Source organism: Jannaschia formosa, from assembly GCF_003340555.1.
Taxonomy (GTDB): Bacteria; Pseudomonadota; Alphaproteobacteria; order Rhodobacterales; family Rhodobacteraceae; genus Jannaschia; species Jannaschia formosa.
Window position 1 is genome coordinate 1 of the sequence record NZ_QPLJ01000007.1, and the last position, 56,936, is coordinate 56,936.

Consider the following 56,936-nt stretch of genomic DNA (forward strand, 5'->3'; position numbering starts at 1 on the left):
CAATGATCACGGGGCGCATATGAAGGCCACTGATGCTGGTGTAGACGCCGCTCGTGGCTTGCGGCAGCCTATCTCGGAAGAGTTCATGATCGGTAAGCTGCATGCCGTAAAAGTCGGGGAGCGCCGGCACGCTGGCGATCAGGGTGCTGTCTTCGTGCAGCAGGGCTATGGTGTCGAATTCCCGCAGTTGCAGAAGTTGGAATGTCTGCTCTACGAAGCCTGGCTCGACCCCCGCTACGGCAATGCCGGCAAAGCTGCCATCTACATATTCGATCCGTCGGGCGACCGGCACGAACCAGTTCCCAGTTGTCCTCGACTGGACGGGACGTCCCACGAACAGGCCTATTGTCGGGTCGTCACGAAGGATCTGAAAGTATCGCCGGTCGGCCAGCGACACGCGCGGCGCGTCGGGTTGGGACGTATGGGTCGCATAGCCATCTGGTCCGACAACGTAGAGGCTGCGCACGAAATCAAGTTGCTCGCTAAGTCGGATCAGATAGGAGGCGAATTCGCGGTCGCCCTCCGGTGGCCCCGTGCGTTCCAGCATGGTCACCATCGACAAGAGCGCCGCATCCGTCCCGCGCAGCGCGAGCCGCGTGTGTTCTGTGAGCAGCGTTGTCAGATTGCCGGCCGTGGTGCGCGCGTCGTTCAGAGCATATCGAAAGGATTGCGCCAGAACGAGCGCAGACGCGACGACCACGAAGCACACAACGATCGCCGCTTCGAGTATCGGGCGCCGCGACGAGTTTGGCAGCCAAGCGCGCCAGCGTTGGGACGAAGGAGACGCCTCAAAATCCGTCATCTAATCGGTCCTCAGTCGAGGCCCGAACGAAGACGCTCTTTGCACCGCGTCGGCCGGGATAATCATCGCTGCAAGTGGATTGACTGAGAGACACCGGAGACATGCCACTTAACATCAGGCCCATCTGTGCGCACTCCTGCTTGGCCACCATACGGCACAGTCGCCGGCATGAACAGGGTCTGAGAGGAAGCTCATCACATCCCTGCGCGCGACCGTAGAAACCATGGTGTCAGCCGAAACGGCGACCCTGTGAAGAAGAGTGTCGTCCAGCCGTGCCGGGTCCGAATGCTACGCCGCTTACCGGCATCCCAAGCATCGGGAAAATGCTGCCCGACGAACGAACGGCCGGTCTGGTGAAGCTGCGGCGCAGCATCGGGTCGGCGGAGCAATGGCGGCTCTGGGCCGTTCTCGCTCACTCCGAGCTGCTTGAGGTGCATCTGAAGGCTCACGGGGACACGCAGCCATTGGACGGGGTCAAGCAGTGGAGGCTGGAGAGAGGACAATGCTGGCTGAACAGCAACACGATTTGGGACGGGGCCATAGCCTCGTTCCTGACCCTCTGAGAGCTTGTATGGGAGCGTGACACTCCCGATTGTGACCCAAGGACACGTCGAGTTGGGGTGAAGCGAAAGCAAATTTGAAGCGCATGTCACGACCAAGATGACCCACTCTTCTGACGCTCCACCGGGCTCGGCCGCCGCCATCCGCCCCGCCCCTCGGGAGACAATGCCGTCGCTACTGTCCCGGACGGCGGCCCTCCGAGGTCTGACGGTCTGGGAGATGACGGCGGAGCTGGGCATTGGTCAGAAGGCATTTCTCGACCATGCCGAGGAAGCCGTAGCGCAAGTTCGCGACCTCATGGGGTTGGAGCATGCCCGATGGTCGGAACTTCTGTCCTGGACGCCTGTCCCGGCCGAGGGCGTGAGAATGCGTTTTCGAGGGGAGGAGGTCGTCTCCCGTTCGGTCACGAACCCGACGGTACGGGGGTGTCCCCGCTGTCTCTCCGAGGACATGGAGCAGGCCATCAGCCACGCCGCTGATGCCATGGCGATGCGCGGCGATTGGCAGTTGCGGGACGTTCATCTCTGCGTCCGCCATGGCCAACCGCTCGTCGCGCTCTGGACCCGGAGTAGGAGGTCGGAGCGGTTCGACTACGCGGCCCGGCTCGGCGAGACCGTGGCGGACCTGCGCGCGGGCCGCCTGGACTTTCCCCTGGAGCAGGTGACCGAGTACGACACCTGGCTTGATGAACGCTTGGGGGCGGGCCGGGACGAGAGCTGGCTCGGGTCCTTGCCGATCGACGTCGCGGCAAAAGCCTGCCAGCGGCTGGGAGAGGCGCTTGCCACCTGGGGCGTGGCAGGCTCCGACAGTCAGGCGACACCCCCGCGCGCCCTGGGCTACTCGGTTCTGAGGAGAGGCCCATCCGACTTCCAGGATGCCCTGCACGACCTCGCATCCGCCGCCTCCGGGCCCCACGACGCATGGCGCAAGGCATTCGGAGGCCTCTACGACTGGCTGGCCTACGGCGGACAGGACGACCCGCGGTGTGACGTGCTGCGCGACCTGATGCGCGAGGTCATCCTCGACGCGTGGCCCGTGGCGGAGGGCGAGACGATCCTCGGAGTAGCCACGCCTCGCCGGCGGCTACACTCGGTTGCGAGTGCTGCGAAGGCAGGTGGGGTCTCAGAGGCTGTGATGCGGGCGTTGCTCGTGCGTCATGGGCTTGCCGAAGCGGACGATCCACGCCCGGACGCGAGGCTGACCGTGGATGCCGACAAGGCGATCCCGATCGTCGCGCAGGCATCCCGCATGATCGGGGAGCGGCAACTGCGAGTGCGGATGGGTGTCCCGTCGAAGGAGCGCTTCGAGAGCCTCGTCCGCGCCGGGCTGCTCGCCCCCGTGTTGCCGCTAGAGGTCTCGAAGCACTGCTGGGATCCGCAAGGCGCGGACCGGATGATGGACGCGCTTCTCCGTGATGGTCGGGAGGTCGACGGGTCCGACTCCGGGTGGATCCATCCGAACGCGGCCGCCAAACGCCTGCGCGTGGGCATCGAGGTCGTGATCCGTGCCATGACGGCCGGTACGCTTCGTGTCGGCGTCCTCCGGGGAGAGCGCGCCTACTCGGCCCTGCGGGTGAGAGAGGTCGAGCTCGATATCCTGCGCCCGGCGGCGCCGGATGGCCCGACGGTCTCCGAGTATGCAGCGACCGTCGGTCTGCGCCGCGAGGGCGGCCTCAACGCGCTGATCGCGGATGGGCATGTCTCGGCGACCATGATCTTCAACCCGCGCACCCGGCGAGAGGGACGGTACATGACCCAGGCCGACATCGCCGCGTTCCGGGCTCGGTTCACGACCGTCACGATCCTGTCGCGGGACCATGACCTTCCGGCGCAGCAGGTCTCGCGCCGCCTCCGGGCGAAGGGCGTGCAGCGCTTCCAGCCAGGCTCAGGTTCGACGGCGGAGACCTACGGTCCGGTCTACCTCGTTGCTGAGACCGAAGCGGTGTTCGCGTAGGCGCTCCGTCCTGCGCTGTCACGGTGGAGAGCCCAGGATGAAGGATCGTATCGCCTCTCGGCCCCACGACCGCTGCCACGGGTAGCCGACACGGGTGCAGGTGATCTTGATGTCCGCTTCGTGCTGCACGCCTGATATGCCAGAACTTCGCCACAACGCATTGTGAAGAAACAGAGATTCTACCTTCGCACCTCGGCTTGAGCTCGCCGCCGCACATTCTTGCGCAGACTTATGGTGCGTTTTGCGCAAGCTTCCCGTGAGTCTGGCAGCAGCACTAGAGCGCCGACTGGTGATCCCGGCAGGACTCGAACCTGCAACCTATCCCTTAGGAGGGGATTGCTCTATCCAGTTGAGCCACGGGACCCCGTCGCCTGACTAATCTGCGCGGCGGGTCCTGTCCACCGCGCGTGGATCAGAACAGCAGCACGTCGTCGATCTCCAGCCGCCCGCCGCCGTCGATGGTGGCGATTAGGACGGGCTCGCCGGGGCCGCGCCGCCCGTCCTCGTCGATCCTGAGTTCGCCGGTCCGCGCGTCGTAGTCGGCGAGGCCGAAGCGGATGGCCGCGCGGAACTGCGTCTCCGTCACCTCGCGGACGTCGATGGAGCCGTCGCCCAGCCCGAAGAAGCGGTCGTCGAGCGCCAGCCGGTCCCCCGCCTCGAAATCGAGGATGGTCGCGCCGCCCGGCGCATCGCTGACCTGGAAGGCGAAGAAGTCCCGGCCCGCCCCGCCGGTCAGCAGGTCGCCGCCGCCGCCGCCGGCCAGGATGTTGCGGCCCGCATTGCCCGTGATCTCCTGCGCGAGGCCGTTGCCGATCACCTGGTGGTTGCCGGTCCCCTCCAGCACCACCGCCTCGATCTCGGCGCCGCGCAGGGTGACGTCCGCGGTGGCGCGGATCGTGTCGCTGCCGCCGCCGGCGGCCTCGATCACGCGGTCGCCGCGATCGGCCCAGAGGAAGGTGTCATCGCCGGCACCCCCCTCCATCCGGTCGTTGCCGGTGCCGCCGTCGAGCGTGTCGTCGCCGCCGAGACCCCGGAGCGTGTCGTTGCCGCCGAGCCCCTCGATCAGGTCGGGGCCGGGGGTGCCGACCAGCTCGTCGTCGCCCTCCGTCGGACCGGTCGGAGTGGTCGAGAAGCGCTGGATTTCGGCGCGGGCCTGGGTCGCGCTGCCCGGGGGTGTGAAGCTTTCGGTCCAGGAGACGAGCACGTCGCCATTGTCCAGCACCGAGAGGCTGACTGCGTCCTGGCCGCGTTCCGCCTCGGAATTGGCACGGAACTCGGGGCCCTCCGGCCGTCCGTCGGCGCCGAGCAGGCGGCCGTAGATCTCGCCCCCTTCCCCGTCGCGGTCGCCGCGGTCGATCCAGGCCACGACCGAGCGGCCGTCCGGCAGGACCCCTGCGACGGGCCGCACCTGCGGCCCCGGGAGGTACTCGTTGATCAGGTAGGGCGCCCCGTCGAGGGTGCCGTCCTCCAGGACGCGCTGGCCGAAGACGTCGAAGCTGGAGCCTCCGAAGGCGCTGCCGTCGTAGACGACGGTCAGTCCGTCCCCAGGCTGGTCGAGGACGGCCGAGCTGCCGCTCGCGGTGGGCAGGCGGATCGGATCGCCGGTCCGCGCCCCGCTCGCGCTCAGTTCCTGCAGGATGAGTCCGGACGGGCCGGCATAGCTCAGCCATGCGCCGCCGCCTTCCACCTCGGCGAGGCGGATCTCCCGCGCGGTCTGATATTCCACGCTCGGCCCGACCGGTCGCGCCGCGCCGTCGAAGGCCCGGGTGTGGAGGATGCCGTCGATCCCGGCCGCGACGACGAAGCCGGATGCGGTCTGGGCAACGGCGGGCCGGCTCTCGGCCGGGTCGAGGGGGTTGGACGGCGCGACATCGTCGAAGACCCGGATCGGCCCGCCCAGCCGGGTGCCGTCCGCATCGAAGCGGTAGGCCTGAACGGTCGTCGGGTAGGGCTGGGTCAGCACCGCCTCTTCGGTCAGGAGCACGAACCCCCCGTCGGGGAGGCCGGCCATCCGGATCACGCTGAACTGCACGTTCGGGGCGCGCAGCTCGGCCGCCGCCGTCTCGGCGGCGCCGTCGTCGTAGACGGCGATATCGATGCCCCCGACCACGATGCTGGCGGCGGCGAAGCCGCCCCCCGCCAGACCCGCCGTCGGCGCGCGGGAAGAGAACGTGTCGCCGGGGACCGGTCCGAAGACCTCTCCGACCGGGGTGAAATCGTCAGCCATGCCAAATGCTCCCGCAGCAAAATCCACGGGATGCAGTTGATCCGCATGGCTTCCCCTGCGTCAACCTTTTCTCGGCTCCGGTCGGCGCCGACCCTCGTCCCGCGCGCGAGTGCATTGTGCCGGCGGGCCCGACTGCGTTATCACGAGCCACCCTGCACCCCCGGAGGCCGCCTGCGTGACGCGACGCAACCAGCACCTGACCCTGCGCGACGTCTCGGAGGCGTCCGGGGTCAGCGAGATGACCGTGAGCCGGGTGTTGCGCAATCGCGGCGACGTCGCTGCCAAGACCCGCGAGAAGGTGCTCGAGGCGGCGCGGATGCTGGGCTACGTCCCCAACAAGATCGCGGGCGCCCTGGCCTCCAACAGGGTGAACCTGGTGGCCGTGGTGGTGCCGTCGCTGTCGAACCTCGTCTTCCCCGAGATGCTGGCCGGCGTGCAGGAGGTGCTGGACGGGACCGAGCTGCAACCGGTCATCGGCGCCACCAACTACGATCCCGCCAAGGAAGAGCGGACGCTGTTCGAGATGCTGTCCTGGCGGCCCTCGGGCGTGATCGTCGCGGGGCTGGAGCATAGCGACGCGAGCCGTGCCATGCTGGCCAATTGCGGCGTGCCGGTGGTCGAGGTGATGGATGTCGACGGCGACCCGGTCGACGCGGCCGTCGGCATCAGCCACTGGCGCGCGGGCTATCAGGTCGGCACCGAGATTGCGGCCCGCCGATACGAGCGGGTGGCCGTGCTCGGCACCAAGATGGACGGCGACCACCGCGCCCGCAAGCGCATCGAGGGGCTGGAGCGCGCGCTGAGCGAGGCGGGCATCGCCGTCGTCGACCAGATGGCCTATTCCGGCTGGTCCGGCTTCGCCAAGGGGCGGGAGATGACGACCGAGCTTCTGGCCCGCGCGCCGGACGTGGACTTCCTGTTCTACACCAACGACCTGACAGGGGCGGGCGGGCTTCTCTACTGTCTCGAGAAGGGGCTCGACGTCGGCGGGGCGCTGGGGCTTGCGGGGTTCAACGCCTTCTCGCTGCTCGACGGGCTGCCGCGCCGGCTGGCCACCGTCGACAGCCGCCGGCGCGAGGCGGGGCAGGTCGCCGCCCGCATCATCAGCGGCACCCATGTCTTCGAGACCGAGGACCGCCGGGTCGAGCTGGTCCCCACCTTCCTGCCCGGCGACACGATGCGCCCGCTGCCCGGCGCCGAGACCGGGTAGGGCGCCGATGCCGAGGATGATCTTCACCGTCACCGCGGGCCGGACCGGGACGACCCTCCTCGCCCGCCTGCTGGACCTTTTGCCGAAGGTCCGTGCGACCCACGAGCCGGAGCCGAAGTTCGCCCCGCACATGCGCAGCGCCCTGATCGACCGGGACGCGGCGCGGCAGTTCCTGATCCACGAGAAGCTGCCCGTCATCGAGGCCGTCGCGGAGCCGGTCTACGTCGAGACGGCGAACCTGTTCTGCAAGGGCTTCTTCGAGCCCATGGCCGAGCTGCGCCCCGGCTTCGGCGTGATCTTCCTGCGCCGCGACCCCGGCGAGATCGCCCATAGCTACCTGTCGCGGGACACGGTTCCGGGGCGCAACCGGCTGGGCATCAAGTTCCTGCTGCAGCCCGATGATCCGGGCGTCCTGCCGATCGACGGCTGGCAGGACCTGACCGACTACCAGCTCTGCTTCTGGTACGCGCTGGAGATCGAGCGGCGGCAGCTTCACTACCGCGCCGTCTGCGACCGGACCGGGCAGAGCTTGTTCTCGATCTCGACAGAGGAGCTTTGCGTGCCGGACCGGTTCCGCGCGCTCTGCGCCGCGTTCGGGCTGAGCGTTCCCGAGGGGGCGGCCTTCGAGGCCGCCTTCGCCGCCATCGCCGGCAAGAAGCACAACCGCAACAGGGCCTATGTCGAGCGGCCCCCCGACGCCGCCGCGCAGGAGGCGGAGGTGCGCGCCCGCATCCGCCGGGCCGCGCCGCACCTGCTTTCGGCGCTCGAGGCGGCGCCTGCGGCGGAGTGACGAAGCGCGCCGTTCCGATTTCCCTCACAAGCGCGTAGTTCTGCCCCAATTCCCTGAGAATGCCCGGTCAAACCGGTCTTGCGCGCGGAGCGGGTCAGATGACGAAACAGGCCACCATATTCGAATTCCAGCACACCAGGAAGGAGGGCGTTCTCCGCACCTGGTTCCGGGGCGAGCACACCAACTTCAACCCCGACTTCGAGAAGATGGCCGCCGCCGACGCCGCCCGCCGCTTCGTCGTCCAGGGATGGGAGCCGGCGACGCGTCCCGTTACGCCCGCCACCCGCATCACCGCCTTCGGCTCCTGCTTCGCCGACAACATCTCCAACTGGCTGGCGGCGCGGAACTACGACGTGCTGACCCGGGACGAGGGGTCCAACGCCTATGTCGTGAAATGCGGCGAGGGGATGGTGAACTCCTTCGTGATCCGGCAGCAGTTCGAATGGGCCTTCGAGGGCAGGCGCTTCGAGCAGCCGCTCTGGCACGGCTACGACGCCGAGAGCTACGGCTACGACGAGGAGATCCGCCGCCAGACCCACGACATCTTCGCGAAGACCGACCTGTTCATCCTGACCTTCGGCCTGTCGGAGGTCTGGTACGACGAGGTGACGGGCGGGGTCTTCTGGCGCTCCATCCCGCAGGAGGTCTACGACCCGTCGCGCCACAAGTTCCGCGTCTCGAGCGTCGCCGAGAACCGCGAGAACATCGAGGCGATCCACGACCTGATCCGCCGACACCGGCCCGGCGCGCAGGTGATCTGCACCCTCTCGCCCGTGCCGCTGATCGCGACCTTCCGCCCCGTCTCCTGCATCTCGGCCAATTCGGTGTCGAAGGCGGTGCTGCGCGTGGCGCTGGACGAGGCCATCCGGGAGCAGGGGCCGGACGGCGTGCTGCATTACTGGCCCAGCTACGAGATCGTTCAGGACGTCTTCCATTCGCCCTTCAAGCAGGACCGCCGCCACCTGCCGCGCGCGGTGCTCGACTATATCATGATGCTGTTCGAGCAGGTCTGGTGCGACCGCCAGCCCTCGGAGGAGGAGATGTTGCGCCACTGGCTGGCTGCGCTGTCGGCGGCGGGGATGGTGTCGGACCGGCTGCAGAAGGCGATCCGGGACGACGACCTGCGCGCGCTGCGCCGGGTCATCGCCAAGCGCAAGGTCGCCCGCCACCCCGAGGCGGAGGCCGCGATCCGCGCCCATCTCGCCACCCTTCAGGCGGCGATGAGGGGCGGGTGATGCGCGACAATGCCCGCCGCGCGATGGAGCAGCTCCCGAAGGGCGGGCGCGGGGCCGAGATCGGCACCAATGCGGGCAACTGGACCGCCGGGCTGGTCGAGATCGCCGCGCCCCGGACGCTGGTCCTGATTGATCCCTGGGCCGAGGACACCGCGCGCGACGCCCGCCCCCATGCCTTCACCGCCCCGCAGGAGGCGCGCGACGCCGCGCTGGCGCAGGTGCGCGCCGCCCATCCCGAGGCACGCATCCTGCGCGCACCCTCGGAGGCGGTGCTGCCGCGGCTGCCGGACGCGTCGCTCGACTGGATCTGGCTCGATGGCGGCAAGCATGCCGACACGATCCGTGACGACCTGGCGCAGGCGGTGCGCGTCGTCCGCCCCGGCGGCACCATCGCGGGCGGCGGCTGGCATTGGGGGAAGGAACTGGGCCGCCCCGTCCGCCACCACGTCACCGCGCTGGCCGACCGGCTACCCGGTGCCGCGCTGGACCAGGGGGGGCAGTTCTGGGCGCTGCGCCTGCCCGGGACGGTCACGCTGGCGCCGAAGCCGGACGCGCCGCGCTTCCTGATCGTCACGACGATGAAGAACGAAGCGCCCTACATCCTCGAATGGCTCGCCCATCACCGCGCCATCGGCTTCACCGACTTCCTCGTCTTCACCAACGATTGCGAGGACACGACCGACCCGCTGCTCTACCGGCTGGAGGAGCGGGGCATCCTCACCCACCAGGTCAACACTGTGCTCCGCCGCGGGCCGCACAAGTCGGCGATCCGCTGGGCGCGGGAACACTGGCTGTTCCACAAAGCTGACTGGATCCTGATCTCGGACGTGGACGAGTTCCTCAACATCAGGTCCGCCGACGGAACGGTTCAGGGCCTGCTGCGCGCGCTCGGCCCCGATACCGACGTCGTCAGCTTCCCGTGGAAGGTCTTCGGCAATGGCGGCGTCGGTGCCTTCGAGGACGTGCCGGTCACGCGGCAGTTCACCTCCTGCGAGCAGGCGCCGCGCCGCGGCGGGCGGGTCATGCGGGACGTAAAGACGCTGTTCCGCAAGCCCGAGGCCATGTGGCACCTGGGCCTGCACCGTCCGCGCGTGCGGAAGGACTGGCAGGACCGGATCACCTGGCGCAGCCCTGCGGGCGAGGACATCTCGGACCGGATGAACCCCTCGACCCGCTGGGTCATGCGCTGGGACGGCAACGGCCGCGCGGCCTACATGCACCATTACCCGCTCCGGTCACGTGAGGCCTATGTGCTGAAGAAGAACCGTGGCCGGGCGAACCATGCCGGCGAGGATCTGGGGCTGGACTACTGGCGAAAGTGGAACCTGTCGGGCGGGCGCGACCGCTCGCTGGTCGAGGGCGTCCCGGGCTTCGCCGAGGAGCTGGCCGCGCTGAAGGCCGACGCGGAGACCCGGCGGCTCCACCGGGAGGGGGTGGCCTGGCACCGCGCGCAGTTCGAGACGCTGCTGACCGATTCGCGCTACCGCGCGCTCTGGACCGCGCTTTCGGAGGAGGCGGAGGGCGAGGGCTGAGCGGTCCTTGCACACGCTGCAATCGCAATCGAAGCACGGGACCGTTGCCTGAACCGCGGCAATTCCGCCACAATTCAGCCCCTAAAATTCGCTAAAAAGACGTCGTAAAGCCGTTTGAGGTGATGTGATGAATGTTTGTTTTGAAAGCGCGAAGACCGGAACCTTCTGCCTGGGCGACGCACTGGGCGGCCTTCACGGGGGAGGGCTGACCGCAGGTCATCTGGGGCTCGGCATACTGGCAGTGATCGCCGTGGCGATCGGCGTCTTCATCCTCCGTAACCCGGCCTGATCCCCGGCGCGAAACGACCCCCGCCGGGCCGGTGGCCTGACGAGGGTCGCGTGCGCGCGGCGCACCTGGGGACAAGGGGGGAAGACGGTGGCGCGCCGCGCCTCCGGAGCCGAGGGAAACCCGGCCCTGGAGGATCTCAGGCGATCACTCGGTTTCGCGGCTCTCGGCGGCGATGCGGGCGTGGATGTCGGCGGCGGTGGCCGGCGTGCCGGAGACCACCGTCGCACCCTGTAGGCCGCGGATGCCGTCCTGGCTGTCGGCATCGGCGTTGAAGCGGTCGAACGCGCCACCCAGCGCGCCCGAGCGGGTCGAGACGGTGGCGCCGGAGGCCTCGCCCGAGACCTGCGTGATGCGGTCACCCTGGGCGTCGGCCGACTGGTTGAAATGCGCGATGGCGGCGGCGGCGCCGGGCGCGACTTGCTGCGCGGCGACGGGAGCGGCGGCGGCGAGGGCGATGAGGGCGGAAGCGATGACGGTTTTCATGGCGGTATTCCTTCGTCTGTGCGTTGGGCCGGTGTTGCGGTCCGGCTGAGGTGGCATCGGGCTGCTGCCCGGTGCCGATGGGAGGGATATGCGCCCCTCCGCCTTCACGCTCAACGAACGAAAGCGTGATATCTGGCGAATTACCGCGCGCAGATGCACACAGTCCCTTCCATCCTGCACCGCCCTCACGCCCGCGGGACGGACCCTCACGCAAGCGGTACCGAACCCCCCGTTTCCGAAGCATTCGGGCCACCAACCGCCAGACACGCGCCCGCGTTCAGACGGCGGCGCGCGCGTCCTCGAGGACGAGGTCCGACGCCTTCTCTCCGATCATGATGGCAGGCGCGTTGGTGTTGCCCGACACGATCTCCGGCATGATCGAGCAATCCGCGACCCGGAGCCCCGCGATCCCGTGGACGCGCAGCCGCGCGTCCACCACAGCGCCCGGTCCCCGACCCATCTTGCAGGTCCCGGTCGGGTGGTAGATCGACACCGAGTTGTTCCGCGCCCAGTCGAGCGTCCCCTCGTAATCGTCCATTGCGAGCGAGGGATCGGGCCGGAACTCCTCGGCGATCTTGTCGGTCAGGGGCGCATGGCGCGCGATGCGGCGCGCGATCCGGATGCCGTCGACGATGGTCCGGCAATCCGTCTGGGTGCTCAGATAGCGCGGGATGATCTTGGGATAGACGCCGGCATCGGAGCTTGCGAGGCGGATCTCGCCCCGGCTTTCGGGGCGCAGCTGGCAGACCGACATGGTGAAGGCCGAGAACGGGTGCACCCCCGCGCCGGGGCTGTCGGCGGACCAGGGCTGGACGTGGAACTGGATGTCGGGCGTGGCGACATGGTCGCCGGTCTTCAGGAAGCCGGTGGCGAGCGAGGCCGCCATGGTCATCGGTCCGGATCGGAACATCGCGTATTTCAGCGCGATCCGCGCCTGGTTCATCAGGCTGCGGACCTCGTCGTTCAGCGTCGGCTCGTTGCACTTGTAGACCAGCCTTGCCTGCAGGTGGTCCTGCAGGTTCTTGCCCACGCCCGGCAGGTCGTGGAGCACCTCGATCCCCTGCTCGCGCAGCTGCGCGGCCTCGCCGATCCCCGACAGCATCAGGAGTTGTGGCGAGTTGATCGCCCCGCCGGACACGATCACCTCGCGCCCCGTGCGTACCCGCTTTTCGGTTCCCGACTTGTCGCGCCAGGCGACGCCGGTGCAGCGGGTGCCTTCGAAGAGCAGGCGGGTGGCGGGGGCGTTGGTGACGATCCGCAGGTTCTCGCGCCCGCGCGCGGGGTTCAGGAAGGCCACGGCCGAGGAGCAGCGCCGGCCCTTCCGGGTCGTCAGCTGGAAATAGCCCACGCCTTCCTGATTCGCGCCGTTGTAATCGGGGTTGAACGGGTAGCCCGCTGCCTGCGCGGCGGCGACCCAGGCGTCGCAGATCGGCCGCTGCAGCCGCATGTTCGACACCCAGAGCGGCCCCTCGGTGCCGTGATAGTCGTCCGCCCCCCGCTCCTGGTGCTGGGAGCGCTTGAACAGCGGCAGCACGTCGTCCCAGCCCCAGCCGGGATTTCCCATCTGGCGCCAGCGGTCGTAATCCTCGGCCTGGCCGCGGACGTAGAGCAGCCCGTTGAGCGAGGACGACCCGCCCAGAACCTTGCCGCGCGGCCAGTCGATCTGGCGGCCGTTGAGGCCCGGATCGGGCTCGGTCCGGTAGCACCAGTCGACGGACGGATTGTGCATCGTCTTGAAATATCCGACCGGCACGTGGATCCAGGGGTTCCAGTCGCGCGGCCCCGCCTCGAGCAGGACGACCCTGTTCCGGGGGTCGGCGGACAGCCTGTTGGCCAGCACGCAGCCCGCCGATCCCGCCCCCACGACCACGTAATCCGCCGTCATTTCCGTCATTCCACCGTCCTCCTCGGCCGTTTCAAGCGCTTTGCACAAAAGAAAGGCTTGTCAGACCGATCTTAGGATGCTGAATATTGAGACTGCAAGTTTCATAATTTGCATGTCAGGGAGGACATCATGAAAGTATCGAACGCGCTCAGCGCGATTTCCCGCCGCGATCTGTTCAAGCTGTCGGGGCAGTATGGCATGTCGTCGGTTCTTCTCGGCGCGGGCGCGCTCACCGCCGGGGCGACGTTGGGGGACGTCGCCAAGGCTGCCGAGTCGTCCTACGAGAAGCGCTTCGCCAACGAGCCGGAGCACACGTTCAAGCTGGGCGCCGCCGGTTTCAACCCGCGTAACCTGCTGATCGAGCGGGCCGGCGTGCTGGAATTCGCCCGCGACCTCGAAAGCCGCACCGACGGCCGCATCCGCGTCGAGTTCATCGGCGACAACCAGATCTGCGGCCAGCCGAACTGCGTCGAGAAGACCCAGTCGGGCATCATCGAGATGTACGCGGCCTCGACCCAGAACTCCGCCGGGGGCGCGCCCTACCTGAACGTGCTGGACTACGCCTACCAGTTCCGCACCCGCGCCGATCAGTACCATTTCTTCTACAGCCCCGAATCGGTCGAGATCCTGCGCGACCCCTATGAGCGGATGCACGGGCTGAAGTTCCTCTTCACCCATTGCGAGCTGCGCGGCATCCAGACCGGGGCCTCCTTCGCCGACAAGCCGCTGATCGAGAACATCGAGACGCTGTTCGGCACCAAGAACCGCGTCACGGGCACGCAGCTGGGCCGCATCGCCATGCAGGCGCTGAACCTGAACCCGGTGCCGATCGCCTGGGAAGAGACGCTGGACGGTCTGAAGCAGGGCCTGATCGACGGCGCCGAAACCTGGGCCTCGGCCGTGGCCTATGCCAACATGTCGCCCGTCGTCTCGCAGTCGGTCGACCTGCGCTTCTTCTGCGGCACCGAGCACACGGCGATGTCCGCCAGCGCCTTCGACCGGCTGTCGGGCGAGTTGCAGGACGCGGTCCTGGAATCGGCCTACCTGGCGCAGGTCCATGTCCAGGCCGCCAACGAGGCCGCGCTGGTCAACACCGTCGGCTTCTCGACCCCGCAGCTGCCGGGCACGATCTTCGCCGAGAACGGCGTGCGCGTCGCGCCCCTGTCCGACGCGGAGCGGGCCAAGGCCGAGCAGATGTGCTCGCCCGAGTACCAGCCCGCCCTCTGGGAGCAGTGGCGCGAGCGGCTCAACACCTGGGCCGGCGGCATCGACACCTATCAGCGCATCTACGACGTGGCGCGCCAGAACCAGCACACCCTGGCCGAGAACGTCGAGCCGCGCCGCTGGTGGAAGGCCTGATCCGCTAGGATCCGAAGACCGGGTCGGGCGCGCCCTGCGTCCGGCTCGACCGAAAGGCGGGCCCCACCGGATCGGGCGCGCCTTTCGCCGGGCGGCCGGGAGGGCCGCCGTCGTAACAGAGGGAGGGACCGTCGATGGAAATACTCGGCGGCATGGGCGCGATCATGTCGGCCCTTTTCGCGGGCGACGCCTGGATGCTGGGGGACGCGCTGCGGTCCAACGAGCCGGCCGCCTGGGCGCTGGGCCTGGTCGTGACGCTGGTCGGCGGATGGCTGGTGGCGATGCTCTATCGCCACGTCTCCGTGGTCGAGCGCTATCTCGAACCGACGGTCATGGTCGTCAGCTACCTGACCATCGGCGCGATCATCTTCGCGGGCGTCATCCAACGCTTCGCGCTGACCGGCCAGCCGCCCTGGTCGACGACGATCCCGCCCTTCCTGTTCCTCATCATGACCTGGGTCGGGTGCAGCTATAACGTCCGGCTGCGCACCCACCTGGCCTTCGCCGAATTCCGCACGGCCATGCCGCGCGGGGGGCAATTCGCCTGCCTGCTGCTGGATGCGGTGCTGTGGCTGGGCTTCGCCTGGATCGTGATCGTGACTGCCGGCCGGGAGACCGTCGCCGCCGCCGCCAACTTCCGCATCATGCTGGGGACGGACGACATCATGCAGTGGTGGTTCCTGATCTCGGTGCCGCTGGCCTGGGTGCTGCTGTCGGGACGGGTGATCGAGAACGTGATCGAGGATTACGAGCGCTATCGCAGCGAGGGTCCGATGATCGAGCAGGCCGTGATCGGGGGGGACACATGACCGACGGCACCATCATCACGCTGATCTCGGTCGGCGTCACCATCCTGTTCATGCTGGGCGTGCCGGTCTTCCTGGTGATCGGCTGGTGGGTCGTCGGCATGTCCTTCGTGCTGGAACTGCCGCTCCTCAACGTCGGCGCGGCGCTGTCGGACGTGTTCACCGACGGCTTCGCGCTGCTCGCCATGCCGCTTTTCATCCTGACCGGGGACCTCATCAACCGCTCGGGCATCGCGCGGCGGCTGTCGGACTTCGCCTATGCCTGCCTCGGCTGGATCCGGGGCGGGCTGTCGATGGCGGCTCTGGGGGCCTGCGGCCTCTTCGCCGCGATCTCGGGCTCGAATTCGGCCACGACGGCGACCATCGGCTCGATGCTGCATCCCGAGATGGTCAAGGGCGGCTACGACGAGCGCTTCTCGGCGGCCACGGCGGCGGCGGGCGGCACGGTCGGCATCATCATCCCGCCCTCGATCATCTTCATCGTCTACGGCTTCCTTCTGAACCTGCCGATCTCGGACCTGTTCGTGGCAGGCATCATCCCCGGCACGCTGATGGTGCTGGCGATGATGACCGCCGCCTTCCTGCTGGCTTGGAAGAACGGCTGGGGCGTCCTGATCGGCCTCAGCTTCAGCCGCATGCTCAAGACCGGCATCGGCGCGTGGCTGGGCTTCTTCGCCATCGGCCTCGTGCTCTGGGGGATCTACACCGGCAAGTTCTCGCCGACCGAGGCGGCGGGGGTGACGGTGGGCTTCTGCGTGATCGTCGGCTTCATCTGCCTGCCGATCTACCGGATGATGAACCGCCGGGTCGTCGGCACCCCCGAGGACCAGCCGATCGAAAACCGCGGCTATGGCGAGATGCTGGTCGTGCAGGGCTTCGGCCCGACCGAACTGCCCTCGATCACGATGCGCTCGGCGCAGATCACCGGCATCCTCGCGCCGCTGATCGCGGTGTCGGTGGTGATGCAGCAGATCCTGTCGGTGCTGGGCGCGCAGCAGGTCATCGGAGACTTCGTCACCGGCATGGGCGGCTACTACGCCGTTCTCTTCACCGCGATGGCCATCGTCTTCGTCTGCGGCATGGTGCTGGAATCGCTTCCGGTGACGATCATCCTGGCGCCCATCCTGGCGCCCATCGCCCATGAGGTGGGCGTGGAGCCGGTGCAGTTCGCGGTGATCTTCCTCGTCGGCGCCTCGATCGGATTCATCACCCCGCCCTACGGGCTGAACCTCTACGTGGCGTCCGGCGTGACGGGTGTTCCCTACTTCCGGTTGCTTCCCTATACGGTGCCCTATCTCGTTGCGCTGATAGCGGTCTGGATCATCGTCGCCCTGGTGCCCGACCTGTCGACGGCGTTGTTGCCGAACAGATAAGGAGACCGGCCTCTTGGATGGTCATCGGTCCGACACCATCCCGACGAACCTGCGCCTGCTCCTGGTGCTGGAGCAGGTGGCGCGGGCCGGGGCGCCGGTCACGCCGACCGAGGTCAACGCCGAACTAGGCCTGCCCAAGCCGACGATCCACCGGCTGTTCGCCACCCTGCTGGAGGAGGGCTTCCTCCAGCGGGACCTCGGGGGCCGGGCGTTCATGCCCGGCCCCCGCCTGCGCCGGATGTCCGGAGCGATCCTGTCCTCGTCGCCGATCCGGTCGGCGCGCCGGGCCATCCTGAAGCGTCTCTCGGCCGATCTGGGCGAGACCTGCAACATCGCGCTGCCCGACGGCGATTCGATGGTCTACCTCGAGCGGGTCGAGACCGAGTGGCCGCTTCGCATCCAGCTGCCGCCGGGGACGCGGGTGCCGCTCTACTGCACGGCCTCGGGAAAGATGTATCTCTCGACGCTCTCGCCGCGCACGCTCGACGCCTATCTCAGGACGACGGATCTCGCGCGCCGCACGTCCCAGACCTACGCCACGCCCGAGAGCCTGCGCGCCGCGCTCGACGCGATCCGGGCGCGCGGCTATTCCGAGGATCGAGGCGAGTTCATGGATGACATGATCGCCGTGGCCGTCCCCGTCTCCGATGTGGGGGGCCGGCTTCTGGCGACGCTGTCGGTCCATGCGCCGACCTCGCGGATGACGCTCGACGATGCCCGCGCCTGCCTGCCACAGCTGACCGCGGCGGCGGCCGATCTCTCGGCGCTCGTCTCCGACTGAGCGGCCCGTCTTCGGGCTGCGCCGGCCCTCTGGACCCGCCCGCGCGCCCGCGCCATTGTCGCCCGGACCTGCCGCCGCACGAGGCCCTCGAATGAACCGCTACCCCCGCGACATGCTCGGCCACGGGCCGGTTCCGCCCGACGCGCACTGGCCGGGCGGCGCCCGGCTCGCCCTGTCGATCGTGCTCAACTACGAGGAGGGCGGCGAGAACAACGTCCTTCATGGCGACCCCGCCTCCGAAGCCTTCCTGTCCGAGATCACCGGCGCCCAACCCTGGCCGGGCAAGCGTCACTGGAACATGGAATCGATCTACGAATACGGCGCCCGGGCGGGATTCTGGCGGCTGCACCGGATGCTCCACGAGATGCCGGTGACGGTCTACGGCGTCGCGAGTGCGCTCGCCCGTTCTCCGCTCCAGGTCGAGGCGATGCGCGGCGCCGGGTGGGAGATCGCGTCCCACGGCCTGAAATGGGTCGAGCACAGGGACATGTCCGAGGACGAGGAACGCGCGGCCATTCGCGAGGCCCTGCGGCTCCACGAGGAGGTGACCGGCGCGCCGCCGAAGGGCTGGTACACGGGCCGCTGCTCCATGAACACGGTCCGGCTGGCCGCCGAGGAGGGCGACCTCGCCTACATCTCCGACAGCTATGCCGACGACCTGCCCTACCGCGTGCGCCTTGGGGACCGGCGCCAGCTGATCCTGCCCTACACGCTGGACGCCAACGACATGCGCTTCGCGATCCCCGCGGGTCATGCCGACGGCGCCTCCTGGGAGCAGTATCTGCGCGACAGCTTCGACTGCCTCTATGCCGAGGGAGGGCGGATGATGAGCCTCGGGCTGCATTGCCGCCTCGCCGGGCGGCCAGGCCGCGCGCAGGCGCTGAAGCGCTTCCTCGACCATGTCCGTAACCACGACCATGTCTGGATCGCCACCCGCGCCCAGATCGCCGCGCACTGGAACCGCGTCCATCCCGACAGGGGTGCGCTGCCCGAGGCTTCGGACGTCCCCGTCCCGCAAGGCGACATGGCGCACGAGCTGGACCGGGATAGCTTCGTCGCCCGCTTCGGCGGCATCTACGAACATTCCCCCTGGGTCGCAGACCGTGCCTGGGAGCGGGAGCTGGGGCCCGCCCATCACCACCCCGCCGGCGTCGCGAACGCCCTGGCCCGCGCCTTCCGGTCAGCCACCCGGGAGGAGCGGCTGGGCGTGCTGCGCGCCCATCCCGACCTCGCGGGGAAGCTGGCCGCCGCCGGACGCCTGACCGCCGACAGCACGCGCGAGCAGGCGAGCGCCGGGCTGGACCTGCTCACCGACCGGGAGCGGACGATCTTCCAGAAGCTCAACGCCGACTACGTCGCGCGCCATGACTTCCCCTTCATCATCGCCGTGCGTGACCACGACAAGGAGGGCATCCTCGACGCCTTCCACCGCCGCATCGGCAATTTGGCGGAGGCCGAGTTCGACGAGGCCTGCGCCCAGGTCGAGCGGATCGCGCGGCTGCGGCTGGAAGCGCTGCCATGGTGATCCGCGCGCGGCCGATCACGGCGGAGGGGTTCGCCCCCTACGGCACGCTGATCGCGATGGGGGCGGGCGAGGCGCGCCTCATCAACGAGGGGATGTGCACGCGCTGGCACGATCTCTGCCGCCCGGACGTGGACGGCGACGTGACGATCTCGCTCTTCGACGCCCGGCCTCGCGCGCTGCCCTACGAGTTCGACCTGATCGAGCGGCATCCCAAGGGGTCGCAGGCCTTCCTGCCGATGACCCCGCATCCGTTCCTCGTCATCGTCGCCGACGGGCCCGGGGCCACGCCCCTGGCCTTCGTGACCGAACCGCATCAGGGCGTGCAGTTCGCGCGCGGCGCCTGGCACGGGGTCTGCACGCCGCTGCACGCGCCCGGCCTCTTCGCCGTGATCGACCGGGAGCGGACGGCGGACAACCTGGAGGAGCATCGCTTCGACACGCCCTGGAGAGTGGAGGCCTGACATGCCCAAGACGCAATTCGCCATCGAGATGGGCATGGGCACCGACCTGAGCGGCGAGGACATGACCAAGGCCGCCCGCCGCGCCGTCTTCGATGCGCTGCACCGCAACTCGCTGACCATCGGCCCGGCCTTCGGCTTCGACCGGGACGCGATGCTGGTCGACATCCGCGTGGGCGTGCCTAACCCGGAGGCGGTCGACCGGGACGCGGTCGCGGCCGAGGCGCCCTATGGCACCGTCACCGTCGAGGCGGTGAAGGGCGGCGCGGCCCTGCGGTCGCGGGACAAGACGGTGATCGTGGCGAACGCCATCGTCTCGGTCAGCTTCGAGGTGGAGGTGGCGTGATGGCCGAGGAGCAACTGATCCTCGAGATCGGCATGGGCGCCGACGTTCATGGCGGCGACATGACCAAGGCGGCGCTGCGCGCGGTGTCGGACGGGATCCGCCATTCCTCGCTCTCGGTCTTCGCGGCCTGGAAGGTGCCGAACCGGATGCGGATCGAGGTCACCATCGCCTGTCCCGACCCGGACGCGGTGGACAAGGCAGCGGTCGCGGCCGCGTTGCCCTACGGCACGGTCGAGGTGACCTGTCAGCATGGCGGCCTGACCGACGCGGGAATGGGCGGCAGCGCGGACACGACGCTGGTCATCGCCGGCGTGCGGGCGATGCTGGATACCGACGGCCATCCGTTCCGGCCTGCGGGGTGAGATGGGCTCATCGCCGGCCGACCGGCGATGGATCGCGGGTCGACCCGCGATCCCCTCCGCCTCAGGCGGCGTTCTCCAGCGTGATCTCGCCCGCGCGGTGGCAGGCGACGCGGCCTGCGCCGAAGGGCTCCAGCTTGGGGCGCACGGCGGTGCAGCGGTCGATGGCCAGCGGGCAGCGCGGGTGGAAGGCGCAGCCCTTGGGCGGGTCGATCGGGTCCGGGATCTCGCCCTCGGGCGGGATCACCTCGCGCCCGAAGGCGTCGAGCTTGGGCGCCGCGTCGATCAGCATCGCCGTGTAGGGATGGGCGGGCCGGGTGAAGAGGTCTTCCGGTGCCGCCTCCTCGACCAGGCGGCCGAGGTAGAGCACGCCGATCCGGTCGGCCATGTGCCGCACCACCGTCAGGTCGTGGCTGATGAAGAGATAGGTGAGCCCGTGCTCCTCCTTCAGGTCCGTCATCAGGTTCAGCACCTGCGCCTGCACCGACACGTCCAGCGCCGAGGTCGGCTCGTCGCAGACGATCAGCTTCGGCTCGGAGGCCAGCGCCCGCGCGACGCAGAGCCGCTGGCGCTGCCCGCCGGAGAACTGGTGCGGATACTTGCCCGCATCCTCGGCGGACAGGCCGACCTGCTCCAGCAGGCGCTCGGCCAGACCCCTCGTATCGCCGCCGCGGGCGCCAACCGGCTCGGTAATGATGTCGCGGACCTTCCAGCGCGGGTTGAGCGAGGCGAACGGGTCCTGGAAGATCATCTGGATGTCGGTGCGAATGCGGTCGATGACCGCCGGGTCCTTCTCGGTGGCGAGATCGACGCCCTCGATGGTCACGTGCCCCTCCGAGGGCGGCAGCAGCCCGACGACCATCTTGCCGATGGTCGACTTGCCAGACCCGCTCTCGCCGACGAGGGCATAGGTCGTGCGGGCGGGGATGTCGAAGCTCACGTCCGAGACGGCGGTGAGGAAACGCTTGGGCAGGCGTTCGATCACGCGGTTGAGCCAGGGCTTCGAGACGTCGAAGACGCGGGTGAGGCCCTTGATGCTGACGAGCGGGCGGTCGCTCATGCGGCGTCCTCCTCGGATTCGATGGGGAAGAAGCAGGCCGCCCGCGCATCGGCCACGCCGACCTTCGGGCCGGGATCGTGGCGGCAGACGTCCTGCGCGCGCGGGCAGCGCGGGTGGAAGGCGCAGCCGGCGGGCAGGCGGGTCAGGCGCGGCATGTTGCCGGGGATCTGGCGCAGCCGGGCCTGGCCGGCGCTGGCCGCCGGCGTCGAGGCCATCAGCCCGTCCGTGTAGGGATGCCGCGGGCTGCCGACGATCTGCGCGACCGGCCCGATCTCGGCCAGACGCCCGGCATACATGACGGCGACGCGGTCGGCAGTCTCGGCGATGACGCCCATGTCGTGTGTGACCAGCATCGCGGCCATCCCCCGCTCCCGGCAGAGGCGCTTGAGCAGCGCGATGATCTGGGCCTGCACCGACACGTCCAGCGCCGTCGTCGGCTCGTCGGCGATCAGCAGCGTCGGCTCGGCGCAGAGGGCGAGCGCGATGACGACGCGCTGGCGCATGCCGCCGGAGAATTCGTGCGGATAAGCGCCCATCCGGTCCTTGGCCGCCGGGATGCCGACCTCGTCGAGGCCGCGCACCGCGCGGGCGCGCGCCTCGGACTCGCTGACGGGCAGGTGGCGCAGGATCGTCTCGGCCAATTGGTCGCCTACCGTCAGCAGCGGGTTGAGCGAGGTCAGCGGGTCCTGGAAGACCATCCCGATCCGCTTGCCACGGATGCGGCGCATCTCGCGCAGCGGCAGGTTGTCGATGCGCTGGCCTTCCAGCAGCACCTCGCCGCCCGAGATATGGGCGGGCGGGTCCAGAAGGCCGATCACCGCGTTTCCGGTCATCGACTTGCCCGCGCCGGATTCGCCGACCACGCCCAGGATCTCGCCCTTGGCGATGTCCCAGGACACGTCGTCCACGGGGCGCAGCGTGCCGTGGCGGGTGGGGATGTCGACCGTCAGGCCGCGGAGCGAAAGGACGGGGCTCGAACGGGTCATGGCTGTCTCCGGTTCGGGGCGCGAAATGGCCCGGGCGGGGTCATTGCGGCGCCATCGCGGGGCCGCGGGGCGGGCGCAGCGTCAAGGCCGTGGGGGCGCATTTCGACGAGGTTCGCGCCATGTGCCTTTCGACCGCCGTCTTCGCGATGTTCCTGACCGTGATCGGTCCGGACCGCATCGTCTCCGAACCCGGCCGCTACGTCATCCACGCCGATGCCCGGAGCGCCCACTGGGTCGAGGAGGCTGCCAGGGACCGCTGGTGCACCATCGCGCCGCATGTGGACCGGATGGAGCGCATCGCCGTCCTGCGCAAGGGTTGACGCGAGGGTCATTGGGCCTCGACCTTCCCGATCGCCTCCATCAGCGCCTCGAGCGAGGCGAAGACCTCCGTCTCGGGCAGGAAGGGGGCCATGGGCAGGCGGCCGGTCCAGCTCATGCGGACCAGCGCCGCCGAGGGCTCCCGGCAGGTGACGGCGAGGCGGTCGCCGTTGCGGTCGCGTGCCTCGACGACCAGCGTCTCGCGATAGGTGAAGAGGACGTGGCCCGGCGGCAGCTCGGCCAGCAGGTGGCCGCGCAGGGCCACGCGCTCCGCATCCGAGGGGCGCCAGAGCGGCGTGCCCTTGAACGGGTCCTTGCTCGCCCTCACCGAAGCCTCGGGTTCAGCGCGTCCCTCAGCCAGTCGCCCAGCAGGTTCACGCTGAGTGCCAGCGCCAGCAGCGTGCAGGCCGGGAAGAACAGGATCCACCACTCGCCCGAGAACAGGAAGTCCTGGCCGATGCGGATCAGCGTGCCGAGCGAGGGCTGCGTCGGCGGTGCGCCGACGCCGAGGAAGGACAGCGTCGCCTCGGCGATGATGGCGAGCGCCAGAGAGATCGTCGCGATGACCAGCACCGGCGACAGCACGTTGGGCAGGATGTGGCGCAGCATGATCGCGCCGGGCTTCCGGCCGATCAGGCGGGCGGCCTGCACGTATTCCTTGTTCTTCTCGACCAGGGTCGCGCCGCGCACGACGCGGGCGAACTGCACCCAGTCCGACAGGCCGATGGCGACGATGAGGACCCAGATCGCCATCTGGTCGCGATACTCGATCGGGATGATCCCGCGCGCGACCCCGAAGATCAGCAGCGCGACCAGGATCGACGGGAAGGTCAGCTGCACGTCGGCCACGCGCATGATGATCGTCTCGGTCCAGCCGCCGACATAGCCGGCCAGCAGTCCCAGCGTGACGCCCAGCACCATGGCGAACATTACCGCCATGAACCCCACGAAGAGCGAGATCCTAAGCCCGTAGAGGATCGTCGAATAGACGTCGCGGCCCTGGTCGTCGGTGCCCAGCCAGAAGCTGTCCCCCGTGAACTCGTTCGGGACGCCCGGGCGCGAGAAGCCGTTCATCAGGTTCAGGCTCGACGGGTCGAACGGGTTGGTCGTCGCCACCAGCGGCGCGAAGATCGCCGCCAGCACCAGCAGCAGCGTCACGAAGGCCGCGATCATCGCGACCGGCGAGCGGCGGAAGGAATAGGCGATGTCGCTGTCCCAGGCCGCCTTCCAGCGCGACGGCGGCGGGGCGGGCGTGCTGCCCGGGGCGCGGGAGGTGTCGGTGAGATCGGCCATCAGTGTCTCCCGTCGATGCGAAGCCGGGGATCGACCCAGACATAGAGGATGTCGACTACGAGGTTGATCAGCACGAACATCACCGAGATAAGCATCAGGTAGGCGGCCATCACCGGGATGTCGACGAACTGCACCGCGTTGATGAACAGAAGGCCGACGCCGGGCCACTGGAACACGGTCTCGGTGATGATGGCGAAGGCGATGATCGCGCCGAGTTGCAGGCCGGTCACGGTGATGACCGGCACCATCGTGTTCTTGAGCGCGTGGCGGAAGTTGACCGACTTGGCCGACAGCCCCCGGGCGCGGGCGAAGCGGATGTAGTCCTGCCTCAGCACCTCCAGCATCTCGGACCGCACGAGGCGCATGATCAGCGTCATCTGGAACAGGCCCAGCGTGATCGCGGGCAGGATCAGCGACTTCAGCCCGCTGGTCGTCAGGAAGCCCGTGGTCCACCAGCCGAGGTCAACGACCTCGCCCCGCCCGAAGGTCGGCAGCCATCGAAGCTGCACGCCGAAGACGTAGATCAGCAGAATCCCGATCAGGAAGGTCGGCAGCGAGACCCCGATCAGCGAGGCGGACATGATGAAGTTGGCCGCCCAGCCGTCGCGGCGAATCGCGGTGAAGACCCCCAGTGCGATGCCCACGAACAGCGCCAGAAGCCCCGAGACCAGCGCCAGTTCCAGCGTGGCGGGGGCGCGTTCGACGATGATCTCGGCCACCGGGCGCGACTGGCGGTAGGAAATGCCGAAATCGCCCTGCACCGCGCGCAGGAGGAAGTCGAAATACTGGACGATGAAGGGGTCGTTCAGCCCCAGCGCCTCGCGCAGGCGGTCGACGTCCTGGACCGTCCGCTCCTGCCCGAGAAGCTGCTCGATCGGGTCGCCGACGAAGCGGAACATCGAGAAGGCGACGAGGCCGACGACCAGAAGGACGACGACGGACTGGATCACGCGGCGAATGATGTAGGCGAGCATATGACGGGTTACGCGAGCCGGGCGGATCGGGTCAAGACGCAGGACGCGCCCCGGTACGGTCGCCGGGGCCAACTGCCGCTCCGTCACGCGCCGTTGCTTGCGGTATGCCGGTGCGGTACGATACGGACGCGCATCGAAGGAGGCTGCCCATGCCGACCCGCAAGACCAGCCTGTCACTGGACGCCGACCTGCTCGACGAGGCGAAGAGCTATGGCATCAACGTTTCCGCCGCTGCGAGTTCGGGATTGGAAGCGGCCGTGAAGGCGGAGCGGCAGGAGCGACTGCGGGAGGAACTGCGGCCGGGGATCGAAGCCTATAACAGGTGGATCGCGGAGAACGGCATCCCCCTCGCGAAATATCGGAAGTTCTGAGAGTGGACCCCCGCCAATGGGCCGTGCATCGCCTGGCGGGTGATGACTCGCTGATACTCGTGATCCAAAGCGACCTCCTCGGCGAGACCGGCAGCCGGATCGTCGCACCGCTCGCTCCGGAGGCTGCGGTGCGCGCGCTCGACAAGCGGCTCCGGCCCGTCGTGGTCGTCGGCGACGAACCCTTGGTCGCGGTCCTCCTGAACCTCGCGACCCTCTACCTGCCGGAAATCGGACCTTGGGTCATGGACGTGCCGGACGCGCGCGACGATATCACGCGCGCCCTCGACATGGTGCTGGGCGGGATCTAGCTCGCTTCGATCCAGCGCAGGACCAGGAAGTTGTCGGGCCGCTGCACGACCTCGATCCCCTCCTTCACGCCCCAGATCAGCGGCTGGACGTAGAGCGGCACATAGGCCACGTCGTCGAGCTGGATCTGCGCGATCTCGTCCAGCATCGCCTGCCGCTTCGTGTCGTCGATCTCGGACTGGACCATCGGCAGAAGCTCGTCGATGCGCGCGTTGGAATAGCCTCCGAAGTTCCAGGAGCCCAGCAGCGCCTCCTCGTCCGGGGTGGCGAGCAGGAAGCGGATCGGATGCTCGGCGTCGAAGGTGCCCGGCGACCAGCCCAGCAGGAACATGTCGTGGTCGTTCTCACGCAGGACCGGCCAATAGTTCGCGACAGGCATCGTCTCCAGCAGGGGCTCCAGCCCGACCTGCGCCAGCATCGCGTTGATCGCGGTACAGACCGCCTCGTCGTTGAGGTAGCGGTCGTTGGGGCACTTGAGCGAGAAGCGGAAGCCGTCGGGATAGCCCGCCTCGGCCAGCAGCTCGCGGGCACGCTCGGGGTCGTACTCGGGCCGCTCCAGCCCCTCGGTATAGCCGCGCATCCCCGCGCCCATCAGCTGCGCCACCGGCTCGGCCGAGCCGCGCATGACGGTCTGCAGGATCGCGGGCACGTTGATCGCATGGGCCACGGCCTGGCGGACGCGCACGTCGGCGAAGGGATTGTCCTCGGTCCCGGTGATGAGCGCGTCGGCGTCGTGCGGGAAGCCCAGCATGATGACCCGCGCCTCGATCCCGCGCAGCACGTCGACGCCCTCGGCCTCGTCCACGCGGTTGGCGTCCTGCACCGGAACCGGCTCGATCAGGTCGAGCTCGCCGGACAGCAGCGCCGCGACCGCGGTGGCGGAGTTCTGGACGGGGGTGAAGACCGCGCGGTCGATATTGCCCCGGTCGTCGCCCCACCAGCCTTCATAGGCTTCGAGAACGGTGCGCAGGCCCGGCTGGCGCTCGACGACGGTATAGGGGCCGGTGCCGTTGGTGTTGAGCGTGGCGTAGTTGCCCTGCTCGATATTCGGGCGGGTGGCGTCGTTGGCCTCGGCCCAGCCGGAATCCATCATCATCCAGTTGGCGATGCTGTCGGGGAAGATCGGGTTCGGGGCCGAGGTCATGATGTCGATAGTGTAGTCGTCGACCTTGATCACCTCGGAGACGGGGGCAAACCAGCTCGACGTGTCCGATTCCGGGCTCGACGCGCGTTCGTAGCTGAAGATCACGTCGTCGGCGTCGAAGGTCTCGCCGCCGTGGAAGGTCACGCCTTCGCGCAGGTTGAAGCGCCAGCCCTCGCCCTCGCCGATCGGCTCCCACGAGGTCGCGAGCGCCGGCTCGATGGACATGTCGCGGCCACGCCGGACAAGGCCCTCGTAGACGTTGCCCAGCAGGCTGAACACCGGCGAGGAATTGCCCGCGTTCGGGTCGAGCGTGTTCGGATCGGTCGTCGAGGCGAAGCGCAGCTCGGCCGCGCCGGCCGGCAGGGCCGCTGCGAGCATGGCAGCGGTCAGGATCGGTCTCATGGTGTCCCCCTTGGATGGTTGCGGGGGACAGGATGACGCAGCGGGCGGCCAGGTCAAATCAAGTTCGCCCGGCCGGCCCGGGCGCCGGGGCGACGCCAACGACATCCCGGTGGCTGAAGGGGGCCAGGGCGTCGGGATGAACTGACGACCGCAAGTGTCTGCGCGCGGCTTTCGCCGGATGTCCCGTGTTCCCTGACGGGAGAGGGGCTGTCCCGAGCGCCGGCGCTGGGGTCGAAGGCCCGGATGCCCAGATGCGATGTCGCCCGGAGGGGCGCGCGCAGCGGAGCGCATGAAAAAGGGGCCCCGAAGGGCCCCTTCTCCGATACTGAGGATCGTCTCAGTTCATCTCGACGAACTTGAACTTCGGGTCGTCCTCGGGCGAGACCTCAATGCCGACATCCTCGGTCATGCCCCAGTTCAGCACCTGGTGGTGCAGCGGGATGTAGAGCGTCTCGCCCTGCACGATCGCCCAGATGTCCGCGATGGTCTCATTGCGGGCGTCGAGGTCGGTCTCGGAGGCCAGCGACACGATCATCTCGTCGAGCTCCGGGTTCGAATACCCCGTCGGGTTCCAGGATCCGCGCTCGTCGCCCTTGGTGTGGACGAGGAAGTTGAAGACGTACTCGCTGTCATAGGTCGGCACGCCCCAGCCCAGCATGTAGAAGTCGGTCTGCTCGTTCTGGATCAGCGGGAAGTGCAGCGCCTTCGACTGGGAGTTCAGGTTCACGTTGACCCCGATCTGGCCCAGCATGCCGACGGCGGCCTGGCAGATCGCCTCGTCGTTGACGTAGCGGTCGTTCGGGCAGTCGAGCTGGATCGAGAAGCCGTCGCCGTAGCCCGCCTGCTCCATCAGCGCCTTGGCGGCCTCGATGTCGCCTTCCGGCACGGTGTCGAGCTCTTCGGTCCAGCCGTTGACGAAGGGCGGGATGATGACGCCGGTCGGCGACGACTGCCCGCGCATCACGACGCGCTGGATGGCATCGCGGTTGATTGCCATGTTCATCGCCTGGCGCACGCGCACGTCGGAGAGCGGGTTCTTGCCCTCGACGTTGTCACGCTCGATGTCGTCGGCGCCCACGTTCATGCCGAAGAAGATCGTCCGGTTCTGCGGCGTGGTCTTGACGACCAGGTTGTCGGTCTCGTCGACGCGGCTCAGGTCCTGGACGGGCACGTCCTGGATGAAGTCGACCTCGCCCGACAGCAGAGCGGCGACGCGGGTCGCGGCGTTCTGGATCGGCGTGTACTCGATCCGGGTCACCTCCAGCGGGAACTCGCCCACGCCCCAGTAGCCGGGATTGGCTTCCAGCACGGTGCGCACGTCGGGCTCGCGCGAGACCAGCGTGTAGGGGCCGGTGCCGTTGACATTGCTGGTGGCGAAGGTGGTCTCGCCGGCGGCGACGTCCTGGACGGCGACGGTGTCGTTGGCCTCGGTCCAGCCCTTGTCCATGACGAACAGGTTGGTGAAGTTCGCGGGCAGGATCGGGTTCGGCCCGTCGGTGACGAACTCGACGGTGTAGTCGTCGACGGCGCGAATCTCGGTGATCGAGGTCAGCAGCTCCTTCATCGCCGAAGTCTCGGTCTTCGCACGCTCGAAGCTGAAGACGACGTCCTCGGCGGTGAAGTCGGATCCGTCGTGGAAGGTCACGCCTTTGCGCAGGTTGAAGACCCAGACGTTCGGATCGCCTTCCTTCGGCGCCCAGTCGGTGGCGAGCGCGGGCTGGAAGGCGCCGGCCGAGTCGCGGATGATCAGCGGCTCATAAATCTGGTGGGCCAGCGTGTGGGTCGGCCCCTCGTTCTGGGCATGCGGGTCGAGCGTCAGGCTGTCGCCCGCGCGCGCCCAGCGGAGCGTCTCGGCGTTCGCGGCGCCGGCGGCCAGCGCGGCGATGGTGACAAGGGCTGTGGTGCGTAGCATGGGGATCTCCGTGTCGGGTTGGGCCGGGCGTCGTTCGCCGCGCCCGGCGTCATGGCGCGAAGGGGATCACGGTTGGGCCGCGGGCGCAAGCGCGGGGGCAGCGGTTGACCCTGGGACACCCGGTCGGATCGTCCCGGGCCGGGCGCTTGAACACGGCCCGGACCGCTTTGAAATGGGGCGATCGCCGGGCCTGCGCGCATGGCCCTCTCCTGCGGGAGGCGCTCGAACGGCTCGGCCCGCTTCACCAGTTCCTGCACAACCGACGAGACTGATACGTCAGGCGCGGGCAGCAGACGTCGGAAGGGACCGCATCTTAACCGCCCCCGCCGTGCCGCCCGCATGGGCGACCGCCAGCGCGCCGCAGGCATTGCCCGCGCGCTGGCAGGCCTCCAGCGCCGCGCCCGAAAGCCAGGCATCGACGAAGCCGCCGTTGAACGCGTCGCCCGCCCCCGTCGTGTCGAGGCTCTCGGCCTCCGGCGCGGGGACGGGCGCGGCGCCGGGCAGGGCCGAGCCCTCGGCGCCCATCTTGATCACCGTCGCGACCCTCCCGCGCGGCTGCAGGCCCAGCGCTTCCAGCCGGGCCATTTCCTCGGCGTTGGGCAGGAACAGGTCGGCCCGCGCGATCAGCGGCGCGACCGCGGCGGTCACACCATCGTCCCAGCCGCAGTCGAGCGACACCGTCAGCCCCGCCGCCTCGGCGAGGTCCAGGAGGTCGGGACGCTCGACCAGGGTCTTCAGTTCGCCGACATGAAGATGGCCGATCCCCGCCCCCCGCAGCGCCCCGGCGTCGAGCGGCGGGACCGCGTCGCCCGCGTCGCGGGTCAGGAAGGCGCGCTCGCCCTCCTGCACCATGGCCACCGTCATCTGCGGCTCCGGCGAGGTGGCGGGCGCGCAGAACGACAGGTCAACGCCCAGCGCGGCCAGCCGGTCTGCCACGCCCGTGTCGAAGGGCGCGGCGGGAAGGTGGGCGGCGAGGAAGGCCGGGCGGCCCAGCGCGGCAAGATAGGCGGCCGTGATCGCCGCGCCCCCGCCCGGATGCAGCGTCAGGCCGCCCGCAAAGGTCTCCGTCCCGGGCGTCGGCATCCGGGGCAGGCCGGTGAAGACGAGATCGCAATAGACCCGCCCGACGCAGAGCACGCCGTCCCGGCTCATGCGACGGCCAGCCCGCTCTCGCGGTCGAACAGGTGCACATCCTCCGGGGCGGCGCCCAGCCGCACGGTGCTGCCCACCGCCGGCGGTGTCCGCGCGTCGGCCTTGGCGATGATCTCGCCCGCACGCGTCTCGACATAGATCAGCGTGTCGGGGCCCAGCGGCTCCTGCACCGTCACGCGGCCCTCGATCAGCGCGGGGCCGTCCACGGGATGCAGGTCATCGGGGCGCACGCCCAGCAGGACATCGCCCTTGCCCCGCGCGAGGGGCATCGTTCCGCCGCTCGCCAGCGTGACCGTCCCGGATACGGCATGCCCCTCGATCAGGTTCATCGACGGCGCCCCGATGAAGCGCGCGACGAAGGTGTCGGCCGGGCTGCGATAGACCTCCGATGGCGTGCCGACCTGCCGGATGTGCCCGTCCTTCATGATGACGATGCGGTCGGCCAGCGTCATCGCCTCGACCTGGTCATGGGTGACGAAGACGATGGTGGTGCCGACGCGCTGGTGCAGCTTCTTGATCTCCAGCCGCATCTGGGTGCGCAGCTGCGCGTCGAGGTTCGACAGCGGCTCGTCGAACAGGAAGACCTTCGGATCGCGCACCATGGCCCGCCCGATGGCGACGCGCTGGCGCTGCCCGCCCGACAGCTGGTTCGGCTTGCGGTCAAGAAGCGGCGTCATGCCCAGCAGCTCGGCCACCTCGTCCACCCGGCGCGCCTTGTCCGCCTTTGGCAGGTTCGAGGATCGCAGGCCGAAGGCGATGTTCTTCCTCACCGACATGTGCGGGTAGATCGCGTAGTTCTGGAACACCATGGCGATGTCGCGCTGCTTCGGCTCCAGCCTTGCGACGTCGCGGCCGCCGATCTCGATGGCGCCCGCGGTGACGTCCTCCAGCCCCGCGATCAGGCGCAGGGTCGTGGACTTGCCGCAGCCCGAGGGCCCGACCAGCACGACGAACTCCCCGTCGGCGACGGTCAGGTCGATGCCGTGCAGCACCTCGGTCTGGCCGTAGGCCTTGGTCAGCGAACGCAGGGCGAGGTCGGCCATTCAGGTCTCCTTGAGGGCGGCGAAGGCAGAGGCCCGCATCCGGTCGGCTTCGTCATGCCGGTCGGCGCGGGCGCGGGTCCGGGCGCGCAGGTCGTCGAGCGCCCCCGCATAGGTTTCGAACGCGGCGTCGAGCGCGGCGGGCGCCGGGCCGCCGGGCCGGTCGCGGCGCGCGACGAAGGTTTCGGGCGAGACGGCCTCGGCGAAGGCGGCGGGGTCCAGCGCCGTCTCGCGGCCCGTCTGTGCGGCGAAGGCACGGGCGAAGGCGGCATGGCCCTCGCCCAGCGGCACGCCCGCCTCGATGACCGCGCGCGCCGTCTCGGCGGCGACGTGATGGGCGGCGCGGAAGGTCAGCCCTTCGTCGCGCACCAGCGTGTCGGCCAGCTCGGTGATCGTGACGCAGGCGGCGTCGGCATTGCGCCGCACCTTCGCGGCGTCGATCTTCGCGGCGGCGACCACGGCGGCCAGCAGGTCCAGCATCCGGCCCCCGCTCTCGAAGGCGGCGTAGCCGGCCTGCTGCACCTCGCCCTCGCTGTCGTTCATGTCGGTGAAGGGCGTGTTGCGCATCGTGTCGACCATCGTGTCGCAGCGCCCGGCCGTGACGGCGGCGAGATGGCGCATGTGCTCAATGGGGACGGGATTGCGCTTCTGCGGCATGATCGAGCTGATCTGCACCAGGCTGCGCGGCAGCCGCAGCTGCCCGACCTCGAAGGCTGACCAGAAGGCGAAATCCTGCACGAGGCGGCCCAGATGCACGAAGGGCAGCTTCATCGCGGAATAGAGCCCGGTGACGTAATCGACCGAGGCGATGCAGCCGTAGGAATTGAGCAGCACCCCCTCGAAGCCCAGAAGCTCCGCCACCCGGCCGCGGTCGATGGGGAAGCCCGACGTCGTGATCGCGGCGGCGCCCATCGGCGAATGCTCCAGCCCGTCGGCGGCCTCCGAGAGGCGCGCCGCGTCGCGCAGCAGCACTTCGAGGGCGGCGGCCAGATAGTGCCCGAAGGTAGAGGGCTGCGCCGGCTGGCCGTGGGTATAGGCGACGATCAGCGTGTCCCGCTCGGCCCGCGCCTTGTCGAGCATCGCCTCGGCCAGCGCGTGCAGCCGCTCCTCCAGCCCCGCCACCCGCCCGCGCAGCGCCATCTTGAACAGCGTGTGGTCCATGTCGTTGCGCGACCGCGCGGTGTGCAGCGCCCCGCCGAGGTCGCCCAGCCGTTCCCGCAGCTGCGCCTCGACGAGGAAGAACCAGTCCTCGTGCTCGCCGGTATAGCTCAGCGCCGCCGGATCGACCTCCGCCGAGATCGCGTCGAGCGCGCCCGCCAGAGCGGCGCCATCGGCGCGCGACAGGATGCCGGTCTCGACCAGCATCACCAGATGCGCGCGATTGATGGCGTCCATCCCGCCGGCATAGTTCGCCTTCACCCCCTCGAAGAGAGGCGCCAGCACCGTGTCGCGATAGACGGGGTGGGGGAAGCTCTCGAGGTCCGTCACGGCTCCCCCTTTCGATGCTCCGGAAATATGCCGGGGGTGCGGGGGCAGAGCCCCCGCCCCGGTCGGACGATCTTCGATCGTCCGACCGGTCTGCGGACCGTCGCCCGGGGCTCCGCCCGTTCGCGCCTCGAAAGGTCCACTGGACCTTTCGCCGGTTTCGCCGGACCGGCGCTCACCCCTTCAGCCCCGCCATCACCACGCCGCGGATGATGAAGCGCTGGAAGATCAGGAAGACGATCAGCGTCGGGATGGTGGAGATCGCGGCCCCCGTCATGATCAGCTCCCAGGCGACGTCCGCCTCGTCCCCGAAGCCCGACAGCCCCACCGGCAGCGTGTACATCTCGACCGAGTTGGTGACGATCAGCGGCCAGAGGAAGGCCGTCCAGTTGCCGAGGAAGACGAATATCGCCAGCGCCGCCAGGGCTGGGCGGACCAGGGGCATCGCCACCTCCCACCAGATCTGGAACTCGTTGAGCCCGTCGATCCGCGCCGCCTCGAGGAAGTCGTCGGGCACGCTCTCGAAGAACTGCTTCATCAGGAAGACGCCGAAGGCGGTCATCAGGCCCGGGAACATGATCCCCCAGTAGCTGTCGAGCCAGCCGAACTGCTGGCTCATCAGGTACCATGGGATCACCAGCATCTCGGTCGGGATCATCAGCGTCGACAGGATCGCGATGAAGACCAGCGTGCGGCCCGGGAAGCGGAACTTGCAGAGCGTGTAGCCGACCAGCGAGTCGAAGAAGAGGTTCGAGATCGTCGTCAGCGTCGCGATGATGATCGAGTTCACGAACCAGCCGTAGAAGCGCCCGTCCTCCAGCACGTAGACATAGTTGTCGAGCGTCGGCTCCTCGGGGATGAGGTTGACGTTGTAGACCTCGTGCGGCCACTTGAGCGAGGTCGAGATCATGTAGGCGATCGGCATCACCATCAGCACGCCGCCGAGGAACAGCAGGATCCAGCGGATCACCTGCGCGTTGTCGCGCGGGCCCCGGCCGGTCGGCTTCGACAGCAGCGCCTCGGACGAAGGCTTCACCCGGTCGGGGACGTTCGAGAGGGTCGCGTCGGTCATCTGTCGGCCCTCAGGATCCAGAGTTGCAGCAGCGAGACCATCAGCAGGATCGTGAACAGCACCACCGTCTGCGCCGCCGCATAGCCGATGTCGAACGACGTGAAAGCCGTCTGGTAGATCATCAGCACCAGCGGCTCGGTCGAGTTCAGCGGCCCGCCGGGGTTGTTCGTCGTCATGTTGTAGACGTGGTCGAAGATCCGCAGGAAGCCGATGGACGAGAAGACGACGATGAAGACGATGGTGGGGCGCAGGAGCGGGATCGTGATCTCGGTCAGCACCGTCCACCAGCCGACGCCGTCGATCCGCGCGGCCTCGTAGTAGGTCTGCGGGATCGCGCGCAGCCCCGCCATGAAGATGATGACCTGAAAGCCCAGGCCCGCCCAGATCGCGGGGGCCAGCACCGAGGGCAGCGCGTTCTCGACCGAGTTCAGGAATTCGACCTGCGGGATGCCCACGCTTGCCAGCAGGTTGTTGAACAGCCCGATGGGCACCGGCTGGTAGAACCAGCGCCAGACCCAGGCCATCGCCACGGCCGAGGTCATGAAGGGCAGGAAGTACAGCATCCGCAGGAAGGAATGGGCGAAGCGCAGCTTGTCGAGGTGGTAGGCGATGACGAAGGCCAGCACCAGCGACACGGGCGTCCCGATCAGCAGGTACTGGAAGGTGTTGACGAAGACCGTCCAGAACTCCGGGTCGTTCCAGAGCCGCACATAGTTGTCGAGGCCCGTCCATGTCCGCGCGCCCAGAAGGTTCCAGTCCTGGAACGAGATGAGCACGGCGTTGCCGGTCGGATAGAAGCGGATCACCGTGTAGAACAGCACCGGCACGGCCAGGAAGGCCCAGGCCCAGGCGATCTGCTTCCGGCGAAGCGTCAGGTTGCGGTAGAATTGCATGGTCTGCGCCTCGCGTCAGGGGCGTCCTGCGGACGATGCCGCGAAGACCGGGCGCGGGGGAGGGAGGCCCCCGCGCCCGGTCCTGTCCGGGCGATCAGTCGGCGTAGTAGTCGTCGAGGATCTTCTGCTCGGCCTCGGCGGCGATGGCCAGGCTCTCGGCCGGGTCCATGCCCTGCAGCGTGATGCGCTCGATCATCTCGACCATCAGCTGGCGCTGCGCGCTCTCGTCGGCGAACTTGGTGGTGTGGGCGTATTCGAGGCCGCGGATGAAGGGCCCGAAGACCTCGTCATTGGCGTTCTCGTCGGTCATGCCGACGCTCGGCTTGGCCGGAAGCTCGCCCACCACGTCGAGCCAGACCTGCATCGCCTCGTCCGAGGTGATGTAGTCCATGAACTTGACGGCGGCGTCGTACTTCTCGCCCTCGGCCTTGGTGGTGATCGCGTTCACCCAGTAGGAGGAATAGTTCGACCGCGTCCCGTCCGCCGTCGCCGGCAGCTCGGTCACGCCCCATTCGAGGCCCCGCGTCCCTTCCAGCGATCCGATGCGGAAGGAGCCGTCGATATGCATGCCGGCCCGGCCCGCCGTGAAGGCCGCCTGCGGCTCGTCCATGAAGCCGATCGCGGTCACGGCGTCGTCGCCGGTGAAGAGGCTCGTATAGAACTCGAGCGCCTCGCGCCCGGCCTCGCTGTCGTAGTTCACGGTCCGGTAGTCGTCGAGATAGGGCTCGCCGCCCATCTGCCGGACGAGACCCTCGCGCCACCAGTGGTGGTCCTGCGCGGTCATGCCGGCGGTCATGCCGACCTGCGTGAGGTTGCCCGCGCCGTCGCGCTTGGTCATGGCCTGCGCGGCCGCCATCATCTCTTCCAAGGTCTCGGGCGGGCTCTCGACCCCCGCCTCCTCCATCAGCCGCTCGTTGTAGAACAGCGCGAGCGAGCGCACGGCGGTCGGCAGCGCCCAGTACTGGCCGTCCTCCTTCATGGCCTGGACCATGGGGAAATATTCCTCGTCGATCTTCTCGGCCGGAAAGACGTCGGCGGGCAGGGGCTGGATCAGCCCGGCCTCGATGTAGTCGTTGAGCCAGCCGTAGAACAGCTGCACGACGTCCGGTCCCTCGCCCGCCGGGATCGCGGCGGCGACCTTGGTGCGGTAGTCGGCATAAGGGAAATGCGTCATCGTGACGGTGATGTCGGGGTTCTCGGCCTCGAAGGCCTCGATGAGCTGCTCCATCGCCTCGACGCGGGCGTCGAAGAAATACTGCCAGTACTCGATCTCGACCTGGGCCTGGGCGGTCGTGCCGAGGCCCAGCGCGGCGAGGGCGGCGAGGGCGGTCGTTCTGGTGATCATGGGTGTCTCCCGTCGGTTGAGCCGCCGCCCGATGCACGGCCGGGCGGACATTGGAGCGGAGGCTAGAACAGCTTCGTTGAATACACAACCTTGTTGAGTTATTCCGGCGTCATGTTCCAGTCCTCCGCCCCCCGCGGCGTCACCCCCTCCCGTTCCCGCGACCATAACCGCCAGCTCGTGCTGGGCCAGCTTCAGGCCGGAGGCGCGCTGGGCCGGGCCGAGATCGCGCGGCGCACCGGGCTCTCGACGCAGGCGGTCAGCAACATCATCGCCGAGCTGGAGGGCGACGGGCTCCTGCGCGTCGAGGGGACGGCGCGCGGCAGCCGCGGCCTGCCCGCCCGGCAATACGTCCTGGATGCCGCCGGAGCCTATGCGCTGGGCATCGAGGTGCGGCCCGGCGCATTGCTCGCGGCGCTGCTCGACCTGACGGGCCGCCCTGTCTGGAATGCGCGCCTGCCGCTGGCACGGGCCGCGCCCGAGGCGGTCACCGCTCTGCTGCCGGGCCTGCGCGACTCCGCGCTCGCGGCGGCGCCCGGCGCGGCGGACCGGCTGCTGGGCGCGGGCGTGGCGCTGCCGGGGCCCTTCGGGCGCACCGGCATCGCCTCGGACCTGCCCGGCTGGGACGGGCTGTCGGCGGCGGAGGTCTTCGCGCCGCTGGACCTTGCCATCACCGTCGAGAACGACGCCAACGCCGCCGCCCTGGGCGAGCGCATCGCGCTCGCGCCCGAGGGCGTGACCAGCTTCGCCTGCCTGTATTTCGGCACCGGGCTCGGCCTCGCCATCGTGCAGGACGGGCGCCTCTTCGCCGGCGCCCACGGCAATGCGGGCGAGATCGGGCATGTCCCGATCCCAACCTCGGAAGGCCCCCAACCGCTGGAGGCGCTGCTCAGTCGCCTGTCGGTGGAACGCCACCTGCGCGAGGCGGGCCGCGCCGCCGCCGATATGGATGCGCTGGCGGCGCTGCACGCGGGCGGCGACCCGGCGCTCGCCGACTGGATCGCGGGAGCCGCCGGGCCGCTGGGCCTTGCGGCCGGGCTGATCGAGAACCTGCTCGACCCGCAGACGATCGTCCTCTGCGGCGCGATGCCCGAAGGCATCGTCCGCGCCCTGGTCGAGGTGGCGCCGCTGCCCGACCGCTCCGTCGCGCGGCGCCCCGACCGGACGCAGCCGCCCCTGCGCGTCGGGCGCTGCTCGCGCCTCGCTGCCGTGATCGGGGCGGGCGCGCTGGTGCTCAACCGAACCTTCACCCCGGCGCTCGCCGCCTGAAAGGCCCCTGCATGACCCCCGACCAGACCCGACTGGAGGCCGACCGCGCCGCCCCCCGCCTGACGCAGCTGTGGCGCGAGGTGACCGGCATGCGCTCTCCGCTGTGCTTCATGCAGTCGGGGGCGCATCCGGACGACGAGACGTCGGGCATGCTCGCCGCGCTGCGCTTCCGCGACGGGCTGGACGTGGCCTATGTCTGCTCCACCCGGGGCGAGGGCGGGCAGAACGACATCGGGCGCGAAGCGGGTGCCGCGCTGGGCGTACTGCGCACCGCCGAGATGGAGCGCGCGGCCGAGAGGCTGGACCTGCGGCTGCGCTGGCTGACGCCCGACCCGGAGGACCCGGTCCACGATTTCGGCTTCTCCAAGTCCGGAGAGGAGACGCTGGTGCGCTGGGGCCGGGAGCGGGTGCTGGACCGCTTCGCCCACGCGCTGCGGGCCGTGCGTCCCGACATGCTCTGCCCGACCTTCCTCGACGTGGCCGGCCAGCACGGCCACCACCGCGCGATGACGCTGCTCGCGCCCGAGGCCGTGGCCCGCGCGGCCGATTCGGCATGGGAGACTCCGGGCCTCGCGGCCTGGCGGGTCGCGAAGCTCTACCTTCCCGCCTGGTCCGGCGCCGGGCAGGCCTATGACGACGACCTGCCGCCCCCGCCCGCGACGGTGGTCGTGTCGGGCGCCGGGATCGACCCGGTCAGCGGCGCGACATGGGAGAGGATCGGCCAGTATTCCCGCGCCATGCATCGCACGCAGGGCATGGGCCGATGGCCCGAGGCCCTGCGGGACTGGCCCCTGCATCTGGTCGGCGGAGCGGCAGAGGAGGCCGTGACCGACGGCCTTCCCGCGCGCTGGGCCGATCTTGGCTGGCCCGGCGGCGCCCGGATCGATGCGCTGGTCGACGAGATGGTCGCGGCCCTGGCGCATCCGGAGGTCGTCCTGCGCTGCGCCCCCGACGCGCTGGACATCCTGCCCGAGGAGGACCACCGCGCCCACCGCCTGCGCCTGCGCCTCCATCGGGCGCTGTTCCTCGCCGCCGGCGCCGAGGCGCGCGGCTGGGCCGAGGCCGCCATTCTCCGTCCGGGCACGGCCGTGCCGATCCGCGTCGAGACCCGCGCCGGGACGCTGCACGACCTGTCGGCGCGCCTGGCCCTCCCGGAAGGGTGGACCGCGCGGGACGACGGCGTGACCGTCGCCCCCTCCGTCGATCCCATCGCCTATCCCGAGGGCTACGACCCGCTGGCCCCCGCCGCGCCCGCGCTGGAGGTCGAGGCGAGTCTGCAGGGCCGCCCTCTCGCCCTGCGCCTGCCCCTCGACCGCACCCCTGCCGCGCGGCCCGAGAGCGTCTCGCTCGACCCGCAGGCGGAGGTGGTGAACCTCTCGCACGAGAGCACCGTCGCGGTCCGCGTCGCGGGTGGCACCCTCGACCTGCCCCGGGGCTGGCGCCACGAGGACGGGGTCCTTCACCTGCCCGCGACCCCTGGCCTGACCGCGATCCCGGTCTTGCGCGACGGCGCGCCGGCCCGGCTCGTCACCGAGATCGCCGCCCCGCATGTCTCCGCCCGCGTCCTCTCCCGCCCCGCGATCCTGCGCCTGCGCGCGCTGCAGGTCGCCGTTCCCGCCGCCCGCATCGCCGTCTTCGGCGCCGGAAGCGACCGCGTCGCCCATTGGCTGCGCCGGATCGGGGCGGAAGTCTCCGAGCCGCCGGTCGAGTCGCTGGACGACCCGCAGGCCGACACGATCCTGCTGGGCGTCTTCGCGCTGCGCTTCCGCGCGGGGCTGGCCGAGCGCATGCCCGCGATCTCGGACTGGGTGCGCGCCGGCGGCACGCTGACGACGCTCTACCACCGCCCCTGGGACGCCTGGGACCCGGCGGCGATGCCCGCCCCGGTCGAGATCGGCCAGCCGTCCCTGCGCTGGCGCGTCACCGACAACGAGGCCGAAGTCACGCAGCTCGCCGACCACCCCGTCCTGACCGGCCCGAACCCGATCGGGCCGGAGGACTGGGACGGCTGGGTGAAGGAGCGCGGCCTCTACTTCGCGAAATCCTGGGACGCGGCCTATACCCCGCTCCTGTCGATGGCCGACCCGGGCGAGAAGCCGCTGCGCGGCGCGCTGATCTCGGGCGAGGTCGGGAAGGGCCGGCACACCCATTGCGCCCTGATCCTGCACCACCAGATGGAGCATCTCGTTCCCGGCGCCTTCCGGCTGATGGCCAATCTCGTTGCCCCGATCTGACCTGCGCGGCGCCCTCTGGCTGCTCGCCGACTTGGGGCTCAACGTCTGGGCGCTGACCATCGTCAAGGCCTGGGGCGCCGACATCCCGGCGGCGCAGCTCGTCTTCCTGCGCGCGCTGACCGGGCTCGTCCTGATCTCGCCCTGGATCTGGCTCGCCCGCCGCCGCTTCGCCGAGGCGCGCGCGCCGGGCCTGCATCTCGCGCGGGTGGGGATGTCGACCCTCGCGCTCACCTGTTCCTTCTACGCGGTGGCGCGGGTGCCGCTGGCGCTCTTCACCGCGCTGAACTTCACCCGGCCGCTGGTGATGATCGCGCTCGCCGCTCTGTTCCTGGGCGAGCGTGCGGGCCCCGCGCGCTGGGGGGCGGGGGCGCTGGGGCTCGTCGGCGTGGCCGTCGCGGTGGATCCGCGGGCCGAGGCCACCTGGGCGCTGCTTGCGCTCGCCGTCACGGTGCTGGCCGGGACCGGCGCCATCGTCGTGACGCGCAAGCTCAACGACCAGCCGACCGTCGTGATGATGACCGCCTACACGGCCGGCCTGGCGCTGGCCACGGCGCCCCTGGCGCTCGCGGGCTGGCAGCCCGTGCCGCAGGACGCCTGGCCCATCCTCCTCGCCATCGGTGTCTTCGCGCAATCGGCGCAGGTCTGCTTCCTGCAGGCGCACCGGCTGGCCGAGGCGGGGCTGCTCGCCGTGCTGGGCTATGCCAGCCTGATCCTGTCGACCGCCGTCGGCTGGCTGGTCTTCGGCGAGGTGCCCGGCACGGGCTTCTGGATCGGCGCCGCGCTGATCGTCGGCGCGACCGTCCTGGCCCGCAGGTAGCGCGTCACGCCGCGCCGCCGCTCCCCCTTTTCGATGCTCCCCAAATATGCCCGCCGGAGGCGCACGGACCTGCCGGGCGATCCCGCCGGCCGGCACGGCCTGCGGCTGCGGGCGCCCGGTCCGGAGCGACGTCTGCGCCCCCTCAGGCCGGCTGCGGCACCCGCCGGGCGCTCTTCTTCTCGCTCAGCATAAGCAGCGCGGGCGTCACGACCAGCGTCAGCAGCGTCGCCACGACGAGGCCGCCGGCAATTGCGGCGGAGAGTTCGGTCCACCATTGTGTCGAGGGCGCGCCGTAGACGACCTCGCGGGTGAAGAAGTTGAGGTTCACCCCGATCACCATCGGCATCAGCCCCAGCGCCGTCGTCAGCGAGGTCAGCACGACCGGCCGCAGCCTCTGCGCGCCGGTGCGCAGCGCCGCCTCGAGCGGCGGCTGCCCGTTCCGCCGCAGGTCGTTGTAGGTGTCGATCAGGACGATGTTGTTGTTCACCACGATGCCCGCCAGGGCGATCACCCCGATCCCGCCCATCACCACGCCGAAGGGCCGCCCTGTCACGATCAGGCCCAGAAGCACCCCCGCGACCGAGAAGATGATCGCGCTGAGCACGATGCCGGCCTGCGCGAAGCTGTTGAACTGCACCACGAGGATCACGAGCATCCCGAAGATCGCGGCGGCGAAGGCGCCGACGAGGAAGCTCATCGCCTCCGCCTGGTCCTCGGCCTCGCCGCCGAAGGCGTAGGTCACGCCCTCGGGCAGCGGCGCCGCCTCCAGCGCGGCGGTCAGTTCGGCGATCTGGTCGGTCACCAGGACGCCCGGCGCGACATTCGCCTCGATGGTGACGACCCGGCGCTCGTCCTCGCGGCGGATGATGCCGGTGCGCGGCGTCGGCGCGAAGGTGACGAAGTTCGAGATCGGCACCAGCCCCGCGCTGGTCGGCACGCGCAGGCCCGTCAGCTCGGAAAGCGACCGTTCCTCGCGCGGGAAGCGCACGCGGATGTCCAGCGCGCCATCGGCGTCTTCCGGGCGGTAGTCGGCGACCGTGATCCCCTGCGTCAATAGCTGCACCGCCTGGCCCAGCAGGCTGACATCGGCGCCGTAGCGGGCGGCCTCCTCCCGGTCGACCAGGATCGAGACCTCGACCCCGGGCAGGGGCCGGGTATCGGTGACGTCGGTGAAGCCCCCGATCGTGTCCATCGCGGCGCGCACCTGCTCCACCGCGGCGGCCTGGACCGCGGGATCGGCGGCGCGCAGCTGCAAGGACACCGGCTTGCCGGCGGTCGGCCCCCCGCTCTCGGTCTGGACCTGCACGTCGATGCCCGGGATGTCGGCGACGAGCGCGCGGATCTCCGCGCCCAGCTCCTCGGCGGTGCGGCGCAGGTCCCAGTCGATCAGGTCGAGCTGCAGCGTGCCGATCGTCTCCTCGTCGCCGCCGCCCGCGCTGAGCGTCGAGCGGGCATAGACGCTCTCGATCTCGCGCAGTCCGAGCACGCGCGTCTCGACGGCGCGGACCAGCGCGTCCCGTTCCCAGATCGAAAAGTCGTCGCGGGCGCGGACCTGCACCTGCATGAATTCCGGCTCGACCTCCGGGAAGAAGGTCAGGCCGCGCCCGAACTGGCCGTAGGCGCCGAAGGCGCCGAGCAGCAGCGCCAGCGCCAGCAGCAGCGTCGCGCCGGGCCTGAGGATCGCCCATTGCAGGACGCGGACGTAGAAGCCCGTCGCGCCCCCGATGCGGCGCGGGTCGCCCGTCTCGGCCTCGTGGAGCGCGCGCTTCGCGGCCGCCGTCTGAGGCTGGCGCTTGCCGATCAGCCCGCCCGTGACGGGGATGAAGATCAGCGCCATGACCAGCGAGGCCGACAGGGTCAGGATCACCGTGATCGGCAGGAACTTCATGAACTCGCCCACCAGCCCCGTCCAGAACAGCAGCGGGAAGAACACGCTGAGCGTCGTCGCCGTCGAGGCGATGATCGGCCAGGCCATGCGCTTGGCGGCCTCGGCATAGGCGGCCCTTGGCGTCGCGCCATCCTGCAGGCGGCGGTCGGCGAACTCCACGGTGACGATTGCGCCGTCGACCAGCATGCCGACGACCAGGATCAGCGAGAACAGCACGACGATGTTCATCGTGTAGCCCATCGCCCAGAGCGCGATCACCCCCGACAGGAAGGCGCCGGGGATGGCGAGCCCGACCAGCACCGCCGAGCGCAGGCCCAGCGCGAAGACGATCACGATCATCACCAGCGCCACGGCGGCGATCACGTTCGCCTCGAGGTCCGAGAGCAGCGTCTCGACCTGCTCGGACTGGTCCTGCAGGAAGGTGGTCTCGACGCTCTCGGGCCAGTCGGCCGACAGGTCGGCCATGACGCGGCGGACCTCGGCCACGGTCTCGATGATGTTGGCGCCGGAGCGTTTCTTGACCTCCAGCGCAAGGGCGGGCTGGCCGTCGATGCGCGCGAAGCTGGTCGGGTCGGCGAAGGCGCGGCGGATCACGGCGACGTCGCCGAAGGTGACGACGGCGTTGCCGCGCACCTTGATCGGCATCGACATGACGTCCTCGATGTTCTCGATCAGGCCGGGCACCTTCAGCACGATCCGCCCCCCGCCCGTCTCGATGGCGCCGGCGGCGATCAGGCGGTTGTTGCGCTGGATCTGGCCGATGACCTCCTCGAAGCTGAGGTTGTAGGTCTGGAACACCGTGGGGTCGATCAGCACCTCCAGGAACTCGTCGCGGGTGCCGCCGATCTCGACCTCCAGCACGCCGGGGATCGCTTCCAGCGCCTCCTGCGCGTCGTCGGCGAGACCGTTCAGCGTGCGCTCGGGTACCGGGCCGGACAGGACGGCGGTGATGATCGGGAAGAGCGCGGTGTTCACCTCGGTGACGGTCAGGTCGTAGGCGTCCTCGGGCAGTTCGCCCTCGATCCGGTCCACGGCCTCGCGCACCTTGTCGAGCGCCTCGTCGATGTCGCCCCCGGCGGCGAATTCCATCTGGACCGAGGCGAAGCCCTGCGCCGACTCGCTCGACATCTTCTGCAGGTCCTCGATGGCGCCGAACTCCGCCTCCATCGGCTCCAGCAACAGCCGCTCGGCATCGCCCGGGCTGATCCCGTCGAGCCCGGTCGAGACGTAGACGAGGGGCAGGGGGACCTCGGGATTGGCCTCCTTCGGGATCGCGATATAGGCGTAGGCGCCGAGGATCAGCAGACCGACCAGCGCCATGGCGACGACGCGGGCGCGGCTGAAGGCGGCGTCGATCAGCGCGTTCATCCCTCCACCTCCACCTCGGGCGAGGCGGTGACCGGATCGCCCTCGCGGACATAGCCCTGGCCGACGGTGATCATCTGCGCCTCGGGCGGCAGGCCGGTGACCCAGATGCCGTCGATCTCGGCGCGCACGATCTCGATCTCGTGGAAGGTGACGACGCCGTCCTCGACGGTCTTCACCCCGATGCGCCCCTCGGGGTCGAGCGAGACCAGCGAGGGCTGCACGAAATGGGCCAGCGTCTCCCCGGTCGGGATGCGGATCTCGGCCGAGATGCCCGCCGGGATCGCGCCGTCCGGGTTGTCGACCGTGACCTCGACGAGGAAGGTGCGCGTCTCGGCGGCGGCGGCGGTGCCGACGAAGGCGACCTCGCCCTGCGCGGTCTCGCCGGTGATGAAGGCGACCTGCGCGGGCTGGCCATTCGAGATCCGGCCCAGCGACTGCTGCGGCACCTGAAGCGCGACCGTCAGCGGGTCGTTGTCGACGATCCGCCCCACTTCGGTCCCCGCCTGCACGAACTCCCCCTCGTCGAGCCCCAGCGTCTCGATCCGGCCGGCGAAGGGGGCGACGATGATCGCGTCGGCGACGGCTTCCTCGGCGGCGGTGACTCCGGCCTCGGCGGCGGCGAGTTCGGCATTCGCCTCGCTCACCCGGTCGGCGGTGGCGACGCCGCGTTCCAGCAGTTGCGCGGCGTTCTCGGCTTCGCGCCGGGCGCGGGCCAGCTCCTCCCGGGCGCGGGCGAGGTCGGCCTCGGCGCGCACGGTAGAGAGACGGGCGAGCACCTCGCCCCCCTCCACGTCCTGGCCCTTCGAAACCAGCACCTCGGCCACATCGCCCGAGGCCTCGGCCCGGATCGCGGTGTCGCGGTCGGGCAGGGCCTGCCCCTCGGCCTGGAAGATCAGCGTGACCGGCTCCGCCGCGGAGGGCCGGACGGCGACGGCGACGGGCTCCGCCTCCAGCGGGCGGGCGGTGGTAAGGGCCTCCTCCTCGGCGGGCAGGACGAAGCCGCTCGCCATCCAGGCGACGATCCCGACGGTCAGCGCGGCGGCGATCCAGAAGGACCGGCGCGCGCCGGGATCGTCCCTGAAGGTCAGGCGCTGCGGAGTTTCGGGGGCCGAAGTCTTGGCGGCCGGAGTCTCGGGGGCCGGGGTCTCGGAGGGCATCGATGGCTCTTTCGGCTTCGTCGCGCCGCGCGCGGGCGCTCCTGTCGCGGGGTGCCGGACCGAGGCCGATCCGTCAAGGCCGCTCGGCAAGTGCTGCGGCGCGGGCGAACCGTGCAAAAGCGCACCGGCCGAGGGGGGCCGGATGGCCGCCCGTGCCGGAGAGGGCGTGGAAGGGCCTCGCACGCGTGCCGGCCCCTCAGCCCAGTTCCGCCGCCTCGATCATCGGGAAGAACGTCCCATCGGAGCGGACGCCGAACCAGCCGTCCTGCTCCTCGCCGATCTCGACCAGGCGGTAGAAGGACTTGCGGTCGATCAGCGCCTCCAGCCCGCGGCGGACCTCGACATAGGGAGACGGCTCGCCATCCTCGCCCAGCTCGACCCGGATCAGGTGCCCGGGGCCGGCCGTGACGAGGTCGCCGACATTGGTCGAGAAGGTGATGCGCCCCTCGGCGGCCTCGAAGTCGGTGGCGACGAAAGGCGCGTCCTCGACCTTCAGGCCCAGCTTCTCGACCGGCGTGACCAGGAAATGCCGGTCGCCCTCGCGCTTGAGGACCGAGGCAAACAGCTTCACCAGCCCCGGCCGCCCGATCGGGGTCCCCTCGTGGATCCAGGTTCCGTCGCGCTTGATGACGATGTCGATCTCGCCGCAATAGGGCGGGTCCCAGAGATGCACCGGCGGCGGGCCCTTGCCGCCGCTCCGGGCGGCGGCGAGCAGGGAAGCGGTCGATCCGGTGGCGGCTCTGTGCTCTGGCATGGCAGGCTCCTCCGTGGGATGGGCGATCCTCGGCCGGAACCTAACATGGACAGAGGCCGGGGCGAGGCCGGTCCGCGCGCGGCGCCGCGAAATCCGCTCAAAAAGCAGGCATCGGCCGCGAGGCGCCCGCCCGCTCACGTTCAGTTGTTCCGGCATGGCCCTTTGCACTGCGCCGCCGTCGCCATACCTATGCGGGATAGCGGAAGCGGCATGAGGACGAGGGCGAGCATGGATCAGCGGGACGCGGACGCGCTTCTGGACGAGATCGAGGCGCTGGGAACGAAGCTGGGCGAGGCGCGCGCCGCCATCGGCGCCCGGATCATCGGACAGGACCGCGTCGTCGAGCTGGCGCTCGCCGCGATGCTGTCGGGCGGCCATGCGCTGCTGATGGGCCTGCCGGGCCTGGGCAAGACGCTGCTGGTCGAGACGCTGTCGACGGTGATGGGCCTCAGCGGCAACCGCATCCAGTTCACGCCCGACCTGATGCCGTCCGACATCCTGGGCTCCGAGGTGCTGGAGACGGCGCAGGACGGCGGCCGCTCCTTCCGCTACATCGAGGGCCCGATCTTCGCCCAGCTGCTGATGGCCGACGAGATCAACCGCGCCTCGCCGCGCACCCAGTCCGCCCTTCTCCAGGCCATGCAGGAGCGCGAGGTCACCATCGCCGGCCAGACGCGCAAGCTGCCGCGGCCGTTCCACGTGCTCGCCACCCAGAACCCGATCGAGCAGGAAGGCACCTATCCCCTTCCCGAGGCGCAGCTCGACCGCTTCCTCGTGAAGATCGACGTCGCCTATCCCGACCGGGAGACCGAGCGCGGGATCATCCTCGCCACCACCGGCGCGACCCAGTCCGAGGCGCATCGCGTGTTCGACGCCGATGGGCTGATCGCCGCGCAGGCCGTGGTGCGGCGGATGCCGGTGGGCGACGCCGTGGTCGACGCCATCCTCGACCTCGTCCGCGCCTGCCGCCCGGGCGAGCCGGGCGCCCCCGATGCCGTCCGCGCCCATGTCGCCTGGGGTCCCGGCCCGCGCGCGGCGCAGGCGCTGATGCTGCTGGCGCGCGCGCAGGCCCTGCTTGAGGGACGGCTCGCGCCCGATATCGACGACGTGACCCGCCTCGCCGGGCCGGTCCTGTCGCACCGCATGGCCCTGTCCTTCGCCGCCCGTGCCGAGGGCGTGGTGCTCGACGACGTCATCGCCGAGGTCGCGGGCCGCGTGACCCGCACCGCGCAGGCGGCCTGATCCTGGCTTCCGAGACGCTCCATACCCCTGCGTCCCTACGCGCACGATCCGAGGCGGTGGCGGGCGGCTTGCCCGCCCTGCTTCTGGGCGCCGAGCGGCTGGCCGCGACCATCCTGCTGGGCGAGCATGGGCGCAAGCGCGCCGGTGCCGGTGACAGCTTCTGGCAGTATCGCGGGGCGCAGCCCGGCGACTCCCGCCGTGCCATCGACTGGCGGCAATCGGCGCGGGGCGACGACCATTTCGTGCGCGAGACCGAGTGGCAGGCCGCGCAGACGCTGATGCTCTGGGTCGACGACGCGGCCTCGATGCGCTTTGCGGCGGGCGACCGCCCGTCCAAGCTGCGCCGGGCGCAGACGTTGGCGCTGGCGCTGGCGGTGCTGGTCATCAAGGCCGGGGAGCGTGCGGGCCTCGCGCAACTGGCCGAGCCGCCCAAGGGCGGACGCGGTCAGATCATCCGCATCGCCGACGCGCTGATGGAAGGGGGCGAGGTCCCCGAATACGGCACCCCACGCCCGCAGGTCATGCCGATGGGCGCGCGCGCGGTCTTCCTGTCGGACTTCCTCGGCGATCCCGCGCCGCTGACCGAGGCGCTGACCTCCGCCGCCGACCGGGGCGTGACCGGTACACTGGTGCAGGTCCTCGACCCGGACGAGGAGGCGTTCCCCTATGACGGCCGCACCGTCTTCGAAAGCATGTCCGGCGCCGTCCGCTTCGAGACGCTGAAGGCCGACCGCCTGCGCGAGGACTACCTGTCGCGGCTCGCCGCGCGCCGGGCGCAGTTGCGCGATCTCTGCGCACGCACCGGCTGGCGGTTCCAGCTGCACCATACCAACCAGTCGGCCGAGTCGGCGCTGCTGTCGCTCTATTCCGCGCTGGAGAAGCGGCGATGATGGGCGCGCTGGCCTTCACGACGCCGCTGCTTCTGGTGGCGCTGATCGCGCTGCCGATCCTGTGGTGGCTGCTGCGCGCCGTGCCGCCCGCGCCGATCCGGCGGCGTTTTCCCGGGATCGTGCTGCTGCTCGGCCTCAAGGACGACGAGAGCGAGACGGCCACCACGCCCTGGTGGCTGCTGCTTCTTCGCCTGATCGCACTGGCCGCCGTGATCGTCGGGTTCGCCGGGCCGGTTCTGAACCCGCGCCAGGCGGGCACGGGGACCGGGCCGCTGCTGATCGTGATGGACGCCTCCTGGGCCTCGGCCCGCGACTGGCCCGAGCGGATGGCGCGAGTCGAGGAGATGCTGCGCGACGCCGCCCGGCAGGGACGCGTCGCCGCCGTCCTGCCCCTGACCGACCCGCTGCCCGAGGAGATCCCCTATCAGGCCGCCAATGCCTGGATCGCGCGGCTGCCCGGCCTCGCCCCCCGCGCGTGGGAGCCGGATTACGAGGCCCTCGCCGCGCTCGACACCGAGGGGGCCGAGGTGGTCTGGTTCTCCGACGGGCTGGCGCGCGAAGGCCGCGATGCCGTCCCGGCCCGCGTGATCGAGGGAGAGCGTCCGATCCTTGGCCTGACCCCCGCCGAATATACCGACGGAGAGATCGTGCTGCGCGCCCTGCGCCTTGGCGACGACGGCGCGCGCAGCCATGACCTCTCCGTTATCGGCCCCGCCCCGACCGGCGCGCTGACGCAGCTTGCCACCGCGACCGTCGCCTTCGAGCCGGGCGCGACCGAGGCCGAGGTGGCGCTGACCCTGCCGCCCGATCTGCGCAACCGCGTGACCCGCTTCGAGATCGCGGGCGTCCGCTCCGCCGGCGCCGTCAGCCTTGCCGACGACAGCCTCGCGCGGCGGCAGGTGGCGCTGCTGACCGAGGCGGGGGACGAGGCGCAGGACCTGCTCAGCCCGCTCTACTACCTGCGCCGCGCGCTCGAGACGAATACCGACCTGATCGAGGGTGACCTCGCGACGCTGCTGCCAGCCGATCCGGACGTGCTGGTCTTCGCCGACGTGGCGCGGCTGTCGCCCGCCGAGGCCGAGGCCGTCGTCGACTGGGTCGAGGAGGGAGGGCTGCTGCTGCGCTTCGCTGGACCCGAGCTCGCCGCCTCCGACCTCGCCCGCGCCGAGGAAGAGCCGCTGATGCCGGTGCGCCTGCGCTCCGGCGGGCGGACGGTGGGCGGGGCGCTGTCCTGGGGCGAACCCAAGACCCTGCGCCCCTTCGGCCCCGACTCGCCCTTCTACGGGCTCAGCGTCGCCGATGAGGTCAACGTGACCAGCCAGGTCATGGCCCAGCCCGACCCGACCCTCGCCGAACGGTCGATCGCGGCGCTGGCCGACGGCACGCCGCTGGTCACGCGTAAGCCGCTGGGGCAGGGGCAGGTCGTGCTGTTCCACGTCACCGCCAACGCGGAATGGTCGAGCCTGCCGCTCTCGGGCCTGTTCGTGCAGATGCTGGAGCGGCTGGCCGTCTCGACCCGCCCCTCGACCCCGTCGGCCGAGGATCTGGAGGGCACCATCTGGGTGCCGCGCGCCGTGCTCGACGGCTTCGGAACCGTGCGCGACGCCGGGACCATGGCCGGCGTCCCCGGCGAGGAGCTGGCCGACCCCACCCCCTCCGCCGACCTGCCGCCGGGCCTCTACGAAGGCCCGACCTCCTCGCTTGCCGTCAACGTGCTCGGCCCGGAGGCGGAGCTTCAGCCCGCCGCCTGGCCCGCCGGGACCAGCGTCGAGACGCTGGCCCGCCAACCGGAGACGAATCTGATGCCCTGGCTTCTCGCCGCCGCGATGGCGCTCCTGACGATCGACATAATCGCGTCGCTCTGGCTGGGCGGACGGCTCAGGCGGGGCGCCACGGCGGCCGTTCTGGCCTTGGCCGCGTGGACTCTCGTGCCTGCGCCTTCGGCGATGGCACAGGACGAGCCGGTGATCCCGAGCGAGGTCTCGCTGGCCTATGTGCTGACCGGCGACGCGCGGCTCGACGAGACCTCCGAGGCTGGCCTTCGCGGTTTGTCGGAGGTTCTGACCCGGCGCACCTCGGTCGAGCCGTCGCCGCCGACCGGCGTCGACCTCGAAACAGATGAGCTGGCCTTCTTCCCGTTGCTCTACTGGCCGGTGACCGAGGACCAGCCGATCCCCTCCGCCGAGGCCTATGCGAGGCTCAACCGCTACCTGCGGGGCGGCGGCATGATCGTCTTCGACACGCGCGACGCGGACATGGGCGGCTTCACCTCGTCGTCCCCGGCCTCGGCCCGGTTGCGCGACCTGGCCGCGCCGCTCGACATCCCGCCGCTGGAGCCGCTGCCCGCCGACCACGTGATGACCCGCAGCTTCTACCTCCTGCAGGACTTTCCGGGCCGCTACGCCTCGCGCGAGGTCTGGGTCGAGGCCAGCCCCGACGTCGAACAGATCGAGGGCATGCCCTTCCGCAACCTCAACGACGGCGTGACCCCGGTGGTCATCGGCGCCAACGACTGGGCCGCCGCCTGGGCCGTGGACGAACGCGGCCGCGCCCTGCTGCCCATCGGGCGCGGCTACGCGGGCGAGCAGCAGCGCGAGATCGCCTATCGCTGGGGCGTGAACCTCGTGATGCATGTGCTTTCGGGCAACTACAAATCCGACCAGGTCCACGTACCCGCCCTGCTCGACCGGCTGGGGAACTGAGCCATGGCGCGCGAGATCATCTTCGACCCGATGTTTCCCCTGTGGCTGATCGCGGGGCTCGGGGGCGTGGCGCTCCTGCTCTGCGTCTTCGCGGCGCTGCGCGGATTGCCGGGCTGGTGGCTGCGCGCCGCCTCGGTCGTGGCGCTGTCGCTGGCGTTGCTCAACCCCAGCCTCCAGACCGAGGAGCGGGAGCCGCTGTCGGACATCCTGCTGGTCGCGGTGGACGAATCCGCCAGCCAGACCCTCTCGGACCGGGCCGAGCAGACCGCCGAGGCGCTGGACGCGCTGCTGGCCGAGGCGGCGGATGCGGGGCTAGATACGCGCGTGACCCGCGTCGGAGACGGCGAGGGCGACGCGGGCACCGAGGTGATGACCGCGCTGAACGAGCTGCTGGCCGAGGTTCCGCGCGACCGGGTGGCCGGGGCGGTCATCCTCTCCGACGGCCAGGTCCATGACGCGGAGCTCGCCCCCGACCTGCCCGCGCCGCTGCACCTGCTGCGCACCGGGCGCGAGGGGGACTGGGACCGCCGCCTGATCGTGTCGAACGCCCCCGCCTTCGCCATCCTCGACGAGGAGGTGCAGATCACGCTGCGCATCGAGGATCAGGGCGACGTGCCCGAGGACATGCCCGACGAGGCCGAGATCGTCATCTCGGTCGATGGCGGCCAGCCCCGCGCCTATGTCATCCCCACTGGTGAGGACCTGCAGCTGCCGCTGACCCTGCCGCATGGCGGGCTGAACGTGATCGAGTTCCGGGTGCCCGCGGCCGAGGGCGAGCTGACCGACCGCAACAACGCCGCCGTCGTCCAGATCAACGGCGTCCGCGACCGGCTTCGCGTGCTGCTCGTCTCCGGCGAGCCGCATCCGGGCCAGCGCACCTGGCGCAACCTGCTGAAGGCGGATTCCTCGGTCGATCTCGTCCACTTCACCATCCTTCGCCCCCCGGGCAAGCAGGACGGCGTGCCGGTGACCGAGCTCAGCCTGATCGCCTTCCCCACGCGGGAGCTGTTCTTCGACAAGATCGACGAGTTCGACCTCATCATCTTCGACCGCTACCAGCGGCGGGGCATCCTGCCCTCCATCTATCTCGAGAACGTGCGCTCCTATGTGGAGCGGGGGGGCGCGCTGCTGGTCGCCGCCGGCCCGGACTTCGCCACGGCCGACAGCATCTACCGCTCGCCGCTCGCGCCGATCCTGCCGGGCGCGCCGACGGCCATCGTGCGGGAAGACGGCTATACCCCCACCGTGTCCGAGATCGGCGAGAAGCATCCCGTCACGACCGGCCTGCCCGACGATTACGGCACCGACGGCGCGCCCTGGGGCCGCTGGTTCCGGCAGATCCAGCTGGCCGCGCTGCCCGAGGCGGAGGTCGTGATGACCGGGCTGGAGGAGGAGCCGCTGCTGCTGCTCGACCGGGTCAAGGCGGGGCGCGTGGCGCTGCTGGGCTCGGACCATGTCTGGCTCTGGGACCGCGGCTATGAGGGCGGCGGGCCGCAGGCGGAACTGCTGCGCCGGCTCGCCCACTGGCTGATGGGCGAGCCGGAGCTGGAGGAAGAGGCACTGACCGCCTCGGCCGTGGGGCAGGAGGTGACGGTGACGCGCCGCACCCTGGGCGATGCCGCCGAGGAGGTGACGGTCACCGCGCCCGACGGCAGCGTGCAGGTCCTGCCGCTGGAGGAGGAAGCGCCGGGCCGTTTCACCGCGCGCTTCGTGGGCGAGATGCAGGGGCTCTATCGGCTGGAGGAAGGGGAGCGGACCGCCGTCATCGGCCTCGGCCCCGCCGCCCCGCGGGAGTTCGTCGAGACCATCGCCACCTTCGGCCCGCTGGAGCAGGCCGTGGAGGCGGGGCGCGGCGGTCTCGTCGCGCTGGAGGACGGGATGCCCGACCTGCGCGCCGTCGGCGAGGGCCGGGCCGCCGCCGGGCGCGGCTGGATCGGCTGGACCCCGCGCGAGGCTTATCTGACGGCCGACGTGCGGGTGCAGTCGCTGGTTCCGGCCTGGCTGTTCCTGCTGCTGGCTGCGGGGCTCGCGACCTGGGCCTGGCTGCGCGAAGGACGCGCCTGACGTCGGAGCGGGCGCGCCGCGGGTGACCCGCGGCGCATCGCCGGTTCACCGGCGATGCCGCAGGGGACAGCGGTCGCGCAGCAAATCCGACCGCGCGGACGGTCAATTCCTTTTGCAAAGCGCCCCCGGTTGTGCTTCGCTCCGCGCCGGAGGAGGGGCGCAAGACCCCGTCCGTCATTCAGGGAGGATGACCACATGACGACCCGCAGAACGTTCGCCGCCCTCATGGGCGCCGCGGCCCTGGCCGCGACCGCGCTTCCCGCAGCCGCGCAGGAGGTGACGCTGAAGATGCACCAGTTCCTGCCCGCCCAGGCCAACGTCCCGAAGCTGGTGCTCGACGTCTGGGCCGACAATGTCGAGGCATCCTCGGGCGGCCGCATCGAGGTGGAGCGCTATCCGGCCATGCAGCTGGGCGGCACGCCCCCGCAGCTGATCGACCAGGCCATCGACGGCGTGGCCGACGTCGTCTGGACCGTCGTCGGCTACACCCCCGGCCGCTTCCCCTCGACCGAGGTGTTCGAGCTGCCCTTCCTCGTCACCGACGCCCGGGCCGGGTCTGCCGCCTACTGGCAGATGTTCGAGGAGCACATGCAGGACGAGTTCTCGGAGGTGAAGATCCTCGGCACCTGGATCCACGGTCCCGGCATGATCCATTCCGACGTCCCGGTCGAGACGCCGGAGGACATGCAGGGCCTGAAGATCCGTGGCGCCACGCGGCAGGTCAATGCGCTGCTCCAGACGCTGGGCGCCGAGCCGGTCGGCATGCCGGTCCCGGCCATTCCCGAGGCGCTGTCGAAGGGTGTGATCGACGGCACCACGATCCCGTGGGAGGTGACGCCGTCCCTGAAGCTGACCGAGCTGGTCCAGAACCACACCGAGTTCGAGGGCGCGCATCTCTACAACGTGACCTTCGTGCTGGCGATGAACAAGGATCGCTACGAGAGCCTGCCCGACGACCTGAAGGCGGCCATCGACGAGAATTCCGGGCTCGAGTTCTCGGTCTTCGCGGGCGGCACGCAGTCGGACGCGGACGGCCCCTCGCGCGAGGCGGCGCTGGACGCGGGCAACAACATCATCACGGTCACCGAGGAAGAGGCGCAGGCCTGGCGCGAGGCCGCGCAGCCGGTCTACGACACCTGGCTGGCCGAGATGGAGGCGCGCGGCATCGACGGGCAGGCCCTGATCGACCAGGCCAAGCGCCTCATGGAGGAGTACGAGGGCGAAAGCTGATCCGCGCCCTCGGATGAAACTCGACGGGGCCGATCTCGACCCGAGGTCGGCCCCGATTGCGTTCGGGGGGATTTGAGTATTTGTGAACCCGCGACGGTGGGCGCCCGCCGGCCCGGAGGGGACGGCGCGCGACGGTCGGGGCAGAAGGGGGCAAGGCCATGCTGGGACGGATCGTCGAGGCGCTGGCACGGCTGATGGCCGTGCTGGGCGGGCTGGTCCTGACCGGGCTGATCCTGATGACCTGCCTGTCGATCCTGGGCCGCACGGCGAGCGGGATCCTCAACTCGGACATGGTCCCGGAGGCGCTCGGCGCGGCCCTTCTGGGCCTCGGCATCGGGCCGATCCGGGGCGATTTCGAGCTGGTCGAGGCGGGCATGGCCTTCGTCATCTTCGCCTTCCTTCCGATCACGCAGCTGCATGGCGGCCACGCCTCGGTCGACATCTTCACCGACGCGCTCGGGCCCCGCGCCAACCGGGTGCTGACCCTGCTCTGGGCGTTGCTCTTCGCCGTGGTCATGGTGCTGATCGCCGTGCAGCTCTGGGCGGGGACGCAGGACAAGATGCGCAACGGCGAGACGTCGTTCCTGATCCAGTTCCCGATCTGGTGGGCCTATGCCGCCTCGCTGGTGGGGGCGGTGGTGGCGGCGCTGACCTCGGTCTACATCGCTCTGGTGCGCCTGGCGGAGCTGGTCACCGGCGACGTGATCCTGACCGGCGAGGGGGCGGAGCAGTGAGCGATCTCGCCATCGGGCTTCTGTCCTTCCCGGCCCTCCTGGTCCTGATCTTCCTGCGCGTGCCCATCGGACTCGCCATGTTCACGGCGGGGTTCGTCGGGCTCTGGATCGTGACCGACGGGACGCTGGTGGGCCTGAGCCGGCTGAAGAACGAGACCTATTCGACCTTTTCCAGCTACTCGCTGTCGATCGTGCCGATGTTCCTGCTGATGGGCCATTTCGCGACGCTAGGCGGGATGAGCCAGGCGCTGTTCCGGGCGGCCGAGGGCTTCCTCGGACACAGGAAGGGCGGCGTCGCGATGGCGGCGATCGGGGCCTGCGCAGGCTTCGGGGCGATCTGCGGATCGTCGCTGGCCACCGCGGCCACGATGGGGCGCGTCGCCCTGCCGGAGATGCGCCGCTACGGCTATGATGGCGGCTTCTCGACGGCGACGCTGGCCGCCGGGGGGACGCTTGGCATCCTGATCCCGCCCTCGGTCGTGCTGGTGATCTACGCGATCCTGACCGAGCAGAACATCGCCAAGCTGTTCCTCGCCGCCTTCATCCCGGGGATCCTGGCGGCGCTGGGCTACATCCTCGCGGTGCGCATCTATGTCTGGCGCAACCCCGGGCTCGCCGGCACGCGCGACCCGATCCCGATGGGGCAGCGGCTCCGGCAACTGGGGGCGGTCTGGCCGGTGCTGGTCGTGTTCCTGGCCGTCGTCGGCGGCATCTACGGCGGCATCTTCACCCCGACCGAGGCCGCGGCGGTCGGCGCGCTGGGCACCGGGCTGATCGCGCTGGTCAATGGCGGGCTGACCGGCAGGACCCTGATCGAGAGCTTCATGGTCACGGCGAAGTCCACGGCCATGATCTTCTTCATCGTGCTGGGCGCGGCCTTCTACAACGGCTTCCTCGCCCTGACCCAGGTCCCGCAGGAGATGGCGGACTGGGTCGTCACCCAGGGCTTCGCGCCGCTCACGGTGCTGATCGTGATCCTGGTCTTCTACCTGATCTTCGGCTGCCTGATGGATTCTCTGTCGATGATCCTGCTGACGATCCCGATCTTCTTCCCGGTAATCTCGGTCCTCGATTTCGGTCTGGTCGACCTGATCGCGATGCAGCACGAGGCGGCGCTTGCGGCGCTGGCCTCGGGGGCCGAGATCGCCGGAGAGGTCCGGGCCGAGGTCGAGGCGCTGATCGCCGCGGGCGCCGAGATCCCGCGCGAGCTGCAGCAGGCGATCGACATCCGCGTGACGCAGGGCATGGCCGACCGGATCGCGACGGAACAGACCGCGATCTGGTTCGGCATCCTCGTGCTGATCGTGGTCGAGGTTGGGCTGATCACGCCGCCGGTGGGCATGAACCTGTTCGTGCTGAACTCGATGGACCGCGCGACGCCGATCGTGCGGACCTATCGCGCGGTGGTCTATTTCGTGGGGACGGATATCGTGCGCGTGGCGATCCTAGTGGCCTTCCCGGCGATCACGCTGTTCCTGATCTGAGGGGGGAGGGGGCTCTGCCCCCGTCGCGCTGCGCGCGACTCCCCCGGAGTATTTTCGGCCACAGGAAGGAGGGGACGATGTTCTCGTTGGATGAACTGGAAGCGGCGGCCGAACCGGTGCACCGTCAGGTGCCCGCCTCGCCGCAGCTGCGCTGGCCGCTGCTGGACGAGGCGACCGGCGCGCGGGTGATCGTCAAGCACGAGAACCACAACCCGACCGGCGCTTTCAAGGTGCGCGGCGGCGTGACCTTCGTCGAGTGGCTGCGGCGGACGCATCCGGACTCGCCCGGGATCGTCACTGCCACGCGGGGCAATCACGGACAGAGCCAGGCGCGCGCCGCCGTGGCGGCCGGGCTGCGGGCCGTGGTCTACGTGCCCGAGGGGAACTCGCCCGAGAAGAACGCGGCGATGCGGGCCTGGGGCGCGGATCTGCGGGTGCACGGCACCGACTTCGACACCGCGCGGGAAGAGGCGTTCCGTGTCGCCGAGGCCGAGGGCCTGACCATAGTGCCGCCCTTCCACCGGGAACTGGTGCGCGGCGTCGCCACCTATGCCTGGGAGCTTCTGTCGGCGGAGCCGGGGATCGAGACGCTTTACGTGCCGATCGGCTGCGGCTCGGGCATCTGCGGCTGCATCGCGGCGCGAGACGCGCTGGGCCACCGGGCCGAGATCGTCGGCGTCGTCTCCGAGAACGCGGCCTGCGCGCAGCTCTCGGTGGCGGCGGGGCGGCCGGTCGAGACGAACTCCGCCGCGACCTTCGCCGACGGGATGGCGGTGCGGGTGCCCGTGCCCGAGGCGCTGGCGATCTACGGGCGGGGGGCCGCGCGGATCGTCGACGTGTCGGACGGGCTGATCGCCGAGGCGGTCCGGCTCTACTGGACCGCGACCCACAACGCCGCCGAAGGGGCGGGGGCCGCACCGCTGGCCGCGCTGCTGAAGGAGCGGGAGGCGATGGCGGGGCGGGAGGTCGCCGTGATTCTCTGCGGCGGAAACATCGACGCCGACAGGATGGCGACGGTCCTGACCGGGGGCACCCCCGCGCCCTGATCCGGCGCGCTTTCGCCGAAGGCGCGCGACGATCCGCCGGACCCCCCGTCGCAGTCGGCATTTCGCCATCATCGCCACGACCGGCGCCACGAGTTTCCGCCGCCGCTCCGCACTCTCGCCCCGTTCGGGGGGTCATCTGGCACGGAGAGTCGCGAGGTATGCCGATGCCGATCACGAGAAAGCACCTGCCGCTGTTCGGACTGGGCCTGATCGCGGCCTGGACGACCCTGGCCGCCGGGGTCGAGGCCGACGACCTGGAGGTCGACCGCGGCTTCCTGCCGCCGGGCACCCGCGGCCTTCTGAGCGAGTACAGCATGGGCGCGCTGCTGGGCG

50 protein-coding genes and 1 tRNA gene (1 of these 51 running past the window's edge) are annotated in these 56,936 nt (G+C 70.0%); 30 read left to right on the forward strand and 21 right to left on the reverse strand.

The features are described 5' to 3' along the window. Nucleotides 1–802 (reverse strand): PDC sensor domain-containing protein (locus tag DR046_RS09375; RefSeq protein WP_135227280.1); only part of this gene is annotated, 802 nt, incomplete at its 3' end. A 323-nt stretch (nt 803–1,125) separates the two neighbouring features. Between DR046_RS09375 and DR046_RS09380 the strand changes: the two genes are divergently transcribed. Beyond that, nucleotides 1,126–1,365, forward strand: coding sequence for a hypothetical protein (locus tag DR046_RS09380; RefSeq protein ID WP_115382124.1), 240 nt, complete (start codon nt 1,126–1,128; stop codon nt 1,363–1,365). Between the two features lie 97 nt (nt 1,366–1,462). Further along, nucleotides 1,463–3,316 (forward strand): TniQ family protein, encoded by a 1,854-nt coding sequence (locus DR046_RS09385; RefSeq protein WP_115382125.1) that lies wholly within the window; start codon nt 1,463–1,465, stop codon nt 3,314–3,316. A 287-nt stretch (nt 3,317–3,603) separates the two neighbouring features. On the opposite strand, the gene DR046_RS09390 is transcribed toward DR046_RS09385, so the two are convergent. Then, nucleotides 3,604–3,680: transfer RNA gene (locus tag DR046_RS09390), tRNA-Arg, on the reverse strand. Nucleotides 3,681–3,728: 48 nt separating this feature from the next. Then, a complete protein-coding gene (locus DR046_RS09395) occupies nt 3,729–5,543 on the reverse strand; it encodes a calcium-binding protein (protein ID WP_115382126.1) in 1,815 nt (604 codons plus the stop codon). A 175-nt stretch (nt 5,544–5,718) separates the two neighbouring features. Between DR046_RS09395 and DR046_RS09400 the strand changes: the two genes are divergently transcribed. The 5 genes from DR046_RS09400 to DR046_RS23625 all read left to right on the forward strand — a co-directional run bounded on the left by DR046_RS09400 (nt 5,719) and on the right by DR046_RS23625 (nt 10,599). Beyond that, on the forward strand, nt 5,719–6,753 hold the full coding sequence (locus DR046_RS09400; RefSeq protein ID WP_115382127.1) for a LacI family DNA-binding transcriptional regulator: 1,035 nt from the start codon (nt 5,719–5,721) through the stop codon (nt 6,751–6,753). A gap of 7 nt (nt 6,754–6,760) precedes the next feature. Further along, entirely contained in the window at nt 6,761–7,543 is a 783-nt protein-coding gene (locus DR046_RS09405) for a hypothetical protein (RefSeq protein ID WP_135227281.1), read from the forward strand. A gap of 98 nt (nt 7,544–7,641) precedes the next feature. Next, a complete protein-coding gene (locus tag DR046_RS09410) occupies nt 7,642–8,778 on the forward strand; it encodes a GSCFA domain-containing protein (RefSeq protein ID WP_167767033.1) in 1,137 nt (378 codons plus the stop codon). After that, nucleotides 8,778–10,310 (forward strand): class I SAM-dependent methyltransferase, encoded by a 1,533-nt coding sequence (locus tag DR046_RS09415; RefSeq protein WP_115382130.1) that lies wholly within the window; start codon nt 8,778–8,780, stop codon nt 10,308–10,310. The genes DR046_RS09410 and DR046_RS09415 overlap by 1 nt, the downstream gene beginning before the upstream one ends. 127 nt (nt 10,311–10,437) lie before the next feature. Beyond that, nucleotides 10,438–10,599 (forward strand): hypothetical protein, encoded by a 162-nt coding sequence (locus tag DR046_RS23625; RefSeq protein ID WP_167767035.1) that lies wholly within the window; start codon nt 10,438–10,440, stop codon nt 10,597–10,599. Nucleotides 10,600–10,743: 144 nt separating this feature from the next. Here the strand turns inward: DR046_RS23625 and DR046_RS09420 are convergent, their stop codons facing one another. Continuing rightward, the gene (locus DR046_RS09420) at nt 10,744–11,082 is read right to left on the reverse strand and encodes a hypothetical protein (RefSeq protein ID WP_115382131.1); all 339 of its coding nucleotides are present in this window, start codon (nt 11,080–11,082) and stop codon (nt 10,744–10,746) included. Nucleotides 11,083–11,359: 277 nt separating this feature from the next. After that, the gene (locus DR046_RS09425; protein ID WP_115382132.1) at nt 11,360–12,976 is read right to left on the reverse strand and encodes a GMC family oxidoreductase; all 1,617 of its coding nucleotides are present in this window, start codon (nt 12,974–12,976) and stop codon (nt 11,360–11,362) included. Nucleotides 12,977–13,096: 120 nt separating this feature from the next. Between DR046_RS09425 and DR046_RS09430 the strand changes: the two genes are divergently transcribed. From DR046_RS09430 to DR046_RS09465, 8 genes are all read left to right on the forward strand, one after another. Continuing rightward, nucleotides 13,097–14,326, forward strand: a complete 1,230-nt coding sequence (locus tag DR046_RS09430; RefSeq protein ID WP_115382133.1) for a TRAP transporter substrate-binding protein — start codon at nt 13,097–13,099, stop codon at nt 14,324–14,326. A gap of 134 nt (nt 14,327–14,460) precedes the next feature. Next, nucleotides 14,461–15,135: a TRAP transporter small permease gene (locus DR046_RS09435; RefSeq protein ID WP_115382134.1), complete on the forward strand. Its 675-nt coding sequence runs from the start codon at nt 14,461–14,463 to the stop codon at nt 15,133–15,135. Then, complete coding sequence (locus tag DR046_RS09440; RefSeq protein ID WP_115382135.1) at nt 15,132–16,505, forward strand: TRAP transporter large permease; 1,374 nt, start codon at nt 15,132–15,134, stop codon at nt 16,503–16,505. Before DR046_RS09435 ends, DR046_RS09440 begins: the two co-directional genes overlap by 4 nt. Before the next feature lie 13 nt (nt 16,506–16,518). After that, nucleotides 16,519–17,286, forward strand: coding sequence for an IclR family transcriptional regulator (locus tag DR046_RS09445; RefSeq protein WP_115382136.1), 768 nt, complete (start codon nt 16,519–16,521; stop codon nt 17,284–17,286). A 91-nt stretch (nt 17,287–17,377) separates the two neighbouring features. Then, nucleotides 17,378–18,811, forward strand: coding sequence for an allantoinase PuuE (gene puuE / locus DR046_RS09450; protein WP_115382137.1), 1,434 nt, complete (start codon nt 17,378–17,380; stop codon nt 18,809–18,811). Beyond that, on the forward strand, nt 18,805–19,272 hold the full coding sequence (locus tag DR046_RS09455; protein WP_115382138.1) for an ureidoglycolate lyase: 468 nt from the start codon (nt 18,805–18,807) through the stop codon (nt 19,270–19,272). Before puuE ends, DR046_RS09455 begins: the two co-directional genes overlap by 7 nt. Nucleotide 19,273: 1 nt before the next feature. Continuing rightward, nucleotides 19,274–19,615 carry a Lin0512 family protein gene (locus tag DR046_RS09460; RefSeq protein WP_115382139.1) on the forward strand — a complete coding sequence of 114 codons (342 nt, stop codon included), beginning with the start codon at nt 19,274–19,276 and terminating at the stop codon, nt 19,613–19,615. After that, a complete protein-coding gene (locus DR046_RS09465; protein ID WP_115382140.1) occupies nt 19,615–19,977 on the forward strand; it encodes a Lin0512 family protein in 363 nt (120 codons plus the stop codon). Before DR046_RS09460 ends, DR046_RS09465 begins: the two co-directional genes overlap by 1 nt. 61 nt (nt 19,978–20,038) lie before the next feature. Here DR046_RS09465 and DR046_RS09470 read toward each other — a convergent pair whose 3' ends face one another. Beyond that, nucleotides 20,039–21,034: an ABC transporter ATP-binding protein gene (locus DR046_RS09470; protein ID WP_115382141.1), complete on the reverse strand. Its 996-nt coding sequence runs from the start codon at nt 21,032–21,034 to the stop codon at nt 20,039–20,041. After that, the gene (locus tag DR046_RS09475; protein WP_115382142.1) at nt 21,031–22,020 is read right to left on the reverse strand and encodes an ABC transporter ATP-binding protein; all 990 of its coding nucleotides are present in this window, start codon (nt 22,018–22,020) and stop codon (nt 21,031–21,033) included. Before DR046_RS09475 ends, DR046_RS09470 begins: the two co-directional genes overlap by 4 nt. Nucleotides 22,021–22,139: 119 nt before the next feature. On the opposite strand from DR046_RS09475, the gene DR046_RS09480 reads away from it, so the two are divergent. After that, on the forward strand, nt 22,140–22,340 hold the full coding sequence (locus tag DR046_RS09480; protein ID WP_115382143.1) for a hypothetical protein: 201 nt from the start codon (nt 22,140–22,142) through the stop codon (nt 22,338–22,340). A gap of 8 nt (nt 22,341–22,348) precedes the next feature. Here the strand turns inward: DR046_RS09480 and DR046_RS09485 are convergent, their stop codons facing one another. From DR046_RS09485 to DR046_RS09495, 3 genes are read right to left on the reverse strand one after another with little or no spacing between them, the layout of a single operon-like run. Next, on the reverse strand, nt 22,349–22,666 hold the full coding sequence (locus DR046_RS09485) for a hypothetical protein (RefSeq protein ID WP_115382144.1): 318 nt from the start codon (nt 22,664–22,666) through the stop codon (nt 22,349–22,351). Next, complete coding sequence (locus tag DR046_RS09490) at nt 22,663–23,631, reverse strand: ABC transporter permease (protein WP_115382145.1); 969 nt, start codon at nt 23,629–23,631, stop codon at nt 22,663–22,665. The genes DR046_RS09485 and DR046_RS09490 overlap by 4 nt, the downstream gene beginning before the upstream one ends. Continuing rightward, nucleotides 23,631–24,605 carry an ABC transporter permease gene (locus tag DR046_RS09495; RefSeq protein ID WP_115382146.1) on the reverse strand — a complete coding sequence of 325 codons (975 nt, stop codon included), beginning with the start codon at nt 24,603–24,605 and terminating at the stop codon, nt 23,631–23,633. Before DR046_RS09495 ends, DR046_RS09490 begins: the two co-directional genes overlap by 1 nt. A 149-nt stretch (nt 24,606–24,754) precedes the next feature. On the opposite strand from DR046_RS09495, the gene DR046_RS09500 reads away from it, so the two are divergent. Both DR046_RS09500 and DR046_RS09505 read left to right on the forward strand, forming a co-directional pair. Beyond that, a complete protein-coding gene (locus tag DR046_RS09500) occupies nt 24,755–24,976 on the forward strand; it encodes a type II toxin-antitoxin system CcdA family antitoxin (protein ID WP_115382147.1) in 222 nt (73 codons plus the stop codon). A gap of 2 nt (nt 24,977–24,978) precedes the next feature. Then, nucleotides 24,979–25,284, forward strand: a complete 306-nt coding sequence (locus DR046_RS09505; protein ID WP_167767037.1) for a CcdB family protein — start codon at nt 24,979–24,981, stop codon at nt 25,282–25,284. On the opposite strand, the gene DR046_RS09510 is transcribed toward DR046_RS09505, so the two are convergent. The 8 genes from DR046_RS09510 to DR046_RS09545 all read right to left on the reverse strand — a co-directional run bounded on the left by DR046_RS09510 (nt 25,281) and on the right by DR046_RS09545 (nt 35,727). Further along, nucleotides 25,281–26,828: an ABC transporter substrate-binding protein gene (locus DR046_RS09510; protein ID WP_115382149.1), complete on the reverse strand. Its 1,548-nt coding sequence runs from the start codon at nt 26,826–26,828 to the stop codon at nt 25,281–25,283. The genes DR046_RS09505 and DR046_RS09510 overlap by 4 nt on opposite strands. Nucleotides 26,829–27,165: 337 nt before the next feature. After that, nucleotides 27,166–28,740: an ABC transporter substrate-binding protein gene (locus DR046_RS09515; RefSeq protein ID WP_115382150.1), complete on the reverse strand. Its 1,575-nt coding sequence runs from the start codon at nt 28,738–28,740 to the stop codon at nt 27,166–27,168. Nucleotides 28,741–29,016: 276 nt separating this feature from the next. Further along, entirely contained in the window at nt 29,017–29,892 is an 876-nt protein-coding gene (locus DR046_RS09520) for a carbohydrate kinase family protein (RefSeq protein WP_115382151.1), read from the reverse strand. Beyond that, entirely contained in the window at nt 29,889–30,935 is a 1,047-nt protein-coding gene (locus tag DR046_RS09525; protein ID WP_115382152.1) for an ABC transporter ATP-binding protein, read from the reverse strand. The genes DR046_RS09520 and DR046_RS09525 overlap by 4 nt, the downstream gene beginning before the upstream one ends. Next, nucleotides 30,936–32,420: an argininosuccinate lyase gene (gene argH, locus DR046_RS09530; RefSeq protein WP_209313567.1), complete on the reverse strand. Its 1,485-nt coding sequence runs from the start codon at nt 32,418–32,420 to the stop codon at nt 30,936–30,938. A gap of 172 nt (nt 32,421–32,592) precedes the next feature. Then, nucleotides 32,593–33,489 (reverse strand): carbohydrate ABC transporter permease, encoded by an 897-nt coding sequence (locus DR046_RS09535; protein WP_115382153.1) that lies wholly within the window; start codon nt 33,487–33,489, stop codon nt 32,593–32,595. Then, a complete protein-coding gene (locus DR046_RS09540) occupies nt 33,486–34,382 on the reverse strand; it encodes a carbohydrate ABC transporter permease (RefSeq protein WP_115382154.1) in 897 nt (298 codons plus the stop codon). The genes DR046_RS09535 and DR046_RS09540 overlap by 4 nt, the downstream gene beginning before the upstream one ends. A gap of 94 nt (nt 34,383–34,476) precedes the next feature. Then, nucleotides 34,477–35,727 (reverse strand): extracellular solute-binding protein, encoded by a 1,251-nt coding sequence (locus DR046_RS09545; protein ID WP_115382155.1) that lies wholly within the window; start codon nt 35,725–35,727, stop codon nt 34,477–34,479. Between the two features lie 111 nt (nt 35,728–35,838). Here DR046_RS09545 and DR046_RS09550 point away from each other — a divergent pair, with 111 nt between their 5' ends. Genes DR046_RS09550 through DR046_RS09560 form a run of 3 tightly spaced genes read left to right on the forward strand, consistent with a single transcriptional unit; the run spans nt 35,839 to nt 40,044 of the window. After that, nucleotides 35,839–36,993 carry an ROK family transcriptional regulator gene (locus DR046_RS09550; RefSeq protein WP_135227282.1) on the forward strand — a complete coding sequence of 385 codons (1,155 nt, stop codon included), beginning with the start codon at nt 35,839–35,841 and terminating at the stop codon, nt 36,991–36,993. Nucleotides 36,994–37,004: 11 nt separating this feature from the next. Further along, complete coding sequence (locus tag DR046_RS09555) at nt 37,005–39,227, forward strand: PIG-L family deacetylase (protein ID WP_115382157.1); 2,223 nt, start codon at nt 37,005–37,007, stop codon at nt 39,225–39,227. Continuing rightward, nucleotides 39,214–40,044: a DMT family transporter gene (locus DR046_RS09560; RefSeq protein ID WP_245190888.1), complete on the forward strand. Its 831-nt coding sequence runs from the start codon at nt 39,214–39,216 to the stop codon at nt 40,042–40,044. Before DR046_RS09555 ends, DR046_RS09560 begins: the two co-directional genes overlap by 14 nt. A gap of 142 nt (nt 40,045–40,186) precedes the next feature. On the opposite strand, the gene DR046_RS09565 is transcribed toward DR046_RS09560, so the two are convergent. The 3 genes from DR046_RS09565 to DR046_RS09575 form a co-directional block, all read right to left on the reverse strand. Beyond that, nucleotides 40,187–43,300, reverse strand: coding sequence for an efflux RND transporter permease subunit (locus DR046_RS09565; RefSeq protein WP_115382159.1), 3,114 nt, complete (start codon nt 43,298–43,300; stop codon nt 40,187–40,189). Beyond that, the gene (locus DR046_RS09570) at nt 43,297–44,457 is read right to left on the reverse strand and encodes an efflux RND transporter periplasmic adaptor subunit (protein WP_115382160.1); all 1,161 of its coding nucleotides are present in this window, start codon (nt 44,455–44,457) and stop codon (nt 43,297–43,299) included. The genes DR046_RS09565 and DR046_RS09570 overlap by 4 nt, the downstream gene beginning before the upstream one ends. A 196-nt stretch (nt 44,458–44,653) precedes the next feature. Further along, nucleotides 44,654–45,211 (reverse strand): DUF1285 domain-containing protein, encoded by a 558-nt coding sequence (locus DR046_RS09575; protein ID WP_115382161.1) that lies wholly within the window; start codon nt 45,209–45,211, stop codon nt 44,654–44,656. A gap of 228 nt (nt 45,212–45,439) precedes the next feature. On the opposite strand from DR046_RS09575, the gene DR046_RS09580 reads away from it, so the two are divergent. From DR046_RS09580 to DR046_RS09620, 9 genes are all read left to right on the forward strand, one after another. Next, complete coding sequence (locus DR046_RS09580; RefSeq protein ID WP_115382162.1) at nt 45,440–46,453, forward strand: AAA family ATPase; 1,014 nt, start codon at nt 45,440–45,442, stop codon at nt 46,451–46,453. Between the two features lie 68 nt (nt 46,454–46,521). After that, nucleotides 46,522–47,343: a DUF58 domain-containing protein gene (locus DR046_RS09585; RefSeq protein ID WP_245190889.1), complete on the forward strand. Its 822-nt coding sequence runs from the start codon at nt 46,522–46,524 to the stop codon at nt 47,341–47,343. Then, the gene (locus tag DR046_RS09590) at nt 47,340–50,045 is read left to right on the forward strand and encodes a DUF4159 domain-containing protein (protein WP_115382164.1); all 2,706 of its coding nucleotides are present in this window, start codon (nt 47,340–47,342) and stop codon (nt 50,043–50,045) included. Before DR046_RS09585 ends, DR046_RS09590 begins: the two co-directional genes overlap by 4 nt. Before the next feature lie 3 nt (nt 50,046–50,048). Continuing rightward, nucleotides 50,049–52,109 carry a hypothetical protein gene (locus DR046_RS09595; protein ID WP_115382165.1) on the forward strand — a complete coding sequence of 687 codons (2,061 nt, stop codon included), beginning with the start codon at nt 50,049–50,051 and terminating at the stop codon, nt 52,107–52,109. Between the two features lie 195 nt (nt 52,110–52,304). Next, a complete protein-coding gene (locus tag DR046_RS09600; protein ID WP_115382166.1) occupies nt 52,305–53,339 on the forward strand; it encodes a TRAP transporter substrate-binding protein in 1,035 nt (344 codons plus the stop codon). Nucleotides 53,340–53,497: 158 nt separating this feature from the next. Beyond that, on the forward strand, nt 53,498–54,073 hold the full coding sequence (locus DR046_RS09605; protein WP_115382167.1) for a TRAP transporter small permease: 576 nt from the start codon (nt 53,498–53,500) through the stop codon (nt 54,071–54,073). After that, entirely contained in the window at nt 54,070–55,557 is a 1,488-nt protein-coding gene (locus DR046_RS09610) for a TRAP transporter large permease (RefSeq protein WP_115382168.1), read from the forward strand. Before DR046_RS09605 ends, DR046_RS09610 begins: the two co-directional genes overlap by 4 nt. Nucleotides 55,558–55,634: 77 nt before the next feature. Further along, nucleotides 55,635–56,603: a threonine dehydratase gene (locus DR046_RS09615; RefSeq protein WP_115382169.1), complete on the forward strand. Its 969-nt coding sequence runs from the start codon at nt 55,635–55,637 to the stop codon at nt 56,601–56,603. 164 nt (nt 56,604–56,767) lie between these two features. Next, nucleotides 56,768–56,936, forward strand: partial view of a hypothetical protein gene (locus DR046_RS09620; RefSeq protein ID WP_135227283.1) — the start only. The gene runs 461 nt beyond the window's last position; the window shows 169 of its 630 coding nt (coding positions 1–169); it begins with the start codon at nt 56,768–56,770; the stop codon falls past the right edge of the window.

What these genes read in the sequence shown, in the direction of transcription:
- DR046_RS09380 (WP_115382124.1), top strand. Translation starts at nt 1,126, where the DNA reads ATGCTGCCCGACGAACGAACGGCCGGTCTGGTGAAGCTGCGGCGCAGC.
- DR046_RS09385 (WP_115382125.1), top strand. Translation starts at nt 1,463, where the DNA reads ATGACCCACTCTTCTGACGCTCCACCGGGCTCGGCCGCCGCCATCCGC.
- DR046_RS09395 (WP_115382126.1), bottom strand. Translation starts at nt 5,543, where the DNA reads ATGGCTGACGATTTCACCCCGGTCGGAGAGGTCTTCGGACCGGTCCCC.
- DR046_RS09405 (WP_135227281.1), top strand. Translation starts at nt 6,761, where the DNA reads ATGCCGAGGATGATCTTCACCGTCACCGCGGGCCGGACCGGGACGACC.
- DR046_RS09410 (WP_167767033.1), top strand. Translation starts at nt 7,642, where the DNA reads ATGACGAAACAGGCCACCATATTCGAATTCCAGCACACCAGGAAGGAG.
- DR046_RS09415 (WP_115382130.1), top strand. Translation starts at nt 8,778, where the DNA reads ATGCGCGACAATGCCCGCCGCGCGATGGAGCAGCTCCCGAAGGGCGGG.
- DR046_RS23625 (WP_167767035.1), top strand. Translation starts at nt 10,438, where the DNA reads ATGAATGTTTGTTTTGAAAGCGCGAAGACCGGAACCTTCTGCCTGGGC.
- DR046_RS09420 (WP_115382131.1), bottom strand. Translation starts at nt 11,082, where the DNA reads ATGAAAACCGTCATCGCTTCCGCCCTCATCGCCCTCGCCGCCGCCGCT.
- DR046_RS09425 (WP_115382132.1), bottom strand. Translation starts at nt 12,976, where the DNA reads ATGACGGAAATGACGGCGGATTACGTGGTCGTGGGGGCGGGATCGGCG.
- DR046_RS09430 (WP_115382133.1), top strand. Translation starts at nt 13,097, where the DNA reads ATGAAAGTATCGAACGCGCTCAGCGCGATTTCCCGCCGCGATCTGTTC.
- DR046_RS09435 (WP_115382134.1), top strand. Translation starts at nt 14,461, where the DNA reads ATGGAAATACTCGGCGGCATGGGCGCGATCATGTCGGCCCTTTTCGCG.
- DR046_RS09440 (WP_115382135.1), top strand. Translation starts at nt 15,132, where the DNA reads ATGACCGACGGCACCATCATCACGCTGATCTCGGTCGGCGTCACCATC.
- puuE (WP_115382137.1), top strand. Translation starts at nt 17,378, where the DNA reads ATGAACCGCTACCCCCGCGACATGCTCGGCCACGGGCCGGTTCCGCCC.
- DR046_RS09455 (WP_115382138.1), top strand. Translation starts at nt 18,805, where the DNA reads ATGGTGATCCGCGCGCGGCCGATCACGGCGGAGGGGTTCGCCCCCTAC.
- DR046_RS09460 (WP_115382139.1), top strand. Translation starts at nt 19,274, where the DNA reads ATGCCCAAGACGCAATTCGCCATCGAGATGGGCATGGGCACCGACCTG.
- DR046_RS09465 (WP_115382140.1), top strand. Translation starts at nt 19,615, where the DNA reads ATGGCCGAGGAGCAACTGATCCTCGAGATCGGCATGGGCGCCGACGTT.
- DR046_RS09470 (WP_115382141.1), bottom strand. Translation starts at nt 21,034, where the DNA reads ATGAGCGACCGCCCGCTCGTCAGCATCAAGGGCCTCACCCGCGTCTTC.
- DR046_RS09475 (WP_115382142.1), bottom strand. Translation starts at nt 22,020, where the DNA reads ATGACCCGTTCGAGCCCCGTCCTTTCGCTCCGCGGCCTGACGGTCGAC.
- DR046_RS09480 (WP_115382143.1), top strand. Translation starts at nt 22,140, where the DNA reads ATGTGCCTTTCGACCGCCGTCTTCGCGATGTTCCTGACCGTGATCGGT.
- DR046_RS09490 (WP_115382145.1), bottom strand. Translation starts at nt 23,631, where the DNA reads ATGGCCGATCTCACCGACACCTCCCGCGCCCCGGGCAGCACGCCCGCC.
- DR046_RS09495 (WP_115382146.1), bottom strand. Translation starts at nt 24,605, where the DNA reads ATGCTCGCCTACATCATTCGCCGCGTGATCCAGTCCGTCGTCGTCCTT.
- DR046_RS09500 (WP_115382147.1), top strand. Translation starts at nt 24,755, where the DNA reads ATGCCGACCCGCAAGACCAGCCTGTCACTGGACGCCGACCTGCTCGAC.
- DR046_RS09510 (WP_115382149.1), bottom strand. Translation starts at nt 26,828, where the DNA reads ATGAGACCGATCCTGACCGCTGCCATGCTCGCAGCGGCCCTGCCGGCC.
- DR046_RS09515 (WP_115382150.1), bottom strand. Translation starts at nt 28,740, where the DNA reads ATGCTACGCACCACAGCCCTTGTCACCATCGCCGCGCTGGCCGCCGGC.
- DR046_RS09520 (WP_115382151.1), bottom strand. Translation starts at nt 29,892, where the DNA reads ATGAGCCGGGACGGCGTGCTCTGCGTCGGGCGGGTCTATTGCGATCTC.
- DR046_RS09525 (WP_115382152.1), bottom strand. Translation starts at nt 30,935, where the DNA reads ATGGCCGACCTCGCCCTGCGTTCGCTGACCAAGGCCTACGGCCAGACC.
- DR046_RS09535 (WP_115382153.1), bottom strand. Translation starts at nt 33,489, where the DNA reads ATGACCGACGCGACCCTCTCGAACGTCCCCGACCGGGTGAAGCCTTCG.
- DR046_RS09540 (WP_115382154.1), bottom strand. Translation starts at nt 34,382, where the DNA reads ATGCAATTCTACCGCAACCTGACGCTTCGCCGGAAGCAGATCGCCTGG.
- DR046_RS09545 (WP_115382155.1), bottom strand. Translation starts at nt 35,727, where the DNA reads ATGATCACCAGAACGACCGCCCTCGCCGCCCTCGCCGCGCTGGGCCTC.
- DR046_RS09550 (WP_135227282.1), top strand. Translation starts at nt 35,839, where the DNA reads ATGTTCCAGTCCTCCGCCCCCCGCGGCGTCACCCCCTCCCGTTCCCGC.
- DR046_RS09555 (WP_115382157.1), top strand. Translation starts at nt 37,005, where the DNA reads ATGACCCCCGACCAGACCCGACTGGAGGCCGACCGCGCCGCCCCCCGC.
- DR046_RS09565 (WP_115382159.1), bottom strand. Translation starts at nt 43,300, where the DNA reads ATGAACGCGCTGATCGACGCCGCCTTCAGCCGCGCCCGCGTCGTCGCC.
- DR046_RS09570 (WP_115382160.1), bottom strand. Translation starts at nt 44,457, where the DNA reads ATGCCCTCCGAGACCCCGGCCCCCGAGACTCCGGCCGCCAAGACTTCG.
- DR046_RS09575 (WP_115382161.1), bottom strand. Translation starts at nt 45,211, where the DNA reads ATGCCAGAGCACAGAGCCGCCACCGGATCGACCGCTTCCCTGCTCGCC.
- DR046_RS09580 (WP_115382162.1), top strand. Translation starts at nt 45,440, where the DNA reads ATGGATCAGCGGGACGCGGACGCGCTTCTGGACGAGATCGAGGCGCTG.
- DR046_RS09590 (WP_115382164.1), top strand. Translation starts at nt 47,340, where the DNA reads ATGATGGGCGCGCTGGCCTTCACGACGCCGCTGCTTCTGGTGGCGCTG.
- DR046_RS09595 (WP_115382165.1), top strand. Translation starts at nt 50,049, where the DNA reads ATGGCGCGCGAGATCATCTTCGACCCGATGTTTCCCCTGTGGCTGATC.
- DR046_RS09600 (WP_115382166.1), top strand. Translation starts at nt 52,305, where the DNA reads ATGACGACCCGCAGAACGTTCGCCGCCCTCATGGGCGCCGCGGCCCTG.
- DR046_RS09605 (WP_115382167.1), top strand. Translation starts at nt 53,498, where the DNA reads ATGCTGGGACGGATCGTCGAGGCGCTGGCACGGCTGATGGCCGTGCTG.
- DR046_RS09615 (WP_115382169.1), top strand. Translation starts at nt 55,635, where the DNA reads ATGTTCTCGTTGGATGAACTGGAAGCGGCGGCCGAACCGGTGCACCGT.